Here is a 57,671-nt window from a genome sequence, read left to right as displayed (position 1 = left end):
TTGTTTCTCTTTCTCCTTCTTGTTGAACAACTACACGTAACTTCAATTTATGTTCGCTACTAGTTACCTTAAAATCTTTTATAATATCGTTTTCTATAACCTTATCGTTGTATACAAAATCTTTGGTGTGGTTACTTAAATCAATATCTATTGTTTGTCCTATAGCATTTTCTGTTTTCAATACTAAGTACACTTCTTCTCCTGTATGTGGTTCTGCTTGTTTATTACCTTCAAGGTCGGTATAGTAACAAGTAAAACGCGGTGTTGTATCTTCTTTAGCTTTGTATGGTGTAGCTTCTTTTATTGGTATAAAACTTTCTTGCCAGTGTTTTATATAACGTGTAGTACTTTTTTTACTCCAGCTAGAGTTATTAAAAAATCGATAGTCTTGCATAGCTGGAGATATGGTTAGAGTTACCTGCATACCTGACTGATTACAAAACCTTTCATGGTAATTGATGAGTGTACCATCTTGAAAGTTGTATTCAAAAATTTCTAATCCGTCATAATCATCTTGATAAAAAACAATTTTACCGTCTCTTAACTGATATAAGTCAAAAGGATATGGTATTTTTTTGTTTTCGGTTCTGTCTGCGATTATCCACTCTAAAAAACTATCATCATACATTTGCGATTCAAATGTAACTGAGATGATTCCTCCCATTAAGGCAGAGGTAGGTTTTCCGTTCCAATCAATAAGCCGATTGTAATTTAAATTTGTATTGAAAAGTTCTCGTTCTTCTCCACATACAAATAGCTTTGCTTTAACATTCATTTTTAGGCAATTTTCGGGGTTCTTCCTAACTATTAACTAGGGCAACAGTTCTAAAGGTATAAAGTACACTTCACTTCTATAACCTTCTTCTACTTTTTGCAACTTATTTTTTAAAAATAATTCTTCTAATTTATCTATTTTTTCATATTGTTGAAAATAAAACTTTTCAAAACCATTTTTTCCTACTCTTTTTCTTGGCAATTTATATATTCCTAAACAGTAATATCCTTCATGATTTAAAGGAATTCCTGATTTAAAGTAAAATAAATCTGCTATTGTTGCTTTTCTACTTAAAACATATCTATAGGCAGCTTTGTTTAATATTTTTATTTGTTTTTGGTACAATCGTTTTATTACTCTTCGCTTTTTTCTTGTAATGGGTTTTGCCATTTGAGGAAATGTGCTGCGATAATTTTCTATTAATTCTATAATTTCATCTTTATCTAAGACATAGCCTTTTTTTATTATACTATCGTTAAGTAATGATACTTTTTGGTACAATACTTCATGTAAATTGTTTCTGCTTAATTGAAAAAGACGTAAGCTGTCTGTATTTAACTCTTTATATCTTGTTTTTATCGTTGTGCTTGGTTCACTTCTTAAAACTCCTAGTTTTTTATTAAAGTAATTTAACGAGGATATAAGCTTATTATTTGTTAATGTAGATCTTTTTAAAACAGTATCTATCGCTTTTTCTAAAGATAGAGGAGTTAATGAACTTTCTATTCTTGGAAAAATAACGCCTCCATTAAAAAGGCTATTATCTGGAGCATCGTACACATAAATATTATCTTCATCAGCAGGTATCTTTTTTAGGATATTGTTTTCTACTATAATTTCATTATCCACAATAAAATTCTTGATAAATTCATTATAATATTTTCCTGTTTTATACAAAAACTCTTTGCTTCCTAATATATAATTCTGAGATCTTACACTTTGATTATTGTCTAATTGTGCAAAAATAATTTTAGGTGATTTTTTAGCTATTTTTTCAAAAAAAGTATCTTTTTGCCTTTTAATATCATTCGTGTTTTCTTTGCTTGAAGCAATGATGAAGAAATTGTTTTCAAAACGCTTATTTTCATCTGAAAAATTATCTATTACATAATTTACTGCTTTGGGAATAGACATTGTTTTTTCAACGTATTCTACAGCTAAATTGTTTTGATTACTTTCTATAAAAGATTCAACAAAGCTAATCCACTCTGAAAAAGAGCTTGTTTTTTCTAATATTGCTGTTCCTTTTCTATCGACTAAAATTGCAGAAAAACTGTATTGAGCTTCAGTAGGTTCTTGAAATAAGGTTATGTATAAACTTTGTAATGAGTTCAATATTTTTTTTAGATGTTCGCTTTCCTCATTTTTAGAAATAAAATGGAAGTTTACTACCTTCGACTCCTCTTTCATAAATTTTATTTCTTTTGTATAAAAGCTATTTCCTTTTACATTAATAAGTTTATTTTTATCATGATTCCAAACATGTACTGGAGCTATCAAGTCTTTAGTAACATCTGTTTTTAAGTTTTTATATCCTGTATATAAGTATTTAGACAATACATCTTCACCTGTAAGTTGAATTGTATCTTTATTACTAACTGCCAATAAACTATCAGTGTCATTTATAACATATACTTGACTTTGTCCAATACGTGTAATTAAGTTTGATGGTATCCAACCTACTGTTTGAGAAATAGAGTCTTTTAAAACGGGTTTATCTGACACAAATACTGCTTTCCCTTTTTCATCATACTTATAAGGGTATACAATTTGATTAGACACTAACTTTTTGTTTGACTTTGTTCTAAAAAAGGGATCTTTAAACACATTTACAGAGTCTACTTCCATATATGGTTTCAAATCAAAAAGTCGTAACGTTTTATCTGTTCCTACCTTATATTTTATAGGTTTATTATTACATGTTTCTAAAAACGAATGATTATACTCTATTACATTACTTGTAGGAATCCATCCTAAATATTCTACTTGCTCTGAATCTTTAAAGTTAAACTTATCTCCATAGAACATAGAAAACAATCCTTTGGGTTTTCCTATTTGATCTGGGTTGGCTACTACTACTTCATACGAGTTTTCTTTTTCATCAATTACATACAACGGAGTAAGTAATCCTTTTTTCTTAAACTTTTCTTGCACATATGGTCCTTTATAAAAAGAGTTTTCCTCTCTATCTGAAAAGACCATTTTTAACGAAGCATCGTGCTTCGTTTTTGCTTTTTTTAGATAGTTAAACCTATCAGTTTTTACTTCTTTTACTTTCTCATATTTCCCTATAGTTTGTGATACAATAGGGAAGGAATATAGCAACAGCAAAAAAATAAAAAGTGTTATTTTTTTTTGCATTATTATCTTAGTAAACTTTGTGTTACATTTAATCTTTTGAAACATTTAATTGTATCTATTTCAACTTTATTTATAATTATTTTGCTTCTTTTCTTATTTTCTAAATAGTGTAAACCTTGGCAGTAACTAAAAAAGTCATTATACCTTCCTCCATTAACAATTACAAGTATGTCTTCTGCTTGATTACATGTATAGTTATTTTTTATATAATTTAAGTTTTTATAAAAAGTTTCTCTATCTGTAACCTTGCTATCTGCTATTGCTTGAAGTCTTTTTCTAATATCATTTTGCACAACCCCTAAAGAGTCTACTTTTTCTAATTCCTCAACTTTTTCAAATCTTGGTAAAATCTTTATATTATGAAATATTGGGTATTTTAATGTATTTGTTTGAAGTTTTACCCTGTAGTCTCCTGGTTTACTATATCTGTAAATTACTTGTTCTTCATAAGCATCAACTGTACCTGTTTCTCCAAACTCCCAATACCAGGTATTTATTCCTTTTCCCTCGGTAAAAAACACTAATTCTTCTCCTACATAACCTTCATCTACGCCATGCAATGTAACCAAAGAGTCTCTAGGTGATAGTTTTGGTAAAGAAACTATACCTATTTGTTTTGAAACAGTAAACTTATCGTTTATTTTTATTGATACTAAATACTTACCTTCTTTACGGTATTTATAATCGATATTTCCTGGTTTTACTATAGAATCTCCATTTCCCATATGCCACACCACTTTTCTTCCTTCAACTAAACTCGTATCATTTAAAAGGAAAAACAGTTTTTCACCAACCTCAAACTGGTAGTTACTATTAGATTCAGACACGTAAAAATCTAAATTACTGAGTCTTGATTTATAAGGTGCAAATATGGCCAGTATTAATACTAATAAAGCTATAAAAATTAAAGCTGATAATTTAAATTTATTAGACATATTCTTTTATTTAAATATTAGCTTTACATTCTTCTAGATTTTCTTTCAGAACTTTATTATTCCTTTTTAAAGCATTGTATTCTTCACTCAAATCGAAAAACATTTTAAGCGTTTTTGATGATTGAACTCCGAATATATATCTATTATTCATATCGTTATCTCTATAAATTTTTTTGTATTGTTGAATTTCCTTATCTAACTCGTCTAATACCTGAATTTGAATAACATCAAAAGGTATTTCTTGAATTTTTTTATGTGTATTTTTTATTTTTTTTGTGTATTCTTCCTGAATATCAAAAATTTCTTCTGAAGCGTCAATACTATTTAGCAGCTCTTTGCTTTCTACTACAGGCACTTTAAATATAAATTTAGTTAGTATTATAAACACTACTGTAGAAATTATTATAAACAAAAGAGAAAACCTTATTTTTTCCCAAAAAATCTCATGTTTATCCATAGCTTACTCTTTATTTAAATTTTTATTTAAATCTTTATATTTCTCTCTGCACTTTTCTAATTGTTCTTTATTGGCTTCTCTTGTATTAACTTCTTTGTTATAATTTTCAAGAAGTGATTGTATATTCCTTATTTCAGACAAAAACTCACCGTAAATTTTGTAATAGTTGTTTTCTTTTTTTGTACTATCTATACTTTGTCTTATTTCTACTCTGGTGTTAGTTATAATCTTCTGCATTTGCCTATATTCTCCAATATTCCTTCTTTTATTTTTTAAACTATATAGGTTTTTAAAAAGCTCTTCCATTTTAAAATTTAACATAGCTTGTTTTTTAAAAACTTCATTGTAATGAGATTGTTTACTCTCAATTAAAACAACCCCTTTTTCTGCTATAATTAAAGTGACATATAAACAAAAGAATACGACTACTGCTGTTAAAGAGAATGATGCAAAAAACTTAAGTATTTGTTTTCTCCTTTCTTTGTGATTTAAAGCTTTCATAAGAAATTTATATTAATCAATTATACTCCAAGTACTATTTTTACCTCTATTTCTATTGAATTGCGCTCCAGACTCTTCATTAATTACGATATTATCTTTTCTTTGTCCTATATACTCTAGTTCACTCATCTTTTTAAATACGCGCTCCAACATAACTACAAACCTATTTAGCACATCAAACGTTTCTGCTATCTCAATATGGTTGTACTTAACGTTTACAGCATCAACTATTGCATCAAGGAAAACAGAAGGCTTAATGTCTGTCCATTGATAATAATATTGTAGTAATTGCTCTTTCTCTTTATCATCCATAATACTCAAGCAAATAGAAAGCTTATTTGCTAACACCACTAACCTATCAACCAAATACATAGGTGATCTACTAGTAGAAATATTTTCTAAATTAAAAATATTATCACTGTAGTACTCTTGCAGTTTACTGCAAATTGAAAAGGTATTGGCTACTAATTTATTACTGCTTTTTTGCCCATTATTTTTTTTGAAAATTTTAATCGAATAGTTTTTAGACTTAATAAGCATTTGTAATAACCCTTTTCCAAATCCTTCTAACCTTTCATTAGATGTTAAATTAACAACAGGAGGCACATAACTTTCATCAATAGAAAACAATCCATTTGTCCATAACACCTTTCCTATGACCAAAAAGTGTTCTTTTAAAAAGCTAGTATTAATTTTTGAAACTGGAAGTGTATGTAGTTCTAATTTAGGTAATACATTAGGATGATGTAAAGGTATAACTTCAGGGTCTGGAATACCTACTGGTAAATACTCAAATGGAGATAGCGAAAGCATTATATAAAATTCTTCGCTTTCTGTTTTATCAAAATCAGATGTTTTTAATGTTACTGATGGTGAATTTGCCCCATACAAATCTCGGTGATACATAATCCTGTATCCTTTTTCTGTGATGGCGTTACAAGATTTCAGTTTTATTACTAAAGAGTTATCTCCATCGTTTAAAACATCTAATTGTAGGTTTTCAAAATTAGTTCCTCCATCAACTAATCCATATTCATAATTTTTAAGAGAAACCGAATTGTAGTCTTTTATGGTTTCAATTGTGTTGTTATAATTTTTAAAAAAATGTTCTGCAGATATTTTTACTCCGTCAGTCCAATTTATTGGTAAGTAATTCATTTTATTATTTTTCTTATTCATCTTCAATGGTGTTTAATGCAGTTCTTCTTATATATATAGTTTGTTTATTCCTTATTTTATTAAACTTCCCGTCTTTTTCAGCGTCTAAGACTTTTGTAAAAAGAGGAAAATTAAACCATTTGTTTGTGTAAAAAATCCAACCAATTGGCTCTCCCTCCAAATAAGTATCAATCATTCTATCAGGAAATCTAAAGTTTTGATCTTCTATAAATCGATTAAACCACATACCTACTGATACCTCCATGGGTAACTTTACTGAAAAAGAACTGTAGTTTTTATCTTCTGGATTTCTTTTAATTTTTACTGTTACTTGTATTAATTTAAAAACGTCTACATTATCCCAATACATATCACTAACTCCATTATCTGAAACATTCCAGGCTTTATAAAATGGTTTTGATATGTTTAAAAAGTATTCTAAAGACATTGTGTATAGTAATGGTAACACAAACCAAATTATTGATAACATTGCCCAAAGTGCGTAAGGTAAATTACTTATTTTTTCAAAAATTAGATAATACAGCCACCCTGAAAGAAGCATTACTATAAAAGCAAAAAATAGTGTATGGAATTTATTATCTAGGCCTATAGATTTGTAAAACTTTGTATTTTGAAAAAGCATGAAAAACACACCTATAAAAAGATAACACAAAACTGTGAGTATCAACCCTACCCAAACAAATTCATATTTTAATAAACTAATTAAAACTGGGGCTACTAGAACTATAGTTAGCAATAAAACCAAGACTATTGCCTTTTTTATATTAAACGATTTTTTTGCTTTTACTATGTTATTTAATACCATTAAAGAAACAATAGCTATTAATGGTGCTAAAAGAAATTTTAAAAAATATACTATTATTATGTTCATAACTTTTTCTTTTCTTATTTAGTTAAATATGAATCATACCCTAAAAATCTTTCTGATAAAACAAAAGATTGATCAGAGTTTGTTTTATAAGTGATATGAATTTTTCTTGAGGAAATTAAAAAGAAGTTTAACACTTCCTTTATTTGTAAAACACTTTTTTCTAAAACTTTAAAGTTTTCTACTTCTTTTTCTAATACCACAACTACTTTAACATCATCTATCTCACTATAAACCTCACCACTTAAACCTAGATCTACTCCTAAAACAGCATCTCCTAAACTTAAAAAAGGAGATTCTTTTATAGCACAAGGTATATAACTAAGCTCTACTTTTAAGCCTAAAACAATTTGTATTAGTTTTTCTAACTCGACTAAATTCTCTTTAAAAAACTCAGACTTACATAAATTAAGAAATAGTTTATACAATGACTCATCTGATATTTCTATATCAAAACCTATAATTTGTTTAAAAATATTTAATAGGTTTTGTTTTGATTTTTTGTCTGAAAAAAAGTTTAAGCTTCTATTATTAATCCTAACTCTTTCTTTAAATATTTCTGTATCAAATAGTGTAAAAAAATTAATATCTCCTTTTTCTTTTTCCCTATTTCTACGAATTGTATCAACTACTTCCTTCTTATTATCTGAATTAACCCCTAAGGAAAGAGGGTAAAATAATATTTCTGGTAACTGATGATATATACTATTTCTACTTAAATTTACTACTAAGTTCTCTTCAAACCCTGTGTCTTTAGCAATAAAATTTGAATTAATAGACAAAACATCTTTAGATTGAGCTCTAGTATTCATACCGTGATTTTTCACAATTAATACTTCTGAGACATCTTTTTTTAATAAAAACTCTAATTCTTCAATAAAAACCTCACCTATAAAGTTAGATGTCATATTACGAACAAGCTCGTCTATAACGGTATCATTTTCATTTACACTAGCTCCCATACAAGATTATTGTTTTTATAATCTAATAATACATGATCTCCTTTATTTACCTGTTCAGAAACTATCATTTTAGATATTATCTTTTTCACGTATGTTCTTACAACTCCTGCAATGGGTCTGGCTCCATACTTTTGAGAAAATCCTTTTTTTGACAAGAACTCTAAAGCTTCATCAGAAATATCTAACACTATTTGTTTTTGTTGTTCTAATTGCTTTCTTAGTTTATTAAAGTGTATTACTAAAATATCTTGTGCTACTTTTTGATTTATTGGCGCAAATGGAACTACTTCTGTTAACCTCCCTAAAAATTCTGGTCTAAAGTGTTGTGCCATTACCTCTATTAACTCATTTGAGGTCGGAATTTTTCCTCCTGTTATTTGCTCAGCAATCCATTGACTACCTATGTTAGATGTAAAAATGACAATCGCATTAGAGAAATCTCCTTCTCTTCCTAATTTATCATGAATTACTCCTTCATCCATTAATTGTAGAAAAACATCATACACAGAACTGTGAGCTTTTTCAATTTCATCAAATAAAACTACTGAATATGGACGCTGTCTAATTTTTGTTACTAACATCCCTCCTTCTTCATATCCTACATAACCTGGAGGTGCCCCATAAAGTAGCGCTGCTGAATGTTCCTCTTTAAATTCAGACATATCAAAACGAATCATTGCTGTTTCATCATCAAATAGTAACTCTGCTAATGATTTAGTTAATTCAGTTTTTCCTGTTCCAGTAGGTCCTAAAAAGAAGAAAGAACCAATTGGTTGTTTAGGGTTACTAAGTCCACTTCGCGATTCAATAATAGCATCAGAGAGTGTTTGAATAGCGTTTGACTGCCCTTTAACTCTTTCTTGTAACTTTTTATCAATATTTAAAAGACGTTCTTTTTCTTCTGTTTGAATTTTTCCTAAAGGAATGCCTGTAATTTCTGATACAACAGCTTCAATATTCATTTCACTTACAATATCAATAGGCGTCTTAGCTAGCTCTTTTAACATTGATAAGAATTCATCAACCTTCGATATTTCTTGTTGTAAATCTGGATTATCAGATACTAAATTAAATGACTTGGTAACTTTTGAGGTTTGAATAACACTAACTTTTCTATAAATAGTATTGTATATTAATTGTAAATCTGAAAATTCAAACTTTTCCGAGTCTTTAACTTCATTAAACTCTTTTTCTATTTTTCTAACCTCTGTTAATACCGTAGCGTTGCTCATCTTTACAGCTGCTACAGTTTTATCTATTAAATCTATTGCACCATAAGGTAACTTCTTTTCCTTAAAATACCTTTTTGAAAGATGTATAGATTCCTCAATTGCTCTATCTGAAATTTTAATATCAAAATGTAGTTCCAACCTTTTTTTATGTCTATGTAAACACTTTAACATCTCTAGGCTACCTAATTCCTCTAGCTTCAATATTTCTAATTTACCATCTATAGGGTGTCTTTCAAGATTTTTCCTGTATGAATCTGAATTAATTGTAAAAATCATATTAATACGCCCTTCACTTAATTGAGCGTTTAAAATATTAACAATAGCATTGGTTTTTCCTGATGCGTTTTCAAGCAATACATGAAGATCATCAATAACTAATATGGAAGGAGCATCAATAGACTCTAATTTCTCAAATAGTTCTGATATTTTCTTATTTACATCATTTTCAGAGCTTGCTCCTGCTAATAATTTTGGGACATTGAGTTTAAACACTAAGTGACTTTTCAAATACTCATCTGTACTATTACTCAATTCTCTTACGAAGTAGTTTACTGTTGCTGTTTTTCCTATACCTGAATCTCCTACTAAAATAACTCCCTTGCTTTCTGATCTTTCAAAATTTTCTAAAATCAATCGAACTTCTTTTTCTCTACCTAAGATTAAGTTTCCTTTTTGTATTACCTCTTCTGTTTGAAGGTCTTCGATATAGGAACTTATTGCAGAAATATTTTCCTTAACGTTTGATTCTAAAAAAGTGGGAGTATTAGCATTGTAATGATTTAAAATATCTTGTTCTGTTATACCTAATGTTTCTATTTGTTGTCCAGAATACACAACTCCCTCTCTTACAACTGCTGTAAAAATACATAAGGCATCAATATTTTCCGTTCCTAATTTAATTTTTGAACGTTCAGATTCTTCGAAAACCTTAGCAACTTCATGGTCTGGATTTACATCTCCAGAAGCTTTTAGTGGAGTTGACTTATACATTTCTTTCATTACCTCAAACCACTCAAGAATATAGTTAGCATCTTTACCCATGCTATCAATAATCTCTTCTAAACCAGTTGGTTCATTAATTAGCGATGTTATTAAATGACTAACACCATAGGTACTTTGATTTTCTCTGTAAGCAATACTTTTAGCTCTTTTTATGCTTGATAAAGCACTTGAACTGTAATCTTTTTCTATCATTTTTTTATAAAAAATACTTTATATGTTATATTTGATATTGATCTTTTTTCTAATTCTTTTTCAAGATAATAACTGAAAAGGTTTTGTTTTTCTTCAGAAATTAACTCTCTCTTAGTTTTTATGTATATATCTGTAGTTCTAATTAATCCTTTTTTCTTTTCTTTTGATATTGCAACACCATCTTTTATAGAAAGGCTCTCAACAAAATGCCCTATTTTATTGTTTATAAAACTTTTAACATCTTCTCTAGTTACAATTCTTTCTCTAGTAAGTAACCCATAGCGCAGTCCATTTATTTTGTCGTGCTCCTCTTTTCTTATATGCCCACCTATTGTATCTGTTTTGAGTTTTATTTTACTATCAATAAACTTACCTGTTCTATACTGATTAAAAGTATAACTAGTATTGATATCATTTGCGTGGTTTGCATTAGTTAGCCAATACTGAAATTCATAATTAAAGGCATCTTTATGTGGATAGGTTAACAAAAATGTTTTGTTATTATTTGCATTAACCTCACCAAACTCTAAATGAATTTTCTTATCAATCTCATCTAGTTTTTCATGCAAATCATCTAAATATGCTTGAATAATATCATACCCTATTGCAGAAAAAGCACTACCCTCTTCTCTTACAGTTTGAGAAGTTTTACTTAACATCATCTTAGCACTTCTTGTATCAAACCTTCCTATGTCTCCAAAGTAGAGAGAATAACCTCCTTCAAGACTTTCTGTAGAGTTTTCTATAACGTTACTATAACTATTTCCTTTATCATCACTTAAACTTTCTATATTTAAAAAGTAGTTTTCACCTTCACTCAGTACCGATAAGATCCTTCCATTTTTTCTAAAGTTATGTTGTTTATACTCTAACTTTCTATTAACTACTGGAAAAGTATTTAAACTTACCTCTATTCCTTGTAGTTTCTCTCTAGAAAAAACTTCTGGTAACTTTACTTTAAACCATAAAAGCTTTTTATCTAAATCTTCAGGCTCAATAAAAAAATCAGTTTGCTCTCCAAATAATTCATTTATTGTTTTTTGTTGTCTACAAGACTCATTTAAATTTAAAGTATAAAAACAGTCTTCATAAAAAGAAATTACATCTTCAAAGTAGTGAACTTCTTTGTTGTTATTTATTAAAACTTCCTTATCTAGAAACATTTCATTCTCATCAACATCATACACCTTCATTGTTTTTAAAAAAGGTAAAAGCGAAGTATCTTTTAGTATAAAACAAAGAGATAGATTATTAGTTTCTTCCAATAAATCATCTAAAATTTCAACACCAAACCAAAGTTCGTAATCTTTAATTTTCTTTTCTTCAGATAAATAAAGAGCATCCTCCATGTTACCAAATCGGTTTTCACAAACCAACAACTTATCATCGTACCCTAAATATTTAATAGATGCATTTATTAGCTTTTTTGTAATAATTGGAGTAAAAAAAACATCTAACTTATCTTCTCCAAATCTTCTCTTTGAGCAATAAAAATGATCTGAAACATTTAATTGTGTCGTATCGTCTTCCGGCTGAGCTTTTAATAAAGCATGTGAAGGTGATGGTAAGGACCACTTGTTACTTACCAAAATTCTGGATAACCTATCTAATAATTCTTTATCTGAAACATCTATTTGTTGGTGTAATTTTGATATTTCATAAGCAAAAGTATGTAAAAGCAAGTCTAAAATAGGATCTACACTCCTTTTATCTTTAATGCCCCATAATTCCATCGAACGCAATAGCATTCGATTTTTAATTTTCATAAAATATTCGTCTCTCATTGCTATTTTTATTTTTTTTATTGTGATAAAGGACTAATGTAAAAAAGTGTAGCAAAATTAAATGGCGCATCGGTTTCTATAATTGTACCAAATACTTTAATTTCTGCTTTTCTTCTTACATGAACATCCGTAGTCTCAGCATCATCATCTATTTCAGATAACCTTACACTAACTCTAATATCCTTGAGTCTTGGCTCATACTCAACAAAGGCATAATATAAAGAATCTTTAACTTTTTCTTCCCATTTATTAATTTTAACCAATTGGTTAAATTCTAAATCCCAAATATCGGAACCATAATTCGGTCTTCCAAAAACCTCACCTTGTTTTGAAGTAGCAATTATCATGAGGTGTTGAGCTATGGATTCTTCAAGTGTACACCCCAATCTATTATTTTCTTTATTTCTTTTTGTTATACTGGAAAAGTCTAGGGGGATCTTCAAATAATTCATTTTTCCTTAATTTTTTTCTGTAAAAATAATTTTTTTTATCAAATATTTAATAGATTCGTAGCAGAATAAAAAAAATTATTATGGCAATGTACAATTACGGAATTGGAGGCAATGAAGTTAAAGTTGATGCTAATGAATCAATCGCAAACATTTCTTCCAACAAAACTTTATTAATCCAAAAACTTACCGACGAAGCTCCTGCAACCCCCGAAGCTATCTATGGTTTAGACACAATCGAAGCTGTATTCGAGAAGTTTTCACCTTCAGTGAATCTTGAACACACCGATGAAAATGGCGCCGACGTTAAAGAATCTTTAAATTTCAACAATTTAGGTGATTTTAATGTTGAGAACATTAAGGCTAATAGCTCTTTTTTAAATAAGCTAGATATAGAAAAAGACCAGTATCTAAGAATTTCAAGACAACTATCTTCTAACAGAGCGCTAATGAAAGCACTTAGTAACCCTGAAACAAAAGATACCTTTATCAAAATTTTAGAAGAGTCAATTAAAGAAATCGAGCAAGCCGAACAATAAAACCAAAAAAAACATAATTAGCTATGTCTACAAAAGTAAAAACGCAGCAATCGGAAGTAGTTAAACAACAATCCCCTAGTCAAGAAGTAGCTAACGCTATTGATGGCATAAAAGAGTACGGTGGTTTCTCTTTTATCGAAAACATCGTTGATGGTTACTCTAACTTGAACCCAAAAAGAAAAGCTAGAAAAAGTCTATTTTTAAACGACGAGCAGTGGAAAGGAGAAAGAAAAAACTTAAAAAACAGACTTTCTGTTTGGTTAGAAATTCTTAAAAGTAGTGACAGTATCGAATCAATGTGTGATACTGCAAAAGAAAAATCTACCAGCATAGAAAGTGTTTTAAATTACAATCTTAAGAAAACCTTAGAAAAAACAAAAGAACTAGAAACCTCTTATAGATCAGTAGCTTTATTCTACAAAAACACCGAAAAAGACAAAGTAAAAAACATCACCATCTTAAATGCCGATTTAAGTCAATTAAAAGATTTAGAAAATCCTCTTTTTATAGACTATGTATCAAATGAGTTTAAACAAAACTTTGATAGATTAGATTTAAAAGACAACTACTCTATATTAGTAGTTCCTGGTTATTTAGGATCTAACGTAGTCTTAGACAAATGGTCTAAAATAGCACATGACAACAAAGCTGTTTTATTAACAGACTTCCAAGATCTTGAAACACCTGACGACATTGTTGACATGTTCTCAAATGCAAATCACTCTGGTGGCGAAATTCACAAATCAAACACTTTAATGACTTGTAACTGGCTACTAGGAAGAAAAAAAGAAGATGCCGTGGGTGAAGAAGACAACCTATACGTTCCGCCATCTTCTGCTTTGGCTGGTAAAATATATCACACATTAATGTCTCAAGTAGTAGCAGGTAAAAAATTTGGAGGTATTAATGAGGTAGAAAGTGTACGATTCGATCTTAAAAAGAGTGAAATTTCAGAAATTGAAAAAATGGGACTTGTTCCTATGGTTAACGAATATAGTAAAGTAATGGCTTTTTCAGCCAAGACTTTATTTAACGGAGACAACTTAGGTTTACAAACTTACTCTGTTGTAAGAGTATTCGATCACATAACAAAGGTTTTATTTGACTTTTTAAATAGAAGAGCTTTTGAAAACTGGAGCTCTAGAACTGAGGCTGATTTACGTCGCCAAATAGTTAAATTCTTAGACGATATTCAAGGACCTACTAAGCTAATTGAGCGTTTTAAGGTTATAAAAATAGAACAAGATCAAAATCAAAAAGACCGTGTTTTATTAGATATTCATATCACTCCTTATTTTCCTGCTAAAAGCTTTGTTATCCAACTAGATGGACACAAAGGAGATGGCCCTGAAGATGCTGTTTGGCATAGTGAATACGTTCAACAGTAATTTTATACTACAGAGAAAAATAAAAAAGCAAAGGTTTTTAACTTTTGCTTTTTTTATTGAAAATATTTTAGCTATCACATAACTTTAAACTCATTCTTTTTGAAATTGTATCGTTTTTCACAAAAAAAACACTTAAAACCTCTTGTCTAAGCTATAAAAAATAAAATTCAGTTTTTTATCACAATCCTTACAACTATTTTTGTAAGCTTTAAGCACTCTTTACGAATAAGATAAAAAATATTTTCATGAACATACAAGAACTAAAAAACAATATAGACTTAATAGTTAGTAACAATTCTTCTAAAGAAGAAAAACTACAACAAATCTGCGATTATTTAGCTTCAGAAATCTCTTACTATGACTGGGTTGGTTTTTACTTTAAAAATGGTGATAAAAATGAGTTAAAACTAGCTCAATTTAACGGTGAACCTACAGAACACACAATCATCCCTTTTGGAAAAGGTATTTGTGGACAAGTAGCAGTTAGCAATAAAAACTTTGTTGTACAAGATGTTAGTGAACAAGACAATTATATTTCATGTGGTTGGAAAGTAAAATCTGAAATTGTAATTCCCATCTTTGTAAACGGCGAAAACATCGGTCAAATAGATATTGACTCTCATACTGTTAACCCTTTTACTAAAAACGACGAAGATTTATTGGAATATATTTGCAAAAAAATAGCTAATTTTGTATAATTATTTTATAATCACTTGATTATTAAGTTTTTTTTTACTTTATTTGATGTGATTTTAAACAACCCCATTAATCCCCTTAAATATGAGCAATAGAGAACATCCTTCTTATGCAGCATTAGGCAGTGCTAATGCTCGTTCAAAATCTCAACAATCTTTAATAGAAAAATTCACAATCTGGTTTCGAAACTTCTTAGAAACAGCAGAGTAATTTATATTTATAGTTTTGTTGTATTAAAACACCACCAAAGAATATTTTTGGTGGTGTTTTCAATCTTAAAAGCTAAAAAAATATTGTGTGTCGACTACTCTTTTACTAGCTTTGCAAGCTTAACAACACAACAATAATGAACAATATAAAAACTATTAAATCAGCGTTAATTTCTGTTTTTCACAAAGACGGATTAGAGCCTATTGTTAAAAAACTTAATAATCTAGGTGTTACTATATACTCTACGGGAGGTACTGAAAAATTCATCAAAGACTTAGGTGTTAATGTAGTACCTGTAGAAGATGTTACTTCGTATCCTTCTATCTTAGGAGGAAGAGTAAAAACGTTACACCCTAAAGTTTTTGGCGGCATCTTAAACAGACAAGATCACGAAGGCGATATTACTGAGATGGAAGAATATAACATTCCTCAGTTAGATTTAGTAATTGTAGATTTATACCCTTTTGAAAAAACAGTTGCTTCTGGAGCTTCAGAGCAAGATATTATTGAAAAAATTGATATCGGTGGGATTTCGTTAATCCGTGCAGCTGCAAAAAACTTTAAAGACACTGTTATTATTTCTTCAATGGAACAATATGAAGATTTCTTAACTATTATTTCAGAAAGCAACGGAGAAACTTCGTTAAACGACAGAAAAAAGTTTGCTGCTAAGGCTTTTAATATCTCCTCTCATTATGACACTGCCATTTTCAATTATTTCAATGAAGATGAAGTTGTATATAAAGCTAGTGAAACTACATCTAAAGTATTACGTTATGGAGAAAACCCTCATCAAAAAGGTTTTTTCTTTGGCGATTTAGATGCTATGTTTGATAAGCTACATGGAAAAGAATTAAGCTATAATAACTTATTAGATGTTGATGCTGCTGTTAATTTAATAGAAGAGTTTAAAGGTGAAGATCCAACATTTGCTATTTTAAAACATAACAATGCATGTGGTTTTGCTCAACGTAAAACAATTCATCAAGCTTATATAGACGCTTTAGCTGGTGACCCTGTTTCTGCGTTTGGAGGGATTTTAATTTCTAACACGAAAATTGATAAAGCCACTGCCGAAGAAATTCACAAATTATTCTGTGAAGTAGTTATTGCTCCTGCTTATGATGCTGATGCTTTAGAAATTTTAAAAGGTAAAAAGAATCGAGTAATATTGATTCAAAAAGAAATTGAATTACCTAAACAAACAGTTAGAACTGCTTTAAACGGAGTATTAGTTCAAGATAAAGATTATATTACAGACAAATTAGATGATTTAACTTACCCTACTAACAATAAACCATCAGAAAATGAGTTAGAGGATTTGTTATTTGCATCTAAACTATGTAAAAACACTAAGTCTAATACTATTATTTTAGTAAAGGACAAGCAATTATTAGCTGGGGGAACAGGTCAAACAAGTAGAGTTGATGCTTTAAGACAAGCTATTGAAAAAGCTAATAGTTTTAACTTTGACTTAAACGGAGCTGTTATGGCTAGTGATGCTTTTTTCCCTTTTCCTGACTGTGTAGAAATAGCAGATAAAGCAGGTATAAAAAGTGTAATTCAACCAGGGGGATCTATTAAAGACCAATTAAGTATTGATTATTGTAATGATAATAATGTAGCAATGGTTTTTACTGGAACTAGACATTTTAAACATTAATTATATTGAGTGTAAAATACCCACAGATTTTTATTAGATTTGTGAGAATACATTAAAATTAAATATAAATAACGAAATCTTTATGGGTTTTTTCGATTTCATGACAGAAGATATTGCAGTAGATTTAGGTACTGCAAATACACTTATAATCCACAATGGTAAGGTAGTTATTGACAACCCCTCTATTGTTGCTAGAAATAGGCTCACTGGTAAAATTATCGCTACAGGTCACGAAGCCAGTAGAATGCAAGGAAAAACCCATGAAAACATCAAAACTATACGCCCCTTAAAAGACGGTGTAATTGCTGATTTTCAAGCTTCTGAAGAAATGATCAAGGAATTTGTAAAACAAATTCCTGCTATAAAAAAGAGATTATTTCCACCATCATTACGAATGGTAATCTGTATTCCTTCTGGAATTACTGAAGTTGAAAAACGAGCAGTTATTGATTCTGGTCGTCACATGAATGCTAAGGAAATCTATTTAATCTTTGAACCTATGGCTGCTGCCATTGGTGTTGGTGTTGACATAATGGAACCTAAAGGAAATATGATTATTGATATAGGTGGTGGTACCACTGAAATTGCTGTTATAGCACTTGCTGGCATTGTATGTGATCAATCAGTAAAAGTAGCTGGTGATTTATTTACAAGCGATATTATGTACTACATGCGTACCCAACACAACTTATATGTTGGAGAAACTACAGCTGAAAAAATAAAACTACAAATAGGTTCTGCTACTGAAGATTTAGATAATCCACCTGAAGATATGATGGTGCAAGGTCGTGATTTATTAAGTGGAAAACCTAAGCAAGTACAAGTTTCGTATCGTGAAATTGCTAAAGCTTTAGACAAGTCTATTCTACGTATTGAGGATGCTGTGATGGAAACATTATCTAAAACACCACCTGAACTAGCTGCCGACATTTATAATACTGGTATTTATCTTGCTGGTGGAGGATCTATGCTTAGAGGTTTAGATAAGCGTTTGTCTAGAAAAACAGATTTACCAGTATACGTTGCTGAAGATCCGTTACGTGCTGTTGTTCGTGGTACTGGTATTGCGTTAAAAAACCTAGAAAAATACAAAACAGTATTAATCAAATAAAATTGAATGATTATTTATGCAACAGCTTATTTATTTCTTTCAGAAGTATAAGTTCTTCTTATTTTTTCTATTTCTAGAAATTATAGCTGTTGCATTAATCATTAACAACCACTCTTTTCATAAAAGTAAATTTATTAGTTCTACTAATTTTATTACTGGTGGATTATATCAAAAATCATCTAATTTATCGGATTACCTTAGCCTAAAAGAAAAAAACTCAATTTTAGTTGAAGAAAACCTATCTCTAAAAAATAAATTAGAAAGACTTAACAGTTATTTTGACAGTATTTCGAGTAATCAGGCTATTGACACAGTTAAATTAAATCCTGATTACATTTATACTTCTGGAAAAGTTATCAAGAACTCCTATAGCAAAACGGATAATTTTATAACAATTAACAGAGGAAAAAACGACAACGTTGCAAAAGAAATGGCTGTAATTAACAGTAAAGGTATTATTGGAATTACTGATAATGTATCTAATAATTTTGCTAGAGTACAATCTCTTTTAAACTCTAAAAGTAACATTAATGCTAAGTTTAAAAACAATCATCATTACGGAACATTAGTTTGGAATGGTGAAGATTATAATATTGTTCAGTTAACTGATATTCCTCGTCAAGCAGTATTTCAAGTAGGTGACACGATTATTACAGGAGGTAGATCTACTATTTTTCCTGAAGGAATCCCTATTGGTACTATCATAAAAGTTCCCGAAGAATTATCTGCTGTTAACAATATTGATATTAAACTTTTTAACGACATGTCTAACTTAGGGTATATTTATGTCGTAACGAATCTTCATAAAGAAGAAATTAAAATTTTAGGAAACAATAATGAATAGAACTATTTACTTAATACTTTTATTTGTTTTTCTCTTGTTACTACAAGTGCTTGTTCTTAACAATATTTTATTTTTAGGATATGTAAACCCTTATGTATACATTGTATTTATCTTTCTATATCCTATAAAAGAAAATCGTTTTCCTGTTCTAATTACAGCTTTTTTATTAGGACTTTCGGTAGATGCATTTTCTAACTCTGGAGGTATACACACTTTCGCTACCTTGTTTATAGCTTACCTTAGGCTATTTTTTTTCAAGGTTATCTTTAAAAAATCGACTACAGACTATCAACTTTTTAACTTAAGACACGAATCTTTTGATAAGGTGTTTAACTATACTGCTATTTTAACACTTATTCATCATTTTATCTTGTTTAGTTTAACTAACTTTAGCTTTTACAATTTCACTAACGTACTTATCAACACACTATTTTCTAGTATTTTTACGTTACTCTTGTATTTTTTAGGAAGTTTTATATTTAGGAAAAAGCTAACATGAAACGAAGTTTTTTACTCTTATTTTTAATTACCCTTATCGGAATTATTTATATCTCTAGATTGTTTCACTTACAAATCGTAAAAGGAAGTGAAAACAATCTAACTCATAGCGCTACTATTAAGGTTGAGTATGATTATCCTTCTAGAGGCTACATATATGATCGTAATGGAAAACTACTCGTAGCAAATCAATTATCCTACGATGTAATGATTGTTCCGAAAGAAGTAGAGCCGCTTGACACCTTAGAATTCTGTAATCTTTTAAAAATTGATAAAGACGATTTTAAAAAGCGTTTTCAAAAAGCTGAAAATTATGCCCGTTGGCTTCCTTCAGTATTTTTAAAACAATTAGCTAAAGAAGATTATGCCTACCTTCAAGAAAAACTACCAAAATACAAAGGCTTTTATGTACAAAAACGTATTATTCGTAATTATCCTGTAAAATCCGCTGCAAATGTATTAGGATATATTAGTGAGGTAAGTGAATACAAAGCAAAACAAAGCGACTATTACGAACAAGGAGAATTAATTGGCGCTTGGGGTGTTGAAAAACAATATGAAAATTATTTAAGAGGTATTAAAGGAAAAAAAAGATTTAAACGTAACAACTTAAATGAAATAACAGGTTCGTACAAAGATGGTATATATGACACATTAGCTGTTCCAGGAAAAGACTTAACTTTAACTATTGATAGTGAATTACAACAATACGGTGAATTATTAATGAAAGGTAAAAGAGGTGGAATTGTAGCTTTAGAACCTCAAACAGGTGAAATTTTAGCACTGGTAACTGCCCCTTCTTATGACCCCAATTTATTAGTTGGAAGAAAGCGCTCTCCAAACTCAGTAAAACTATTCAATGACACAATTAACATGCCTACTTTCGACAGAGGTTTACAAGCATCATACGCACCTGGTTCTCCTTTTAAAATACTCACAGGCTTGATTGGCTTACAAGAAGGTGTGATTGATGAAAACTCAGGTTTTTTCTGTAATCATGGTTATCGCTATGGTAGAAGACCAAACGAATTTATGGGATGTCACTGTAATATTGTTGGTCGTCCTGTTCGTTTAAAAACAGCTATTGCTAAATCATGTAACACGTATTTTGCTAACACCTACAGAAAAATTGTCGATAAATACAAAAACGCAACCATTGGTACTGATGCTTGGAGTGAACATGCCAAAAGTTTTGGTTTAGGAAATTATTTAGGGTATGACCTACCTTCTGGTCAAAAGGGACGAATTCCTGATGGAAAATTCTACGATAGAAGTTATGATTTTAGATGGGGAGCAACAACCACTATTTCTAACTCTATTGGTCAAGGTGAAGTAGAAACCACTCCTATCCAGCTAGCAAACATGACTGCCGCAATTGCCAACAAAGGATATTACTACACCCCTCATATTGTTAAAAAGATTGCAGGAAACGTTCGTTTAGATTCAACCTACACTACACGCAGAAATACAACAGTTGCACCACAACATTTTCCTATTGCTATTGAAGCAATGCATGAATCGTTTATTAAAGGAACCGCAAGAAGAAGTAGAGTTGAAGGAATTAAAATGTGCGGAAAAACAGGTACCGTTGAAAACTTTATTAGAGTTAATGGAAAAAAAGTTCAGTTGATAGATCATTCAATCTTCGTTGCTTTTGCTCCAAAAGACGATCCTAAAATAGCCATTGCCATTTTTGTTGAAAACGGAGGATACGGAGCTACAATTGCAGCACCAATTACCAGTCTTTTAATTGAAAAGTATTTAAAAGGTGAAGTTACAAGAAAACATGTAGAAGATAGAATGATTAATTTAAGCCTTCAAGAACGATACGATAATCAATTACTAATCCAAAAAACAGATACAATTGCGACAAGAACGAAATAATATTTTTGCAGGAATTGACTGGCTACTTGTATTGTTATATATCATATTAGTTGGCTTTGGATGGATGAATATTTATGCCGCATCTTCAACAGAAGAATCTAGAGAACTATTTGACTTCTCAACAAAATACGGTAAACAACTTATTTTTATAGGGTTGAGTGTTCCTGTGATTATTTTTATTCTGTTCTTCAACTCCAAGTTCTACGAACAATTTGCCAGCGTTTTATATATAATATCATTAGTACTATTGGCAGGAGTTTTAGTCTTCGGAAAAAAAATTAACGGAGCAACCTCTTGGTATAATTTTGGAGGAATTGGACTGCAACCCTCTGAATTTGCAAAAGCTTTCACTGCTTTAGCCTTAGCTAAATTGATGAGTGATCGGCAATACAACCTTAAACTATTAAAAAACCAAGCAAAAGCCTTTGTCCTCATTTTTTTACCCGCATTTTTTATTGCATTACAACCTGATATGGGGTCAGTATTAATTTATTTTGCGTTCTTTTTTGTGTTAAACAGAGAAGGACTTACACTAAGCTATATCTTATTCGGAGTAACAACCATTATTTTATTTATTTTAACCGTTTCTTTTGGCGCCAAATGGGTACTGATTTCTTGTTTATTAATTATAACACTTGCCACACTTTACGGAATTTATAAAGACAAGCGTTTTTTCCGTTTTAACGCATTAAAAATACTTAGCTCATATCTCTTTACTACTTTGTTCATAATAGGTATAAGTTATACCTACAATAACGTTCTTGAGCAACATCAAAAAGATAGATTTGACATTTTATTAGGAAAAGTTCAAGATAATAAAGGGATTGGGTACAACTCTTTTCAATCAGAAAAAACCATTAGTTCTGGTGGCCTCTCTGGAAAAGGTTTTTTACAAGGAGATAGAACACAAGGTAATTTTGTTCCTGAACAACACACCGATTATATATACAGTACCGTAGGTGAAGAATGGGGCTTTATAGGAAGTTCCTTCGTTATTATTTTATTTATGGCGCTTCTATATAGAATCATATACCTTTCAGAAATTCAAACTAACAAATTTGCAAGAATATATGGTTACAGTGTAGCCTCTATCTTCTTTTTTCATGTTGCTGTGAATATAGGTATGGTAATCGGTTTATTTCCTACAGTAGGAATTCCGCTCCCATTTTTCAGCTACGGTGGTTCTTCTTTGTGGGGATTCACACTACTCTTATTCATCTTTATTCGTTTAGATGCTCATAAAAAGTACGATTGGTAACACCTTAGGTTTTTCTTTTTTAATCGAATAATAAGAATAGAAAAGGATTGAAAAAATAGCTAGAAAAACTTTCTTCAATAAAACGATCTAAAAACCTAACGAGTTAATTAAAAGCTTGAAATACTGATTTTGTAGCCTCTATCCCACTCTATGAGCTTATCCTACAGATTATATATGGAATAAACTGATTCTGTTAGTTTATTTACAGCCGTGACAAGTGCTTTATACGACCAAACATACAGCTACTTTCGAATCAAAAAAGGAAAGTACATTTTAAACTTAACTATAAAACAAAAACGCCCCGATAAAATCGGGGCGTTTTTAACTATTAACTAACCTTAAAACTCTTATAAAGCTGCAACATGCTTAGCCAACTTTGACTTTAAGTTTGCTGCTTTATTCTTATGAATAATGTTGTTCTTTGCTAACTTATCTAACATAGATACAACAGTCGAAAACATTCCTTCTGCTTCCTTCTTATCTTCTGTAGCTCTTAATTTTCTAACAGCATTACGTGTAGTTTTATGCTGATATTTATTTCTTAAGCGCTTCGCTTCGTTACTTCTGATTCTCTTTAATGCTGACTTATGATTTGCCATTGTACTAAATTCGTTAATTGTTTATAAAAAACTCGTAGTCCGTACGGGAATCGAACCCGTGTTACCAGGATGAAAACCTGGCGTCCTAACCCCTAGACGAACGGACCAAAACAATCGTTCTGATTGCGGGTGCAAATATACAACTCTTTTTGTTATTTGCAATAATTTTTATCTTTTTATTAGTTTTATTTTTACTCTAAAACTAGCTTAAGAACTTGTAGTCCGTACGGGAATCGAACCCGTGTTACCAGGATGAAAACCTGGCGTCCTAACCCCTAGACGAACGGACCAAAACAATCTATTTTGCGATTGCGGGTGCAAATATAAAAACTGTTTTTTATTACACAAAGCTTTTTTTTATTTTTTTTAATAAGCCTTGGCAAAAAGCACTCTTTTAGTAGATGGTTTCCCTGTAAACACACACGCTCCCTCCTCTTCTTTAGCGTCGTTAGGAATACATCTTATCGTTGCTTTTGTTAATTCTTTAATGGTATCTTCTGTTTCAATAGTACCATCCCAGTGAGCAGAAACGAATCCTCCTTTGTTTTCTATCACATCTTTAAACTCATCGAATGTGTTTACCTCTGTAATATGACCGTTTCTGTAGTTTAGCGCTCTTGTATATAAATTCTCTTGGATCTCTTCTAATAAGTTCGCTACGACATCTACTACCTCTTCTCTAGAAACTGTTTGTTTTTCAAAAGTATCACGACGTGCAACCTCAACTGTACCGTTTTCTAAATCACGAGCTCCCATAGCAATTCGAACAGGCACTCCTTTTAATTCGTATTCTGCGAACTTAGCTCCTGGTCTAAAAGTGTCTCTATTGTCAAATTTTACTGATATTCCTTTAGCTCGTAATTCTTTTACAATTACATCTACCTTTTCTGAAATAGCGTCTAATTGCTCTTCTCCTTTATATATAGGAACGATTACTACTTGAATTGGCGCTAACTTTGGAGGTAATACTAAACCTGCATCATCAGAGTGTGTCATAATCAACCCACCAATTAAACGAGTTGACACTCCCCAAGATGTAGCCCAAACATATTCTTGCTTTCCTTCTTTTGATGTATACTTTACATCAAACGCTTTTGCAAAGTTCTGACCTAAGAAGTGTGATGTTCCTGCTTGTAAAGCTTTTCCATCTTGCATTAACGCTTCAATAGTTAAAGTATCATCAGCTCCTGCAAAACGCTCACTCTCACTTTTTGCACCTTTTACTACTGGCATAGCCATGAATTCTTCAGCAAAAGTTGCATATACTTCTTGCATTTGTTTTGCTTCTGCAATTGCTTCAGCTTTTGTAGCATGTGCTGTATGACCTTCTTGCCATAAAAATTCTGCTGTACGTAAAAATAAACGTGTACGCATTTCCCAACGTACCACATTCGCCCATTGGTTAATTAATAATGGTAAATCTCTATGTGATTGAATCCATCCTTTATAAGTATTCCAAATAATTGCTTCGGAGGTTGGACGAACTACTAACTCTTCTTCTAACTTTGCTTCAGGATCTACACGAAGCTTTCCTTCTCTTTCTGGGTCGTTCTGCAAACGATAATGTGTAACTACCGCACACTCTTTTGCAAAACCTTCAGCATTTTTCTCTTCAGCTTCAAACAAACTTTTGGGAACAAAAAGAGGAAAATATGCATTTTGATGTCCTGTTTCTTTAAACATTCTATCTAACTCTTTTTGCATGTTTTCCCAAATTGCAAATCCGTAGGGCTTAATTACCATACATCCTCTAACCGCTGAGTTTTCAGCTAAATCAGCTTTGACAATCAATTCGTTATACCATTTCGAGTAATCTTCGGCTCTTTTTGTTAAATGTTTGCTCATATTCAAAAGTTTGGCATAAATATTGTTATTTTTTATGCGTAAATTGTGTCTGCAAAACTACATTAAATAAGGTAACAAGCCCAACAAAGAAATTAATTTTTGCTGCTCAATAAAAAAATAATTTGCATTAACTAAAAACCTAAGGTCATGAAGTTCCAATACGCCAATACCAAACTTCCTCTTTTTATTCTATCGCTTTTTACGGTAGCAACATTCGTTTCTTGTGGATCAGCACAAACAACTGTTGGTTACGATGATGGAATTTATGCAGACGACGTTGAACAACCGCAACGTAGAGTAATTATTGCCGATGATAGACAATATGATGAATACGAAGAAAATTACTTTACCAAAGAAGTTGAACGTTTAGGTACTTTAAATGGAACAGATATTTTTACAGATATAGAAAATTACAAATCTGAAAATGCTGATTATTATGAAGAGGAAGATATTTACGAAGAAGAACCTCAAACAAGAATTACTTATAATAACGAACCTTGGGGATATACAAGTAACAGCAGCGATGTAGTAATTAATATTAATACTTACCCTAGATGGGGAAGTTACTACAATTCTTGGTATTACGACACCTATTATGACTATTACAGACCTTGGTGGAGACCTCGTTACTACAACTATTGGGGGTATAACCATCATTGGCACCCTTACCATTGGAACTCTGGATTCTATGTTGGTTTAGGAGGTGGTTATTATGGTTCTTACTGGAACTCTCCTTACTACGGATACAATTATTACAGACCTTATTATTACAACAGATACTACAACAACACCTACTACAGACCTTATAGAGGCGCTAACTACTATAGAAACAACCGAGTAGCTTCAAGCTCTAGAAGAGGGTATACCACTAATCGTAGAGGGACTACTGTTTCAAGACGTTCTTCTGATGTTTATAGAAGAAGCAGTGATAGAACCTATCGTAGTTCTAGAAATACTCGTTCTACAAGAGATACTAGAGGTTATAACACAAGAAGCAACAGATCTAACAACAGAACTATAAATCGTTCTACCAGAACAAGAAGTTACAATTCTAGCGGAACTCGTTCTAACGGAAGTTATAGAAGCGTACCACGAACCACTAGAAGTTCAAGAGGGCACGCTGTAAGAAGTAATAATAATTCTTACAATAACAGAAGCACAACCAGATCTACAAGAAATTCTAGAAGTTACAACGCAAACAATAGTAATAGAACTGTAAAAAAATCTACTTCAACAAGAAATTCTCGTAGCTATAATAGATCTAATAACCGAAGCAAAAAAGAATACGCTTCTCGTAACAGAAATACTAGAAATAACAGAAGCTATTCAAGATCTTCTAACAGCTCTTCTCGTAGTTATTCTGCACCATCTAGAAGTTCTCGAAGTAATTCTTCTGGAAATAATTCAAGATCAAGAAGCAATAGTTCAAGAAGCCCTAGGAGATAATTAAAAAAATAAACAGATGAAAAGAATTTTAGCTTTTGCAATTGGTATTGCCTGTACGTTTACTGCCTATTCACAATATTTAAACTATAATGATTTAGGAGTTTTATTTTCTAAAGACGATAACTACGGAACCGCTCGTTTCGAAGCTATGAGTGGTGCTTTCGGGGCCTTAGGAGGCGATATTTCTTCCTTCGGAATCAACCCTGCAGGTAGTGCTGTTGCTATTAAAAGCACCTTTGGTGTTACTTTAGGCAATAGAAACACAGAATACACCTCTAATTACTATGGAAATTCTACGAATACAGAAGATGATTTTTTCAACTTAACGCAAGCAGGAGGTATTTTATCTTTTGATTCTGCACTTAACTCTGATTGGAATCGTTTTGCGTTGACTTTTAATTACCGAATCAAAAAAGATTTTAGCGGATTCCATGCTGCAGAAGGTAATAGTCAATATTTAATTTATAACGAACATGTTGCCGATCCAAAAGCAATAAAAACTCAGTTTGATAGAAGTCTCGACCAATACAACTCAAGTTATATTGATGGAAAGTCGAGTGTATTTAGTTTAGGGTTTTCATCTGTACACCAAAACAAACTACATGTTGGTGCATCTTTAAACTTTCATGATATCGAATTTTACAGAGAACATTTGTTTAATGAAATAAATGATGATATAGATGGTAATATTTTAGATGTAGAAAATTATACCGAAAGTTATATACAAGGAACAGGTTTTTCAATCGGTTTAGGATTCATTTACAAACTCGACCAAAATATTAGACTTGGCTTAGCTTATGAAACGCCTACATGGTATCAAGAAGTTTTAGAAGATTATTACGATGAACTTTACATGGATAGAGTTGAAAACCTAAACATTTCTGAAGATCTTGACATTATTGGCCCTGAGGCTTATTTATATAAGTTCAAAACCCCTAGCAGATTCACCGCAAGTGGAGCTTATGTGATAGGTAAAAAAGGATTAATTAGTGTAGACTATACCTATAAAGATTTCAAAAATATAAAGTTTAGCGACGGCGATTTTTCGAGCACTAACGCTAGTTTTACTCACGATTACAGAAATACTCATGCTTTAAATATCGGTACCGAATGGCGCTTTGATAACATGAGCGTACGAGGTGGATACCATTACGAAAAAGACCCTAATTTACTTTTAGGGGGTAATACTGACGACGATAACATACAAGGTTTCTCTGCTGGATTAGGATATAACTTTGGTAATATGAAGATTGACTTAAGTTATACCAAATCTAACAACAAAGAATATTATACAATTTACCAAAACAGCGATTTAGCAATTAAGAACAATACCTCAAGAATTTCTGGAACCGTAACATTCAGTTTATAATTCTTAAAAAGATCATATAAAAGTCCTGCTTTATGCAGGATTTTTTATATATCCATATCTCAGTTTTTTACCTTAATTTTGCTCCTTATTTAAAACTTATGAGTTCTATCAAAATAAACATACAAGAAACCAATAACGAAACCATCTTAAAGTTTGTTAGCAACAAAATTTTAGTGAACGGTGGTAGTTATGAATACAACAATATTGACGAAGCTAAAAACTCACCTTTAGCTCAACAACTTTTTTATCTTCCATTTGTAAAAAAAGTATTAGTGACTGCTAATTTTATAGCAATTCAACGATACGATATCGTACAATGGGATGATGTTGAAGAAGAAGTTAGAGAACAAATTGAAGCTTATATTCAAAGTGGAAATTCGGTAGTTAAAGAAGAAACTACTAAAAAAGACGCTATTGAAGTGTATGCGGAAGTTACTCCGAATCCAGCTGTAATGAAATTCGGAACTAACAAAGCGTTAACACAAACTGATGTTGAATTTACAAATATTGAAGAAGCTAGCAAGTCTTCTCCTCTAGCCCAAGCCTTATTCAACTTTCCTTTTGTAAAAGAAATTTTCATTTCTGAAAACTATATTTCTATTACAAAGTACGATATGATTGAATGGAATGAAGTTTACCAAGAGGTTCGTACATTTATTCGCAACTTTATTCAAGAAGGTAAAGAAATCATTACTGAATTACCAAAGCAACAAACAAAACAGAACGTTGAAATCCCTAAAGAGAATTTAACTGATGTTGAAACTAAAATTGTTGATATTTTAGATGAATACATCAAGCCTGCGGTTGCTTCTGATGGAGGAAACATTGCTTTTCAATCGTACGACGCAGAAAGCAAACGAGTAAGCGTTATTTTACAAGGAGCATGTAGTGGATGTCCATCTTCAACAGTAACCTTGAAAAATGGTATCGAAACCATGCTAAAAGAAATGTTACCAAATCAAATTAACGAAGTAGTCGCTATTAACGGATAATTCACCGTAAACCATACAAAAACACATGTCTGAAAACATCAAACCATATAAAGATTCTGAATTAGGAAAAAAAGAGCAAGTTGCTAAAATGTTTGACAATATTTCTGAAGATTATGACGGATTAAACCGTGTAATTTCTTTTGGAATAGATGTTAGCTGGCGTAAGAAAGTAGTAAAATTAATAGGAGAAAATAATCCGAAACAAATTTTAGACATTGCAACTGGTACTGGTGATTTAGCCTTAATGATGTCTGAATTAAATCCTGAAAGGATTGTTGGTTTAGACATTTCTGAAGGAATGCTACAAGTAGGTAGACAAAAAGTTGCCAAAGCCAACTTATCAAACAAAATAGAAATGGTTGTTGGCGATAGTGAAAACATCCCTTTCCCTGACAATACTTTTGATGCTATTACAGTTTCTTTTGGTGTTAGAAATTTTGAAAATTTAGATAAAGGTATAACCGAAATACTTCGTGTACTAAAACCTGGGGGTAAATTTGTGGTGTTAGAAACCTCAAATCCAACCAAATTTCCTTTTAAACAAGGGTACAAATTCTACACGAATTTTATTTTACCAGTTATCGGTAAACTGTTTTCAAAAGACAAAGTTGCCTACGCTTATTTATCTGAAACAGCAAATTCTTTTCCTTTTGGAGAGGCTTTCAACAATATTTTGCAAAAAAATGGGTTTAAGAATGCAAAGAATATACCTGTAACCTTTGGTGTTGCATCAATTTATACCGCTTTAAAATAGTATGTTAAAAAGGCTTTTACTTTTCGGATTTTTCGCAGTTTCTATTGCTGCTCAAGCTCAAAGAGAAAAAATATTAAAACTTCCTAGTTTTGATAAACCTCTTTTTCACTACGGTTTTTATTTAGGAGCCAATAATAATGGTTACAAAATAGGCTACAAACCAAGTAGTATTAACAATCCCGAAATTGAAGTAGAGTCGTCTGTTGGGTTTAATGTTGGTTTAATTGCCGATTTAAGACTTCACAACAACATAAACCTACGTTTTGAGCCTGGTTTAATGTCAAATACCAAAACATTACGTTTCAATCATATATCAGGTCCAGAAAACATAACTACGCGTGAAGTTGGTGCTACATACTTACATATGCCTTTATTATTAAAATTTAGCACGAATAGACTTAATAACATGAGACCTTATGTAATAGGTGGAGTTTCGTACGATCATAATTTTTCGAGTAACGAACGAAATAGCGATGATAATTTTGCTGGAGAATTTAGAACAACAACCAACAACTTTATGTACGAAGTTGGTATTGGAGTAGATTTTTACTTAAGTTACTTTAAATTTTCTCCTTCAATAAGAGGTGTTTTTGCTATAAATAACGAAGTTAAATACGATAACAAAGCTTCTCAGTGGACAGATCCTATTAATTACTTAGGAACCAGAGGTGTGTTTTTACACTTAGCTTTTGAATAAAATTTTACGATAAATAGTAACTAATAAAGAAAATGCTAACAGAATTCTGTTAGCATTTTTCTTAAGATTAAATAGAAATCCCCCAAAATCTATTATTCTCTATATGTTTAGATACATTTTATCTGTAAAAGTCACATTATATAAAATAAAAAAAGGTCACTTTCGCGACCTTCTTTCATAAAGATTTCTCTTTATTATTAGATAGAAGTCCCCCGAAATCTATCGTACTGTAAAAAACATTGTTTTTAGTAAAGTCAAAGATATAAAAAAATGTTAAATTTTTACTAATTTTTTATAACTATTTTGTTATCTACCACATCTTTAATTGGTAAAATAACCTTCCCATCTACAGTAGCAATGGTTACACAAATATTATCTATAGCAACAACAACTCCTTCAACATCATTAATAATAACCTTAGATCCTATCTCTATATTCTTTCTAGAATAATACCCGAAAAGTAATCTAGCAACGGCTTCTCTTGCACCAAAACCAAAGGCTAAAGTAAAAGCTAAAAGTACCGATCCTATTAATAATGTTACGTTACTTTTTATTACTGAAGTATCTACTCCTGCTTGATCTAATGCTGTAATCGATAAAAAAACAACGATCAAATAAAAAGCTATATTCCCTACCAAGTTTCCTCCTGAAACTTCAAGAGATTTAAACATGGATTGAATTGCTTTTTTTACTACAGTTCCTAAATAGGCTCCTGCAACAAAAATTCCTAAGGCAGTTAATAATTTAGGCAGGTAAGCGAAGAAGCTTTTTATCCCGTCTGAAACGATGTTTAACCCAAACATTTCAGCTCCCACCATTACAAAAACGAAAATTAAAAACCACTTTAACACAGCTAAAATCACATTGGTCAATACAATATTTATTGTACTATCTCCAAAAATTTCAGTTTTTCGTAGTTTTTTAGACCATTCATCAATTTTAGTTTTTGCTAGTGCTTTTCTTACTACGTATAAAAACACTTTTATTACTAACCATGAAAGAACAACAAAAAGAACAAACATGGCTATCATGGGCAGCGTGTTTATAATCTCTTGAAAAATATCTTTAAAAGGCTGTAAAATATCTATTTCTAAAAAATTCATAACTAGTATTCTATATTTGGTTCAATTAATTAGTCTCGTCTTTTTTTTCTTTCGCTTTTCCTCCTCCTACTAAATCGATAATGGTACTCGGGTATTTAACAACAAATAAGTCAGCCATGTCTATGGATAGTTTTATCATTGCCACGTCATTAAGCACTTTACTCTTAAGTACTTCGGGCAACTCTTCGTTATGTAATATTTTTTTGAACGGATTATCCATAATTATTACAATTCATTATACGCTTTTACTACTTTATCCTTTGCTCTTTTTAAGCGCATTTTTACTGCACTCTCTCCTAATTCTAATCCTTCAGAAATATCTTTTATGCTCATTTCATCTTGATATTTCATTAATAAAATCATTTTTTCTGAAGGAGAAATCATTTCGAGTGCTTTAGCTAATTTGTCTGACTTTAACTCGAATAGTGTCGCATCATCAATATCTTCAATATTGCTTTCTTCTTTTATTTCGTCTGTTGCTACAGTTACTTTTTCTCGTTTCTTTTCTTTGTCTCTTTGTACGTAGTTTACACAAAAATTGTACGTAAAAGAATATAACCAGGTAGAAAACTTCGATTTTCCTTTAAAAGTTCTCAATTTTACAAATAGACGAATAAACACATCATGTGTTAAATCTTGTGCTTCTTCTTTGCTTGATGAGAAACCATAACATTTGTTATATACCACACCAGCATAACGGTCGTATAAAACAGCAAATAAATGAGTATCATTTTTTTCTACTATTTTACGCACCAATTCTTCGTCGCTTAATATTGTTACATCAATACTTTCCAAGGGGCAGTATAGTTAGTTTTCTTTTAGTTATAGTAGTAAGACACAGTATTTAAAAGAAGGTCACTTACTTTTTCTTTTTTAACCTACAAAGTTAACCAATACTGAACAATCAAATAAATTATCTCAAAAAAAAACATCTTTTTTGTAACAAAAGACTCAATGCTTACGTATAAGATAATGTAGACTGAAATTAAAATACATTTGAAGTAGAATGAGACAACTTAAAATTACAAAACAGGTTACCAACAGAGAAACCGCGTCTTTAGACAAATATTTGCAAGAAATAGGAAAAGTAGACTTAATTACTGCCGATGAAGAAGTAGAATTAGCGCAAAGAATTAAAGCTGGTGACCAAAGAGCTCTTGAAAAACTAACCAAGGCTAACTTACGTTTTGTGGTATCGGTTGCAAAACAATACCAAAATCAAGGATTAACTCTTCCTGATTTAATTAACGAAGGAAATTTAGGATTAATTAAAGCTGCTAAACGTTTTGACGAAACTCGTGGTTTTAAATTCATTTCATATGCTGTATGGTGGATTCGTCAATCTATATTACAAGCCTTAGCAGAACAATCTCGTATTGTACGTTTACCGTTAAACAAAATTGGTTCGATCAATAAAATTAACAAAATGTATGCTTTCTTAGAGCAAGAAAATGAGCGCCCACCAAGTGCTGAAGAAATTGCTAAGAAATTAGACATGACTGTTAACGACGTTAAAGAATCGATGAAAAACTCGGGTCGTCACGTATCAATGGATGCTCCTTTAATCGAAGGTGAAGATTCTAACTTATACGATGTATTGAACTCTGGTGAATCACCAAACCCTGATAAAACATTATTACACGAATCATTACGTATTGAGATTAATCGTGCTTTAGAAACTTTAACTCCGCGTGAAGCTGATGTTGTTAAGCTATATTTTGGTTTAGGTGAACACCAACCAATGACCTTAGAAGAAATTGGAGAAACTTTCGATTTAACTCGTGAACGTGTTCGTCAAATTAAAGAAAAAGCTATTAGAAGATTAAAGCATACATCTCGTAGTAAGATTTTAATGACATATTTAGGGTAGTTTCTGCCCCGTATATACAATAACAAATAGTTATCATAACTATTCGTTTTTTGATTAATGAATGAAAGCTCTCTATACGAGAGCANTTTCTTTTTGGTTTTAATGCACTTGGTTTTAACTATATTTGCATCAAATAACAACACAACAACTTATAGTAATGAAAAAACTTGTAGCCCCATCAATTTTAGCGGCTGATTTTGGAAACCTACAACGTGATGTTGAAATGGTTAACAATAGTGATGCTGATTGGTTTCACATTGATATTATGGACGGTGTTTTTGTACCAAATATCTCTTTTGGAATGCCTGTTTTAAAATCAATTACAAAACACGCTAACAAAACTATTGATGTACACTTAATGATTGTAGATCCTGATCGTTATATTCAAACTTTTGCTGATTTAGGAGCTGATATCTTAACAGTACACTACGAAGCTTGTACTCACTTACATAGAACAATTCAAGCTATTAAAGCAGCTGGAATGAAAGCTGGAGTTGCTTTAAATCCGCATACACCAATCGCAGTTTTAGAAGACATCATCAAAGACTTAGATGTGGTTTGTATTATGAGTGTAAATCCTGGGTTTGGTGGACAGTCATTTATTGAAAATACGTACAAGAAAATTCAACAATTAAAAAACTTGATTGAATTTAGCGAGGCATCTACCTTAATTGAAATTGATGGTGGTGTAACTGACCAAAATGCAAATAAGCTAATCGAAGTGGGTGCTGATGTACTAGTAGCAGGTAGTTTTGTTTTTAGTAGTGATAACCCTACAGATACAATTGAAAACTTAAAAAACATTATAAATTAAAAAAGGAGGCTAAAAAGCCTCCTTTTCTTTTAAAATTGTTCTAGTAAAAAGTTAATTAAATCAGTCGTTGTTACGATACCCACCAATTCATTATTATCTACAACAGGCAATGCATGAAATTCTTTTTTCGCTAAAATCTCCGCAACCTCTTTAATAGCTGTATCTGAATTAACAGTTACTAAGTTTTTCGCCATTACTTGGTTTATTGTAAACATATTGTATACCACTGTGTCTACATCTGTTTCATTATCATCCACAGCATCTGCAAAACTAATTCGTAACAAATCTGTATAACTTAACATTCCTTTAATTTCGCTTCCACTTACTACTGGAATATGTCTTATTTTTTCTTTTTTAAATATTTTTTCCGCAGTCATTAAATCATCCGTACTACTTAAAGTAATCACTTCTTTGGTCATTATAGCTGAAACTGGAGTTCTTTTTTTCATTTTACTATAGTTTTGTGTTATTAACTATTTCAAATTTCAGTATTAAATTCAACTAAAAAACTGATTAAAATCATAGATTAACTACTATTTTATGTATATCTAAAGTGTAAATAATTACCTATTTTTACAAAAAATATTTTATCTTGATTGAAGACTTACAGAAATACTACGGGTATTTATTTGAAGATGCATTATTAAAAGAAATAGCTGATGTTGCCATAGCAAAAGATGTAAAAGCAAATGATGTAATTATTGATATAGGAAGCTACATTACCTCTATACCTCTACTTTTAAGTGGTGCAATTAAAATCTTACGTGAAGATAAAGAAGGTGACGATCTCGTTTTATACTATATTGAAAAAGGTGATACTTGCGCCATGACGCTTTCATGTTGTATGGGTGAAACTAAAAGCAAGATAAAAGCGGTTGCTGAAACTGATGTAAAACTTTTAATGATACCTAAGCAAAAAATGAGTGAATGGCTTAGTAAATATAAAAGTTGGCAAGAGTTTATTTTACATAGTTATCATAGTAGACTACAAGAATTTATTGATGCTATTGATACTATTGCTTTTCTAAACATGGATCAGCGTTTGTTAAAGTATTTAAAAGATAAAGCTCTAGTAAACCAAAACGAAACAATTAGCGTAACACACCAACAAATAGCTAACGACTTACACACCTCTCGAGTTGTTGTATCTAGACTTTTAAAAGCGTTAGAAAAAAAAGATAAAATAGAGCTGAATAGAAATCAGATTAAAGTGTTAGAACTTTAACCTTGTAACTTAAGTTACATATTTTATAAGAGAATCGTTCTACCTTTATACTAAATATTAGAACGATGAAAAAATTAATAGCCTTACTTACAATTTTATCTATTGTTAGCTGTAATCAAACTAAAAAAAGTGATTACTCTAAAAAAAACACCAAAGACATTACAACTGTAGAAGCTAGTATTCCTCCAGGGAAAAAATTGCTTGAAACAAACTGTTTTGTTTGTCATAATGCTTCTACACCACATGACGAAAGAGTAGCTCCTCCAATGATTGCTATCAAAGCTCATTATCTTAATGCAAATACTACGGAAGAAGAATTTACTAAAAGTTTTGTAAGTTTCGTACTAAATCCTACAGCAGAAAGCGCTAAAATGAGAGGTGCTGTTAAACGATTTGGACTAATGCCATATCAAAAATTTGAAGAAGAAGACCTTAAAAAAATAGCTGATTATTTGTACAACTATCAAATTGAAGAACCTAGTTGGTTTAAAGAGCATTGGGAGTCTAAACAAGGTAAAAGCTATATCAATTCAGGTAGAAAAATAAGCAGTACTGAACCTGACAAAACTCCAGAAGAAATTGGGCTAGAATACGCCATGGAAACCAAAAAAGCATTAGGCAAAAACTTAATGGGAGCTATTCAAAAACAAGGAACTTTACACGCTTTACAATTTTGCAACGAACAAGCTTACAAATTAACCGATAGTATGGCTACTAATTTTAATGCTACAATCAAAAGAGTTTCTGATAAACCTAGAAACCCTAACAATGCTGCTAACAAAGAAGAATTAGAGATTATTGAAGGCTATAAAAAAGTGGTAAGCAACAACGAAACCATCAAACCCGTTACGAAACAGGTAGGAAGCACAACACAATTCTATTATCCAATTATAACGAATAACATGTGCTTACAATGCCATGGAACTCCTAAAACACAAATAAAAACCGAGACTTTGCAAGAATTAGCTCTTTTATATCCTTCGGATAAAGCGCAGGGTTACGATGTAAATCAAGTACGTGGTATTTGGAGTATTTCATTTAACAACGACAGTAAATAATTCATTTAAAATTAAAACATGGGAAATTTTTCAGACATAATAAAAGGTAAGAAACCTGTATTGGTTGATTTCTTTGCAGAATGGTGCGGTCCATGTAAAATGATGGCACCAATTTTAAAGGAGGTTAAACAAGATTTAGGTGAAAATGTTACTATTTTAAAAATAGATATTGATAAAAATCCGCAAATAGCAAACACCTATCAAATTAGAGGAGTACCTACTTTTATGCTTTTTAAAGAAGGCAAACTATTATGGAGACAATCAGGAATGTTATATAAGAACGATTTGATTAGTATCATTAATAGTCATGTGAAATAATATCATTATTTTTATTCCTCCTTATTGCTACTAAAAACGTTCTTATTTAATAACCTCATAAACAATCTTCGGTATGGAAGACATGCTCTTTTATGATAGAATGCAGTTTGCTTTCACTATTACTTTTCACTACTTATTTCCACAATTAACAATGGGACTATCACTAATGATAGTCTTCTTTAAATGGAAATTTTTAAGAACTAAACTTGAAAAATACAACGACGCTGCTAAGTTTTGGATGAAAATCTTTGCTTTAAACTTTGCCATGGGAGTTGTTACTGGGATTCCTATGGAATTTCAATTTGGAACTAACTGGGCTAAGTTCTCTGAGCTTACTGGTGGTATTATAGGTCAAACATTAGCTATGGAAGGAATGTTTTCTTTCTTCCTAGAATCTTCCTTTTTAGGGCTGTTTTCATTTTTTAACTGGATTCCTTGTCTTTTTAGGCTCTTGGGCGAGTGGTTTTCTAATTATAGCTACACATTCTTGGATGCAAAATCCTGTAGGATATGAAATACTAGCCAATGGTAAATTTGTACTAAATAACTTTTCAGCCTTGTTCTCAAACCCATGGTTATGGCCTTCTTATTTGCACAATCAGGCTGCTTCCTTGGTAACGAGTTCTTTCGTAGTAGCTGGCATTGGAGCTCTTTATCTTTTAAATAAAAAACACGTAGAATTTGGAAAATTATTTTTAAAAACGGGAGTTATTTTTGGAGTTATAGCATCTATTCTGGTTGCTTTTCCTACAGGCGATTTAGCCGCTAAAAATGTTGTCAAATATCAACCTATAACCTTTGCCGCTATGGAAGGGATATTTGAAACAGAAAAAGGAGGCTCTGAAATAGTGCTGATTGGGCAACCAAACATGCTGGAGAAAAAATTAGACAATAAAATTGCTGTTCCTAACATCTTAAGCTTTTTAACCTATCAAGAATGGAATGCTGAGATTAAAGGACTCAATGAGTTTGATGAAAAAAACTACCCAACAAATATACCGGGTTTGTATTATGCATATCATATAATGGTGGGATTAGGAACTATTTTTATTGCATTAATGTTAGCCAGCATTATACAGTTATTCAGAAAAAAATTATATCAAACAAAATGGGTTTTATGGTCTTTACTCTTCATGATTCCATTTCCATATATTGCCAATACTACCGGCTGGTATACTGCTGAATTAGGACGCCAACCTTGGTTAGTTTATAACTTATTACGAACATCCGCTGGAGCATCTCCTACAGTATCTTCAGGAAACACTTTATTTACTCTTTTAGGGTTTGTCGGATTATATCTACTATTAGGAATGTTATTTTTAATTTTAGTTGGAAAAATCATTAACAAAGGACCTCAAACAACACGTTAAGTTATGGAACTATTTTGGTATGTAGTATTAGTTACAATGTTAGCCATTTATGTCATTTTAGATGGTTATGATTTTGGCGCAGGAATTATTCATTTATTCTTTGCTAAAAAAGAAGAAGACAAAAAAAAGGTTGTAAAAGCAATAGGTCCATTTTGGGATGCAAACGAAGTATGGTTGATTGCTGCTGGTGGTGTTTTATTTTTTGCTTTCCCTACTTTATACGCTTCATCATTTAGTGGTTTTTACCTCCCTTTAATGATGGTTTTATGGTTACTAATTTTTAGAGCTATTGGATTAGAACTTCGCGGACAAATACATAATAGGATATGGGAAAGTATTTGGGATAAAGCTTTTGGAATTGCCAGTTTACTTCTTGCCTTATTTTTTGGAGTTGCATTAGGAAATGTCGTACGTGGTGTTAATCTAGGAAATGTAGTAGATGGTGTTTCTACTCATGAAGCACATTACTTTTTCCTCCCTTTATGGAATTCGGAATTCTCTCCTCATTCTGAAACACTTGGAGTTATAGATTGGTTTACTTTACTTCTGGGAATTATTGCAGTGGTATCACTAACTATCCATGGTGCTAATTGGGTTATTTTCAAAACTAATGCTAGTATTAACAACCAACTAAAAAAGGTTGTTTTTACTCTTTCTTTTGTTTTATTAGGTTTAGTAATTATTTCATTAATCGCTTGGCATGTTATAGAGCCTAAACCATTTCATAATTTCATAGAGCATCCTTTTTTATGGATTTTCCCTCTGCTAACTTTTGTAGGGTTATTTGGTTTATTCAACGTAAAAAAGCACAAAAAACACATCACTGGTTTTTTATATTCTTCTTTGTTTTTATTAGGAGGTTTGGCAACTACAGTCGCTTCAATTTTCCCTAAAGTTTTACCTTCAACCAATAACATAAATCCCGATTTAACAATTTATAATGTAGCTGCTAACGAGTATGGTTTGTCCGTAGGTTTAAATTGGTTTTTTATAGCTGCAATCCTAGTAGTTGTTTATTTTGTTATTCAGTATAAAGTTTTTAAAGGAAAAATGGATGATGTAGACTATGGCGAGCATTAGTCTAGTTCTTATACTTAACTAAATAAAAGACATTCTATTAAAACCTTACTCCTATGTAACTAAAGTTGCAGACTACAGCCTACACAATATTTAAATTAGTATATAATTTAAAAGCTGTTATTATGAAAACATTAAACACAATAGGCTTGCTATTCTTATTACTTTTTTCAAGTGTTAGTAGCTCTTGCCAGAATACAAACAATACCGATCTTACTCTTTCTCAACAAGAAAAAAACGAAATGCTTTTGATGTTAGAGGAAGAAAAATTAGCTTTTGATGTTTATAACTTCCTTGATGAAAAATGGAACCTACGTGTTTTTGGAAACATCAGTCAAAGCGAAGAACGACATATGAACGCCATGAAAGGTTTATTACAATACAATAATATTGTCTTTACCTTAAATAAAGAAAGAGGTGTTTTTAAAAATTCTGAACTTCAAAAGTTATATGATGAATTAATAAGTAAAGGACAAAAATCTAAACTAGATGCACTTGAAGTAGGTAAGCTAATTGAAGAAAAAGATATTGAGGATCTACAGTTAGCTATTAAGAACACCAATAATGAATACAGTATAAATGTATATACCAATTTATTAAACGCTTCATACAATCACTTAAACGCATTTAACAGAAACATTTCCAAGTATTAGTTGATTTTTAATTGTTAGTAAATAACGTCTAGACTTTTGTTTAGGCGTTTTTTCATTGTAACATTAGTTACTGACTACTGTGTTTTATGCCACTAAATTTGCTGTAACAAAATAGTTAAGATGAAAAAATCATATGTTAGTTTATTTATAGTCGCTTTTTTTATGGCTACTACTATAAAAGCTCAAACTAAAATTTCCATTTCAAAAGGTGAAGTTTTAAAAAGAGTTCAGGAAAATAACACCTCTTTAAAAATATCTGAACAAAACTATCAGCAAGCACGTGCCGATTATAAGCAAACCAATGCTGTATTCTTACCAAATATTACTGCCTCTCATACAGGAATTGTAACAACCAATCCATTAATGGCATTTGGTAGTAAATTGAATCAGGAAATTTTAACGCAAGCAGATTTCAATCCTGATTTATTAAACAATCCGAAACGAACACAAAACTTCGCTACTAAAATTGAAGTACAACAGCCTTTAGTGAATTTAGATGGTATTTACCAACGTAAAGCTGCTAAAACTAAAATGGAGGCAACCACCTTACAAACACAACGTACTCAAGAGTATTTATTGTTAGAAGTTGAAAAAGCATACATGCAATTGCAATTAGCTCACAAGGGAGTTTCAGTATTAGAAAAAGCCTTAAAAGCTTCGGAAGCTAATCAACAAATGGCAGAAAACAGCTTTAAGCAGGGATATTTACAACGTGCAGATGTACTAGCAGTTGAAGTTAGAGTTACTGAAGTAAAAAATCAGTTACAAACAGCAAAAAGCAATGTACTAAATGCCTCTAACTACTTGTCTTTTTTAATGAACGAAAAACAAAACAACATTTATGAACCTTCAGATAGTTTGCAAGTACACTTAACGAATCAACTAGCTGACGTTACTATTTCTGAAAATCGTTCAGACATTAAAGCAATGGAGTTAGCTTCTGAAGCCTATCAAAAAATGCACAAAGCAGATAAAATGGATTTTCTTCCACGCTTAAATGCTTTTGGTAGTTACGAACTGTACGATGATAAAATTTTCAATGCAGATGCTAGTGGATATGTAGTTGGAGCACAATTAACTTGGGATATTTTCAAAGGTTCTAAACGCTACGGAAAAGTGCAAAAAAGTAAAGCTCAGTATGAAAAATCAAGATTAGAATACGAGCAGTACAAATCTAAAAGTCAATTAGAATTAAATAATACTAAACGATTGTTAACTGATGCTGAGGAACAGTTAAAACTAACCGAGTTAGCCTTACAACAATCAGAAGAAGCCTTACGAATCAGAAAAAACAGGTTTAAAGAAGGGTTAGAAAAAACATCCGATTTATTAACCGCTGAAACACAATACGCTCAAAAGCAACTAGAATATTACCAAACCGTATATCAATACAACTATACCAAAGCTTATTTAGATTTTTTAACTCACTAAGTGAGATTTAAAATGCTCCGACACTTGTGTCGATTTTTAAAAATCAATTTCCTTTGGATACCTCATAGATTTATTTTGAGATAGTAAACTAAAAAATAATCAATAGTAAAAACGAACAAATGAAAACTATATATACAATCGCTCTTGCCGCATCACTTTTAGTAGTAAGCTGTGGTAAAAAAGAAACAACAAACAATAACAACAAACCAACAGTAGCTGTAAAAGTTGCTAAAGTAACCGCTAATGATAACAATCCGTTTATAACAGCAAGCGGAAAAGTGGAAGCTACCAACAGTGCTGAATTAAGTACTCGTATGATGGGCTATGTAACCAACATACACGTAAAAGTTGGTGATAAAGTAAACAAAGGTCAATTATTACTGTCTATCAACAATAGTGATTTACAAGCCAAAAAAGCACAAGTAGAAGCTAACATTATTAAAGCGAAAACAGGATTTTCAAGTGCTGAAAAAGATTACAATCGTTTTAAAAACTTATTTGAACAGAACAGTGCTTCTCAAAAGGAGTTTGACGATATCACTGTTCATTACAATGTTGCCAAAGCTAATTTAGAAGCAGCAAAACAGATGAGAAATGAAATCAATTCTCAGTTTGCTTACACGAATATCAGAGCCCCATTTTCAGGAGTAGTAACGAACAAATTTATTGATAAAGGTGCAATGGCGAATCCTGGAATGCCTTTACTATCTGTAGAAGGAAAAGGCGGATTTGAAGTAACTGCGTTGGTACCTGAAAGTGATATTTCTCAAATTAAAAAGGATACGAAGGTTGATGTAGCTATCAAATCAATTAACAAAACGGTTACAGGAAAAGTATCGGAAGTAAGTACCTCAGCAAAGAATACAGGGGGGCAATACTTAGTTAAAATTGACTTAGATAAAACGGATTTCAACTTGTTATCAGGAATGTTTGCTACGGTTCAGTTTCCTGTTGAAAAAACACAAAAAAGTACTGACATGGTTTTAATTCCGTCAGAAGCTTTAGTAAACAAAGGACAACTATCAGGAATTTATACGGTAAGTCAAAGTAATACCGCTGTTCTACGTTGGTTACGCTTAGGAAGAACTTTTGGAGATCAAGTAGAAGTATTATCAGGCTTATCAGCCGATGAAAGCTACATTGTTTCTTCTGAAGGTAAGCTATACAACGGAGCAAACATTACAATTCAATAAAATCAATTTGAAAATTTGAAAATGACCCAATCACCCCATTTTCAAATCATCAAATCAACAAATTTTCAAATTATATAAAATGAAAGAAGGTTTAGCAGGAAAAATAGCCAAAGGGTTTATCGGCTCTAAACTTACCATCTTATTAATGGTAGTGTTTATGGTAATTGGTGTGTACAGTTCTTTTTTAATTCCGAGAGAAGAAGAACCACAGATTGATGTGCCTATGGCTGACATTTTTGTAGGGTATCCAGGAGCGAGCCCTACAGAGGTAGAATCGAGAGTTATCAAACCCTTAGAAAAAATAATTTCGAACATCAAAGGAATAGAGTACGTATACTCTACTTCGATGAAAGAACAAGGAATGGTCATTGTTCAGTTTTATGTTGGAGAAGACATCGAACGCTCGTTCGTAAAACTATACAACGAGATTAACAAACATATGGATCAAATGCCGAAAGGTGTTACGATGCCTTTGGTAAAAACACGTGCAATTGATGATGTCCCTATGTTAGGGTTGACATTATGGAGTGAAAATTATGATGACTATCAATTAAAACAAATGGCACAAGAACTTACCAACGAAATCGAAAAGGTAAACGATGTAGCGATTACTCAAAAAATTGGAGGTAGAAATCGTGAAGTACGTGTGGTCGTAGATAAAGATAAATTAGCCGCTAGTGGGCTAGACTTTTTATCGGTTACTGAAATGCTAAAAGCCAGCAATCAGCAGCTAAGTGCTGGAAGTTATGATAAAAATGATACTGAGTTTTTAGTAACTACAGGGAAGTTTTTACAATCTGCTGAAGATGTTAAAAACTTAGTGGTTGGTGTACAACAAAATCAACCAATTTATTTAAAACAAGTTGCGAACGTATTAGACGGTCCAGAAATTCCTAAAAACTATGTAAGTTTTGGGTACGGACAAGCGAGTAGTAATGCTTCCACGTATCAATCAGAATATCCAGCGGTAACTATATCGGTAGCTAAACGAAAAGGTGCAGATGCAATGCAAATTGCAGATGTTATTTTAGCGAAGGTTGATCATTTACGTACTAACTTAATTCCTGATGATGTACATGTTGAAGTTACCCGTAACTATGGTGAAACAGCCTCTCAAAAAGTATCAGAATTATTATTACACTTAATCGGTGCAATTATCGCAGTAACTTTAGTAGTAATGTTAGCCATGGGATGGCGAGGTGGTTTAGTAGTGTTCTTATCAGTGCCCATCACTTTTGCGCTTACCTTGTTAAGTTACTACATGTTAGATTATACCTTAAACAGAATTACCTTATTTGCTTTGGTATTTGTAACAGGTATTGTGGTAGATGATTCCATTATTATTGCTGAAAATATGCACAGGCATTTTAAAATGAAGCGACTACCATTTAAACAAGCAGCCTTGTATGCTATTAACGAAGTAGGGAATCCAACCATATTGGCAACCTTTACCGTAATTGCTTCGGTGTTACCAATGGCGTTTGTATCTGGATTAATGGGGCCTTATATGAGTCCGATGCCAATTGGAGCTTCTATCGCTATGATTTTGTCATTATTTGTTGCATTAACGATTACTCCGTATTTAGGATATATTTTCTTACGTGAAAAAGACAAGCACGGTGCTGAGGAAAAATTTGAAGCAGATGAGACTAAAGCAATGCAAAGTACATTAATCTACAAGTTATATGAGCGATTCGAGCGTCCTCTTATTGAAAACAAAACCAAGCGTTGGGTTTTCTTAGGAATCACGATTGTTTTATTGTTAGGTTCTATGTCGTTATTTTTTACCAAATCGGTAGCTGTAAAAATGTTGCCTTTTGATAATAAAAATGAATTCCAGGTAGTAATTGATATGCCTGAAGGTACCACATTAGAGCGTACCGATGCTGTAACCAAAGAAATTGCACAGTACTTAGCTACACGACCAGAAGTAGTAAACTACCAAAGTTATGTGGGTACTTCTGCCCCAATTACCTTTAATGGATTGGTTCGTCATTACGATTTACGTGGGGGAAGTAATATGGCAGATATTCAAGTAAACTTAGTTGACAAGAAAGATAGAAGCATACAAAGTCACGGCATTGCAAAATCGATGCGTGCTGATATTCAAAACATAGCTAAAAAGTTTAAGGCCAATGTAAAACTAGTGGAAGTTCCACCAGGACCACCTGTATTATCTACGATTGTTGCAGAAGTTTACGGACCAGATTATGACAAGCAAATTGAAATTGCCAACGAAGTTCAAAACATCTTACACAATACAGCAGATGTAGTAGATATCGATTGGATGGTAGAAGACAATCAAACTGAATATGAGTTTGTAATCGACAAAGAAAAAGCAATGTTATACGGTGTAGCTCCTCAACAAATTGCTTATACCCTAAACATGGCGTTATCAAACAGAGCGGTTTCAACCTTATATGATGAAGACGCTTCTAATCAAGTAGGAATTGTGTTTTCTTTGGATGAGAAAGAGAAGTCTTCTGTTCAAGATATTGCTCAGTTACAGATTAAATCGCAACACGGCAACATGGTTTCTATAAGTGATTTGGTTGCTGTTGAAGAAAAGAATAGTGCAAAAAGTATTTACAGAAAGAATCAAAAACGTGTAGTATATGTGATGGCAGATATGGCTGGGGAATTGGAAAGTCCTGCCTATGCTATTTTAGGAATGGAAGAGAAATTAAAAGAGATTCCACTTCCAAAAGGATATGAATTGAATGAGTTATACATTAAACAACCCGATTTTGAAGATAATTACACCGTAAAATGGGATGGTGAATGGCAAATTACCTTAGAGGTGTTTAGAGATTTAGGAATTGCCTTTTTAGGAGTGATCATTATCATTTATATGTTGATTGTAGGGTGGTTTCAAAACTTTAAAGCTCCAATTGTAATGATGGTTGCAATTCCATTATCTATGGTAGGGATTATTTTAGGACACTGGATGATGGGCGCTTATTTTACAGCTACTTCATTTATTGGAATGATTGCCCTAGCAGGAATTATGGTACGAAACTCAGTCTTATTAATTGATTTTGTCAACTTACGTTTAGCAGAAGGAGTTCCGTTAAAACAAGCTGTTATAGAAGCTGGTGCAGTACGTACCACTCCTATTCTACTAACTGCAGGTACGGTAGTTATTGGTGCGTTTGTAATTTTATTCGATCCTATTTTCCAAGGATTAGCTATTTCATTAATGGGAGGAACTATTACTGCAACTGTACTAACCTTATTAGTAGTACCATTAGTATACTATTTAATTGAACGTAAAAACTATAAATAAGATGAAGTTATTAATAATAACCGTAGTTGATGGGCTTCAAAATGAAGTACTAAAACTATTAAAAGAAGCAGCTATAGATAATTTTAGTGCTTCTGATATTGAAGGTTTTCGAAATTCTTTTCCTGTAATTTCTGTAAATGATTGGTTTTCTGGAAATGAAAAAGCAACTGGTTCATATATGTATTTCTCATTTACTGAAACTGATAAAATAGATACACTGTTTAACTTAATTGAAACTTTTAATAAAAATTTAGAAACAAATAATCCAATACGAGCTGTTGTGGTTCCTATTGATAAATATATTTAATTATGAAGAATAGAATTGTACGTGGTATTGCTGGTAGTTTTATACTTATTAGTTTAATCTTAGCAATTAAAGTAAATATTAATTGGTTGTGGTTTACTGCTTTTGTAGGTGCCAATTTATTACAATCATCATTAACCAAATGGTGTTTAATGGATGATATTTTAACCAAGGTTTTTAAAGTGAAAGATTAACTTATTTATTCTACAGAATAATTCAACATGAGTTGAATCTTTTTATACAATTGTGGAAATTGTTGCTGTAAATCTTCTGGAGTTTCAAAAAAGTGCTCCATAATTACAGCAACAAATTCCAATTTATTTGTAAGCGCATATGCTCTAAAATATCCTGAAGTTTCAATTCTTTCAATATTCTCTTCCTTTTTCATAAACACTGTTATTTCTTCAAATAATCGATAATAAATTCGAGCACTGACATCTTTAGATTTTCGTCCATGAAAAGTTAACGCGTGAGAAAATTCGTGAATTCCTAAGTTTAGGTTATCATTTAATATGATGTTTCCGATCAAAAAATCTTCCCAAGAAAACACAATAGATTTTAACCTGGGATTAAACTCTCCTTTATGATATTGTTCTGTTATTGTTGAATAAAAACTGGTAGGATACACTATAATTTTATCGAACGTAGTGGTAAGGTATCTTCGCATACCAAAAGTAAGTTTTATATATGACGCCGCTATAAGAACTTTTGCTTCTGGTGTCAACTCAAAATTATCTCTTTCAATAAAATCGTACGTTCTGATAAACTTGGTTAATCGATGTTCAAAATACACTTTTTGCTTTTCGTTTAACTTCTGATAAAAGGCTATATTTTCTACTAAAAATTCTTTTTTCTTTTTAGGAAGTTTCTTTTTTACTAAATAAAAGTGTACAAAAATAGGTCGGTTAAATAGAGACACGTAAATAGACTCTATAATATTAACCCCAACACCTACAACTCCGATAAAAATAGCAGTATATTTAATTAAAAAGATGGGTTTCATATCAATTTGAAAAACTCAAATATAACTTATGTAACTTAGGTTACATTACAAGACAATAGCTTTTTTTAATTTTACGGTCAGTTAAGCAACCTTTCCCTAATATTTCCCTTGAAGATAAAAAAACAGCAGAGAGCAAATCTTCTGCTGTTTTCTTTTTTTTTGTGACCCAGAGAGGGTCACATTACATTATTTATCATTATCTCTATTTTTTCAAAACCCCAACAAAAAAGCTACATATACGGATACCATTGTTTATAAATGTTCATTAAAAAAACTAAAAAATACATTTTTTCTTACCACGATATTTACCACTATTGTATCTTTGGGGTAAGTAAAAAAACAAAAAATGTATTTCTATTTAAAAGAACCTAAGTCAGAAAAAGAGACACTGATAATTATTCAATTCTATGTAAAGAACGAAAAGTCTATTTTCAAATATTCAACTGGCGAAAAAATAAATCCTGAGAATTGGGATTTTGAAAACAGACTACCAAAATCCAAAAAAGGAATCGGTGGAGCGAAGTTAAAAAAAACAACTTCCAATATTATGCGCTATGATACCTTTTTGGAACGATTGATTGATAACTGTAAAATCAATAATACACCTCTAACTCGAAAGTTTTTAAAAACAGAATTTGACAAACATTTCAAGAAAAAGGTTGCAGCAGAAAAAAAAGGATTTGAATACCTTACTGATTTTATCGATGATTTTCTTATCAAAGCGCCTAACCTTATCAATCGTTCTACAAAACGAAATTATACAGTAGACAAGATAAAACACTATAAAAAAACAAACAACAGATTAAAAGAGTTTGAAACATACAGACGCTCTAAAATCAAAATAAACAAATTTGATATTGTTGTCTATGATGCCTTGGTACACTACCTCACGGATAACAAAAAATACTCAGTCAACTATACAGGAGATTTGATAAAAAACATTAAAAAACTACTTAAAGTAGCCGATGTAGAATTTGGCTACGATGTTCATAAGGATTATGAACGAAGTGAGTTCTCCGTTATCAAAGAAGAAAGTGTATCTATAGCGCTAAGCGAAAATGAAATCGATACACTTTTCAATCACGATTTTTCAAAAAATGAACGTTTGCAAAATTGTAGAGACATGGCTATTATTGGTCTTTGGACAGGGTTAAGAGTCTCTGACTTTCTTAACTTACCTCAAATTAATACGGATGATAAGTTTATTACTGTACAGCCTAAAAAGACAAAAAATTCGTCAGGGGTTAAAGTCGTTATCCCCCTACACCATCAAATTAAAGAAGTCATTAATAAAAGAGGGATGCCTAGAATGATTACTGATGTAAAATTCAATGAATATATTAAAGAGGTTTGTCTAGAAGTAGGATTTACCGATAAGGTAAAAGGTTCACTCATGGTTAAAGATGAAAAGACAGACGTCTATCGTAAAAAAGTAGGTATATACCCTAAATATAAATTGGTAAGTTCCCACACTTGCCGTAGGTCTTTTGCAACGAATTTATACAAGATGAACTTCCCTTCTCTTTCTATCATGAAAATTACTGGACACTCTTCTGAAAAAAGTTTTTTATCATACATTAAAGTTACTCCTACAGAACATGCAGAGAAACTACTTAATCACTGGAATGAATATTACAGTCAAAAAAGAGTTGATTAATTTTAAAACGTTCTTTTAATCACTTTAAAAATTTGATACACCTCATTAAGGTCTAACTCAAAATCTGAATACTCGGGACTTTTATTTCTACTATGGCAAATAATCGTCCCGTTTATTTCTACTATGGCAAATAATCGTCCCTTTTTCTTTATCCAGTCCGATAATATCCTTGTGAAAAACATTGTGCTTAGAAAGAATTATCCATCCGTATAAAGTAGGGTTGAATCCATCCATCCAATGATGACGTCCAAGTTCTCTACCCAATACCAAAGCTCTGTTAGGGGTATCATTAATTCCTCCCCCGTTCATACTATCATTTTTAGTCCTAAATGCTTCGTAATTACCACGACCGTACTTTTCTACATTAAAAGTTACTTCCTCCCATTCATAAATTACATTTGCATCATCCAAGGTTTCTAAAAAAGAAGAATAGGCATCAAAAGGAATCAAACGTGTAGTTACGTTAAAACTACCATCAGGTTTTTCCACAAAAACATTCCCATTGGTATTCACCATAATATCCTTGTTGACAAGTTCCCCCTCTCCTGTAAGCAAATACATGTAGTTAATCTCTTTGTATCTATTGGTAATCGCTTTGGCAAGCTTTGGACTTATTTTACTTCTTCCATTTCTCACATAGTAGATACGAGAATTGCTATTGTCTCCAATTTCTACCGATAAGCGGTTTGCTTTGATACCTAAATGGTCTAATAACTCCTGTAAAATTTCCGAACTGGTTTTCAACATCTTATCAATTTCTTTAAATTATTTTGTCCACAATTTATTCTAAAAGTTGACAATTGATTTTATTTTTGCGTCGTAATTATCCACAAATATAACAATTAACGATATATTATTGGTTTTTGTGGGTAAAAAATAAAAAAGAGCACAAAAACTTAAAAAATTGAATATGACCCAAGCAGACTTATTAAAAGTAAACCTTAAAGCCTTAACCATTTTTAATGCCAATGATACGATGCTTACCGTAGATGGTTGCGCAAAATATTTAAAAGTACATCCTAACACGGTTAAAAACCGCATCCATAAAAACACCATTCAAGCAATCTTTCAAGACGGCAAATACCATATCCCTAAAATTCAATTCTTAGAAAAGATAGTAGAGAGCTTTGAGCAATAATGAAAAAGAAAGCGCAATGAAAAACGCAAAAAGCGCAAAGACACCACAGCGATAAGTAAGCACTTATTGTAAGTAGCTCACAACATTCAGGTTGTGGGTTACTTTTTTAAAGCAAAAAACGGTTAGCTGTCACTAACCGTTTAAAAAATTGCTATGAAAAAGAAAAAAATTCTGCAAGGACGCAGAACCTTTTAAGAACCTCGAAGATATGAAAAAAAATAATACATCGCTCACAGCGATAGGATTGTACAATCAAAAAGTACATGAGTATTTACAAAACACAACGTTGGATGCCATCACCCAACTAACCATCAAGCTATTTAAAGACAATGCGCAACGCAATAAGCTAAACAATGCGCAATACAACAAAGCCGTAGAGGAATTTAATACCCAACACGGTTATTTGCTTTTAAAAAAAGGAAAAGACTATGAAAAAGCAACAAGCAAACACTACAACTATATCAACTATCCCTTTTTAGATAGAACCGCAATGAAAAGTACGATGGATAATTACCGTCAATATGTACATACTTACAATCAACAAGCTATCGAGTACAACAAAACCATAGCCGAGTATAACAAAACGGTCATAGCTCCTAACACTCCAACATTAGCCCAACAAGTGGCAGACTTTACAAAGAAACACCGTAGTGAATTTGCTACTATCTACAACAAAGAGGTAGCAAAATTCAATGCGCAAAAAAACGCAAACTATATCGCAAAAAAGCGCAAGCCAACCATCAAGTACACTACAGAGCTTTTATTTAACGTCTTGGTAGGCTTTTACATCGCCCAATTAAAACAACGCAATTCATATCTCTTGGAAATGAATCGTCCAACCAGTGTATTAAAAAATGCCTTACCAAAGCTAACGATAGACCACCGCAAATTAGCAACACATACCATAGCAGAGATACCAAGACTTGCTATTTGCAAAAAAACAGCGCAAAACCACATCAAACGCCTTAGAGAAGCAAACATCTTAATCAACTATACATATACCAACCAATACAAACCCATAACGGTTAATTTTCATCCTGAAATCCTAACGATTTTAGACGGAAATCCACCAAAACCCAAAAGAATTGAAAACCAATTTTTTAAACAGGAGAACTGGAAAGAATTACCAGATAATAATGATACTACTAGAACCTTTTTATTAAAAGAAAAAGAAATAAAAGACTGTGTAAATAACACAGGATTTCAAAAGGAAGAATTTACATGTCCTGCGGACGGCTTCTACAAGAACACCACAGTGATAAGTAAGAAAACAACAACTCGCCCGCGCCAAACCTCCGAAGCAGTCAAAGCCCTGTTGCCTGATTTTTTAAAGCAAGAAAAACCAAGCCAAGGCACAAACAGTCCGCTTACGCATAATTTTTTAGCTCGATTGCAAGACGATAGAGAACTAGCCCAAGAACTGGCAGACGGTGTGTATGACAGTTACAAAGGATTGCGTTATGACTATTTGCAAAAAATAGAACTCTACGCCAATGTAACTACTGAAGAATTTAAGGCAATTTTACTACAAGATTGTATCAAAACATCTGCAAAACTGTGGAAACAACACAATGTCTATGTAGGCGAATGGAAAAAAGCCATCAATTACCTAAATAATGAACTATTTACAAACATCACTCAAAAGACAACCCTGATTCAAAAACTCAAAGAATACCGTTGGAAACTAGAATTTGCCCGCAAATGGTTTATCAAATCACAAGTAACCGCATTATATCCCTCATTATATTTTGATAAAACACGTACCCAACCCCATGAGATAGGCTTTTTCGGCTTGCATAAAGTATGGAAAACCCATGTAAAGTATCAGGAAAAAAAGGCAATAGAAAAAGCGCAACAACAAACGCAACAAAACGCAAGAAAGCGCAAAGCGACCTATCAAAAGAAAATTACAACAGCCATCAAGAAATATGAAAAAGGCAATTATACGGCAAAACAGCTATATACCTATGTACAAACCAACCTACCACATAGCTATCTGTCTGCATTGTCCACTATGATACACTATAATCAATAAAACAGAATCTAAAAAATGAGCAAAAAAGAAAACCGATGCCATTGCGGAACAGGACACAAAATCACCTGTCCCCAATGCAGCAAGCTAAAAATGGTTATCCTCTTAAAAAATGGCAACAGTCATTTAAAATACAAAACAAGCCATACCACCTATGCAAATCCCGTTTGGTATAACCATTTGAGTAAAAACAATAAAACCATCAACACCTTAATCAATAGCATGTACAAACGATTTCAAAAGTCAAAATATGTAGGCGCTACCAATAAGCTTATGTTTTTTGACAACCAAACCAAACAACATATCACGACAATAGTAACCGCATAAAAAGAACAACAAAGCATCAACCAACACAGAAAAAGGGTTTGTAGTATGAGACTGAAACTCTGAAACCCCGAAATACCCATTAAGCTCGCCAGTAAATCAGTCTATCGTTGGGAGATCAGAATTAGATAAAAAAATAAGCAATGAACAGTTATCAAAAATGGTGTGAACTCCAAGAAGAAAAGCAGTATTGGAAGACGCAAGAAAAACGCAATAAAACGCAAGGAAACGCAAAAAAGAGAACTACAATTAAAAAGAGAACATGAAAATACAACAATCAGCAAATGGTAATATAGTTATCACAGGAGCATCAGGAGCGATAGCACACATCTTACCCACAATAGCTATTCATAAGCACCCGAGATACCCTAATGAAGCAATACTAATTACCCACAATACCAATTACAAAGACGAACAACAAGGCATTACCATACTCGCAAGAAATGTAACCAATGTAAATGATATGAGATTTTATGGAAATGCACAGAGTCTAAAAAGTATGTTAGAAAACGAATTGAAATTACAAGGAGGAACAACGGAAGCCCCACCCAAAACCAAAGAACAAGACCCGATGTATGTTGCTTACTTGCAAGCCAACACTTACGAAAAGCTGTTAAGTTTTGTTAAAGAGCATCAAGACAATATCGGAGGAAAAAGACACCATGAAGACGGTAGAATAAGCGAAGAAGAATTTTTTTGTCAGTTTGAAACATTTATCATCCGAATAACCCTGCGTTACTATTACAAGCTAGACAATCAAAACCTTATTAACTACATCCTAATGTCAGGAAGCACCAGTTACGTACACGAACCCAAAAAGGTATATGTGTATGATGGCAACAATACCATTACAGGGTATGTCTATGAGAAAGCCTATTAGCAGTAAACACATGAACAATGACCGCTATTTACAGTAAAAAGAAACTATTTGAAAAATACTATTACCTGCCAGAGAGAGAAATGCGTGCAACGATTAATGAGATTATCGCAGAGATACGCAATTTACCTTTTGAGGTAGCCAAACATAAAAAGAAACTACGCCCAAGTGAGGTAAGAAGATTTTTAGAAGTATATGATTTAGTATAGAAAAGAGGAAGTTTTAATCACTTCCTCTTTTTAGTTAATACTTTTTCCAATTTTCAACTAACCAATCTCGTACATTAGCTTGACTTCTAGTGTTGGATGGTAAGTGTTCTTTAATCATGGTTTCTACTTTATGAGCGTCACCTTTAGTAGTTAAATTCGTTAACTCACAAAATTTATTGATAAAGTATAACATTTCATACCCTTCATTCCTATTTAATAAAGTACTGTCAGGATCTCCTGTTACTTTTGGATTATCAGACGGAATGGCTTTCCATGAATATTCATATTGTAAATCTTCTCTTGTAATTACTCCCATACTATTTTTTAAATTTTAATTATATCTCAAATGTAGAAAAAGTAAGTATTACTAGTTTACGGAAACACGTAAACCCTCCCCAATCTTACCAAACCTTCCCAAAAGTTAGCTAATTACAGCAAAGCTTAGCGAAGCCTTTCAAACCCTGAACCCCCACAAAACACTTCAAGTACTTTTGACTCATCAAAAGAAAAAGAAGTGAATCCCGAGGCAATTAATACCATCTTATACAGACCCATCCAAAAAGGAAGTACGTACGACAAGTTACTTCCACATAGCGACTGTAGTAGTGTAAAAATTGCCAACGGAGACACCAAGGTAGCAATTGAAAGTATGGCGCTATGGGTATATAAATACCAACACCACACCCAAAAGCTATCCCAAGAAAAATTTGCAAACCACCCCTTACAAAAATTATGCAAGGAGCTACACAGGTTTTTGTATCAGCATCTACAATACAAGATAGATACCTACGACCAATTATTACGTAGCCCTGCCTGTGCTTGGGCGACTCGCTCACAGGGATTGGATTGCAAAAGTTATAGCATCTTCGCAAGCAGTGTGTTATTAAATTGTGGGGTTACACACTACTTGCGACGTGTTATACAACAAGAGGGCGAGGGTTACAGTCACGTATATGTGATAGTTCCAAAAAACCAACACACATTTGACCTAAACGACGGGTACTATACCATAGACGGCACCTTACAAACATTCAAAGAACAGGACATACACCAATCTGACGATGTACTAATGACCCCCAAAACCCAAGGCTTATCAGGAGCTATTGGCGGAGAACTGGTAAAAGGCGTTGGAAAACTAGTGAACTATGCCGTGAGTGAATTCATACAAGAAATGAACTCCTGTAGTGGTTCGTATTACGATGCCTCAGTAGTAGAACTTAAGATCAGACGTGATTTACGAGACAAGCTACAACAAAAAATTACCCAATTAGGCGAAGCCATCACCTTTAGAAACCGTGCAAGAACACAACACCTGTTCAACGAAATTTTCAAAGAAGTAGATTTAGGTATCGCCCATTTACGCAACGAAACCGCTTATAGTTCCTACGAACATTGCGACGGAGAAACCCTAGCCCATGCGTTAGCCTTTGCGGAAAAATTAAAAACATTTATCGATAATTTTTTCGAAGAATTTAAAAAGCACGCTCCCTATTTCAAGGTAGAAGAATTTACCAAGTCAGCCAATGTGAACAGTAGAACGCTCTATTTTGTGGTGGAGAATGAAACCAACCCCATCGTAGCTGACTACCGCTTTATTGTGGTACGAAAAGAAATATCCACCTATGGACTAGACCCGATATTTCCATTTGAAGCCAACGCAGCAAAATGGTTAGTCAACAACCTAGCCCATTTACAAAAAACTTATAACGACGGACGGGAAAAAAGCTATGAAAAAGAAATAACCCCACTGTTAGACAAGGTAAAAGCCTTACGAGCCAAAGCACATTTAGGCGGAGAAATGCTGTATTATTTCGAACAACCCTTACAACGAGAACTCTACAAAGTATGGTTGCGATACGATGCAAACTACACCCAGTACCTAAAAGAAGAAGCTCAAAATACACGTACCGCTAATGAATTAGCTCTACGAGACTATCAAGAACGCTTTAAAAAAAATGTGGTAGAAGACCAACAAGCCAAAAAGCGCAAACGATTAAAAATCCAAGTAGGTATTGGCGCAGCAGCCTCCGCCTTGCTCGTATTGTTTTTACAAAAAAATAAAAAGTTATGAATGAAGAATTTGACACCATAGGCACGCATGTTCCGTATGGGCTGTATGGTTGGTTCGACGGCTTTTGTCCCTCCAATGGAATTGCCAGTCGATTGAACAACCAAGCCAAAGGCGTATGGGCGCAAAAAGCCGAATGGGACAACAAGTACAAGGCACTCCAAAACGGACGACAAGCCGCCGAATGGGAAAGCCTAAAAAAAGAAGTACGGCGCTTAGAACAAGCCATAAAAGCCGAACAGCAACAATTAGCCCAAGAAGAAGGCATCGCTGATGCGTTAGGCTTAGGCGCTTGGTGTAACGGTGCAGTCTCCAAAAGAAAAAAAGCCGAAGAAAGTTTGCGCAATGCAGAAAAGTCCCTAGGACATATCAAAGGCGCTTTTCAAACCTTGGAACGTCAACAGACCCAAGGCATCAAAGAAGCCAATGCAGTCATTAAAGCAAACCAACAAAAGCTCAATGCCATCAAACAAAGCATTGTCCAAGTCAAACAAAAAATTGCAAAGTACAAAGCCGAAAGAGACCATGAAAAAGCCCAAGCAGCTAATGCCACACCCGCCGAGGTCAGCAATGCCAACAAGAAACGCATTGCAGGAATCGCCAAAGAAAACGCACCGCTGATACTAGGAGGTATCGCACTGTTAGGCGCAGTCGTCTATTGAAGTCCGTAAGTGTATAAAACTAAGAACGATGAATTTGTTACAAACACACCTATTGCTTGCCGAACAAGAAGAAGCCTTAGAAAGTCAAGCACTTTCTAAACCACAAGCAAGCGGACTTCATGGATTTTGGGACGGAGCGAATCTAATGGGGATAATCAATACCGTTGGTGGAACATGGTCGCAAATAGAACAAGCCCGAAACGGAAAACCAGTCTATGTACAACAAGCCAATGGAGAAACCAAGGACATTGCCCCGATGCTAATAGCCAAGTTAGAACAACAAGCACAAGCACAGCAAACCTCGGTAGACAACTTGGTAAAAATGATGCAGCTACAATTACAAACACAACAAGTCCCTAAAAAAGACAACACGCTGTTGTATGTAGGAGTTGGAGCAGGCATACTCGTATTGTTAGGAGGCATGTACGTAATGACACAAAAAAAATAAACGATGAGAAAAGAATCAATAGAAAACTCGGTAGTCAGTTTGCTAAGTATGAGTGCAGGCGCAATGCTTTCACGCGTAACCGCTAAAAAGCTACCGATGCAAAACACCAAGCTCAAAAAAGGCATGTTAGCCTTGGCAGGTGTCGTAGGCGCAGCCTATTTGGATAGGAAAACCACAGGCAAAGCCATTGCACAAGACATGGCAATGGGAACAGCTGTCACCCAAACAGGCGAACTCGTCAAAGAACTGTTGGATGAAAAGTTGCAAAACAACCCGCTATTACATTCCGCTTTAGGATCTCCTTATGACAATTGGAACGAACCCTTTGCACTAGATAGCACCGACTTTTTATCAAGTTACACCAGTCCCAATTACGATGGAATTTCCGAAGACATTTCCTACGAAACCGTAGAAGATTTTAATAGTTAAAAAACAAAAAAGAGAAAAGAAAAAGATGAATTTTTTAAGAAACGAAGAACCCTATTTACGAGTAACCGAGTATTTAAAATACAAGAACTCCAAACGCAAAGAAAACGAAAAGTGGAACATCAGTGCGATGAAGCCCATGCCAAGCTTTTTATACGCCAACAAAAAAGTAGATGTAGGTGGTACAGTGTCCCTGTTAACAGGTTCGTCAGTAGCCAAAAGAGGAGTTACCAATTTTGATGGAAACTCCTTAGTCAAAGGACGTGTGTTTGTAGCCAATGGCATCACGTTTAAATGCGCCATTGATGATGCTAGCAAACCAGAGCAAGACATTGCCTATAGCATTGCCAAAGTCCCGAACACCTTAATGCAATCGATGGTCGTAGTCAAGCAAAAAAACGAAATCCTGATTGAACTACCGATTTGTGACATTTTAGGCGCTACCGAAAGCGGTAATCACTATTTCAAACTAGGCTCATTTGCCCTGTTGGAAGACGACACCATTACCGAAATCGAAATTCAATACCCAGAAGGTGCAAAAATCACGTTAGAAGACGGAAAAGCCCTGTTCGCTTCTGCACGCTTATCAGGATTTGCCACCTATCAAAAACGCTAAGCTCATTTTTATAACCACA

58 protein-coding genes, 2 tRNA genes and 1 pseudogene (1 of these 61 running past the window's edge) are annotated in these 57,671 nt (G+C 32.4%); 39 read left to right on the top strand and 22 right to left on the bottom strand.

Annotated features, from left to right (window positions below; all coding sequences use genetic code 11):
- The 11 genes in view from tssD to OU788_RS02770 are tightly spaced (at most 36 nt apart) and all read right to left on the bottom strand, a layout consistent with a single transcriptional unit that may run on beyond the window.
- Positions 1 to 775: the 5' portion of a type VI secretion system tube protein TssD gene (gene tssD / locus OU788_RS02820; RefSeq protein ID WP_274633749.1), read on the bottom strand. Its footprint begins 11 nt before the window's first position; only the first 775 of its 786 coding nucleotides appear in the window; the start codon lies at positions 773 to 775; its stop codon lies off the left edge, out of view.
- 36 nt (positions 776 to 811) lie between these two features.
- Entirely contained in the window at positions 812 to 3,136 is a 2,325-nt protein-coding gene (tssR, locus tag OU788_RS02815; protein WP_274633748.1) for a type VI secretion system protein TssR domain-containing protein, read from the bottom strand.
- A gap of 2 nt (positions 3,137 to 3,138) precedes the next feature.
- Positions 3,139 to 4,071 carry a PKD domain-containing protein gene (locus tag OU788_RS02810; protein WP_274633747.1) on the bottom strand — a complete coding sequence of 311 codons (933 nt, stop codon included), beginning with the start codon at positions 4,069 to 4,071 and terminating at the stop codon, positions 3,139 to 3,141.
- Between the two features lie 10 nt (positions 4,072 to 4,081).
- A complete protein-coding gene (gene tssO / locus OU788_RS02805; RefSeq protein WP_047790415.1) occupies positions 4,082 to 4,528 on the bottom strand; it encodes a type VI secretion system TssO in 447 nt (148 codons plus the stop codon).
- Positions 4,529 to 4,531: 3 nt separating this feature from the next.
- Complete coding sequence (gene tssO, locus OU788_RS02800; protein ID WP_047790414.1) at positions 4,532 to 5,029, bottom strand: type VI secretion system TssO; 498 nt, start codon at positions 5,027 to 5,029, stop codon at positions 4,532 to 4,534.
- 12 nt (positions 5,030 to 5,041) lie between these two features.
- Positions 5,042 to 6,208 (bottom strand): hypothetical protein, encoded by a 1,167-nt coding sequence (locus tag OU788_RS02795; protein WP_047790413.1) that lies wholly within the window; start codon positions 6,206 to 6,208, stop codon positions 5,042 to 5,044.
- The gene (locus OU788_RS02790) at positions 6,201 to 7,079 is read right to left on the bottom strand and encodes a TssN family type VI secretion system protein (protein WP_047790412.1); all 879 of its coding nucleotides are present in this window, start codon (positions 7,077 to 7,079) and stop codon (positions 6,201 to 6,203) included. Before OU788_RS02790 ends, OU788_RS02795 begins: the two co-directional genes overlap by 8 nt.
- Before the next feature lie 14 nt (positions 7,080 to 7,093).
- Entirely contained in the window at positions 7,094 to 8,038 is a 945-nt protein-coding gene (locus OU788_RS02785; RefSeq protein ID WP_073184337.1) for a hypothetical protein, read from the bottom strand.
- A complete protein-coding gene (locus OU788_RS02780; protein WP_274633746.1) occupies positions 8,023 to 10,464 on the bottom strand; it encodes an AAA family ATPase in 2,442 nt (813 codons plus the stop codon). Before OU788_RS02780 ends, OU788_RS02785 begins: the two co-directional genes overlap by 16 nt.
- Positions 10,461 to 12,248: a hypothetical protein gene (locus OU788_RS02775; RefSeq protein WP_274633745.1), complete on the bottom strand. Its 1,788-nt coding sequence runs from the start codon at positions 12,246 to 12,248 to the stop codon at positions 10,461 to 10,463. Before OU788_RS02775 ends, OU788_RS02780 begins: the two co-directional genes overlap by 4 nt.
- A 17-nt stretch (positions 12,249 to 12,265) precedes the next feature.
- A complete protein-coding gene (locus tag OU788_RS02770) occupies positions 12,266 to 12,634 on the bottom strand; it encodes a GPW/gp25 family protein (protein ID WP_274633744.1) in 369 nt (122 codons plus the stop codon).
- Positions 12,635 to 12,780: 146 nt separating this feature from the next.
- Between OU788_RS02770 and OU788_RS02765 the strand changes: the two genes are divergently transcribed.
- The 10 genes from OU788_RS02765 to rodA all read left to right on the top strand — a co-directional run bounded on the left by OU788_RS02765 (position 12,781) and on the right by rodA (position 22,788).
- Positions 12,781 to 13,236: a hypothetical protein gene (locus OU788_RS02765; RefSeq protein WP_047790407.1), complete on the top strand. Its 456-nt coding sequence runs from the start codon at positions 12,781 to 12,783 to the stop codon at positions 13,234 to 13,236.
- A 23-nt stretch (positions 13,237 to 13,259) separates the two neighbouring features.
- Positions 13,260 to 14,624, top strand: a complete 1,365-nt coding sequence (locus OU788_RS02760) for a DUF5458 family protein (protein WP_047790406.1) — start codon at positions 13,260 to 13,262, stop codon at positions 14,622 to 14,624.
- 245 nt (positions 14,625 to 14,869) lie between these two features.
- Positions 14,870 to 15,322, top strand: coding sequence for a GAF domain-containing protein (locus OU788_RS02755; RefSeq protein WP_047790405.1), 453 nt, complete (start codon positions 14,870 to 14,872; stop codon positions 15,320 to 15,322).
- 82 nt (positions 15,323 to 15,404) lie between these two features.
- Positions 15,405 to 15,530: a hypothetical protein gene (locus tag OU788_RS02750; protein WP_255724779.1), complete on the top strand. Its 126-nt coding sequence runs from the start codon at positions 15,405 to 15,407 to the stop codon at positions 15,528 to 15,530.
- A gap of 136 nt (positions 15,531 to 15,666) precedes the next feature.
- Positions 15,667 to 17,193, top strand: a complete 1,527-nt coding sequence (purH, locus tag OU788_RS02745; RefSeq protein ID WP_073184329.1) for a bifunctional phosphoribosylaminoimidazolecarboxamide formyltransferase/IMP cyclohydrolase — start codon at positions 15,667 to 15,669, stop codon at positions 17,191 to 17,193.
- An 82-nt stretch (positions 17,194 to 17,275) separates the two neighbouring features.
- Positions 17,276 to 18,304 (top strand): rod shape-determining protein, encoded by a 1,029-nt coding sequence (locus OU788_RS02740; protein ID WP_274633743.1) that lies wholly within the window; start codon positions 17,276 to 17,278, stop codon positions 18,302 to 18,304.
- Between the two features lie 16 nt (positions 18,305 to 18,320).
- Complete coding sequence (gene mreC / locus OU788_RS02735) at positions 18,321 to 19,148, top strand: rod shape-determining protein MreC (RefSeq protein ID WP_274633742.1); 828 nt, start codon at positions 18,321 to 18,323, stop codon at positions 19,146 to 19,148.
- Positions 19,141 to 19,647, top strand: coding sequence for a rod shape-determining protein MreD (gene mreD / locus OU788_RS02730; protein ID WP_274633741.1), 507 nt, complete (start codon positions 19,141 to 19,143; stop codon positions 19,645 to 19,647). The genes mreC and mreD overlap by 8 nt, the downstream gene beginning before the upstream one ends.
- Complete coding sequence (gene mrdA, locus OU788_RS02725) at positions 19,644 to 21,530, top strand: penicillin-binding protein 2 (RefSeq protein ID WP_274633740.1); 1,887 nt, start codon at positions 19,644 to 19,646, stop codon at positions 21,528 to 21,530. Before mreD ends, mrdA begins: the two co-directional genes overlap by 4 nt.
- On the top strand, positions 21,511 to 22,788 hold the full coding sequence (gene rodA, locus OU788_RS02720) for a rod shape-determining protein RodA (RefSeq protein ID WP_274633739.1): 1,278 nt from the start codon (positions 21,511 to 21,513) through the stop codon (positions 22,786 to 22,788). The genes mrdA and rodA overlap by 20 nt, the downstream gene beginning before the upstream one ends.
- Positions 22,789 to 23,135: 347 nt before the next feature.
- On the opposite strand, the gene rpsT is transcribed toward rodA, so the two are convergent.
- From rpsT to proS, 4 genes are all read right to left on the bottom strand, one after another.
- Positions 23,136 to 23,387, bottom strand: coding sequence for a 30S ribosomal protein S20 (gene rpsT, locus OU788_RS02715; protein WP_028891217.1), 252 nt, complete (start codon positions 23,385 to 23,387; stop codon positions 23,136 to 23,138).
- Between the two features lie 35 nt (positions 23,388 to 23,422).
- Positions 23,423 to 23,494, bottom strand: a tRNA-Glu gene (locus OU788_RS02710).
- A 111-nt stretch (positions 23,495 to 23,605) separates the two neighbouring features.
- A tRNA-Glu gene (locus OU788_RS02705) sits at positions 23,606 to 23,677 on the bottom strand.
- Between the two features lie 76 nt (positions 23,678 to 23,753).
- Complete coding sequence (proS, locus tag OU788_RS02700; protein ID WP_274633738.1) at positions 23,754 to 25,232, bottom strand: proline--tRNA ligase; 1,479 nt, start codon at positions 25,230 to 25,232, stop codon at positions 23,754 to 23,756.
- Between the two features lie 147 nt (positions 25,233 to 25,379).
- Between proS and OU788_RS02695 the strand changes: the two genes are divergently transcribed.
- The 5 genes from OU788_RS02695 to porT all read left to right on the top strand — a co-directional run bounded on the left by OU788_RS02695 (position 25,380) and on the right by porT (position 30,490).
- Complete coding sequence (locus OU788_RS02695; RefSeq protein ID WP_274633737.1) at positions 25,380 to 26,678, top strand: hypothetical protein; 1,299 nt, start codon at positions 25,380 to 25,382, stop codon at positions 26,676 to 26,678.
- Positions 26,679 to 26,694: 16 nt separating this feature from the next.
- Complete coding sequence (locus OU788_RS02690; protein ID WP_274633736.1) at positions 26,695 to 28,047, top strand: OmpP1/FadL family transporter; 1,353 nt, start codon at positions 26,695 to 26,697, stop codon at positions 28,045 to 28,047.
- Between the two features lie 98 nt (positions 28,048 to 28,145).
- Positions 28,146 to 29,039 (top strand): NifU family protein, encoded by an 894-nt coding sequence (locus OU788_RS02685; RefSeq protein WP_274633735.1) that lies wholly within the window; start codon positions 28,146 to 28,148, stop codon positions 29,037 to 29,039.
- Between the two features lie 25 nt (positions 29,040 to 29,064).
- A complete protein-coding gene (gene ubiE / locus OU788_RS02680; protein WP_274633734.1) occupies positions 29,065 to 29,793 on the top strand; it encodes a bifunctional demethylmenaquinone methyltransferase/2-methoxy-6-polyprenyl-1,4-benzoquinol methylase UbiE in 729 nt (242 codons plus the stop codon).
- 1 nt (position 29,794) lies between these two features.
- Positions 29,795 to 30,490 carry a type IX secretion/gliding motility protein PorT/SprT gene (gene porT, locus OU788_RS02675; RefSeq protein ID WP_274633733.1) on the top strand — a complete coding sequence of 232 codons (696 nt, stop codon included), beginning with the start codon at positions 29,795 to 29,797 and terminating at the stop codon, positions 30,488 to 30,490.
- A gap of 284 nt (positions 30,491 to 30,774) precedes the next feature.
- Here porT and OU788_RS02670 read toward each other — a convergent pair whose 3' ends face one another.
- The 3 genes from OU788_RS02670 to OU788_RS02660 are packed head-to-tail and all read right to left on the bottom strand — an operon-like array spanning position 30,775 to position 32,388.
- The gene (locus OU788_RS02670) at positions 30,775 to 31,593 is read right to left on the bottom strand and encodes a mechanosensitive ion channel family protein (protein WP_274633732.1); all 819 of its coding nucleotides are present in this window, start codon (positions 31,591 to 31,593) and stop codon (positions 30,775 to 30,777) included.
- Between the two features lie 25 nt (positions 31,594 to 31,618).
- The gene (locus tag OU788_RS02665) at positions 31,619 to 31,813 is read right to left on the bottom strand and encodes a hypothetical protein (RefSeq protein ID WP_274633731.1); all 195 of its coding nucleotides are present in this window, start codon (positions 31,811 to 31,813) and stop codon (positions 31,619 to 31,621) included.
- A gap of 5 nt (positions 31,814 to 31,818) precedes the next feature.
- Positions 31,819 to 32,388, bottom strand: a complete 570-nt coding sequence (locus tag OU788_RS02660) for an RNA polymerase sigma factor (RefSeq protein WP_274633730.1) — start codon at positions 32,386 to 32,388, stop codon at positions 31,819 to 31,821.
- A gap of 211 nt (positions 32,389 to 32,599) precedes the next feature.
- Here OU788_RS02660 and OU788_RS02655 point away from each other — a divergent pair, with 211 nt between their 5' ends.
- Both OU788_RS02655 and rpe read left to right on the top strand, forming a co-directional pair.
- A complete protein-coding gene (locus tag OU788_RS02655) occupies positions 32,600 to 33,463 on the top strand; it encodes a sigma-70 family RNA polymerase sigma factor (RefSeq protein WP_028891227.1) in 864 nt (287 codons plus the stop codon).
- Positions 33,464 to 33,620: 157 nt separating this feature from the next.
- Entirely contained in the window at positions 33,621 to 34,277 is a 657-nt protein-coding gene (gene rpe, locus OU788_RS02650) for a ribulose-phosphate 3-epimerase (RefSeq protein WP_274633729.1), read from the top strand.
- Between the two features lie 29 nt (positions 34,278 to 34,306).
- Here rpe and OU788_RS02645 read toward each other — a convergent pair whose 3' ends face one another.
- On the bottom strand, positions 34,307 to 34,726 hold the full coding sequence (locus OU788_RS02645) for a CBS domain-containing protein (protein ID WP_274633728.1): 420 nt from the start codon (positions 34,724 to 34,726) through the stop codon (positions 34,307 to 34,309).
- A gap of 143 nt (positions 34,727 to 34,869) precedes the next feature.
- Between OU788_RS02645 and OU788_RS02640 the strand changes: the two genes are divergently transcribed.
- The 11 genes and pseudogenes from OU788_RS02640 (at position 34,870) to OU788_RS02590 (ending at position 46,386) form a co-directional block, all read left to right on the top strand.
- Positions 34,870 to 35,502 (top strand): Crp/Fnr family transcriptional regulator, encoded by a 633-nt coding sequence (locus OU788_RS02640; protein WP_274633727.1) that lies wholly within the window; start codon positions 34,870 to 34,872, stop codon positions 35,500 to 35,502.
- 65 nt (positions 35,503 to 35,567) lie between these two features.
- Positions 35,568 to 36,560, top strand: a complete 993-nt coding sequence (locus OU788_RS02635; protein WP_274633726.1) for a c-type heme family protein — start codon at positions 35,568 to 35,570, stop codon at positions 36,558 to 36,560.
- Between the two features lie 18 nt (positions 36,561 to 36,578).
- Positions 36,579 to 36,878 carry a thioredoxin gene (gene trxA, locus OU788_RS02630; RefSeq protein ID WP_274633725.1) on the top strand — a complete coding sequence of 100 codons (300 nt, stop codon included), beginning with the start codon at positions 36,579 to 36,581 and terminating at the stop codon, positions 36,876 to 36,878.
- A gap of 73 nt (positions 36,879 to 36,951) precedes the next feature.
- Positions 36,952 to 38,248 (top strand): annotated as a pseudogene (locus OU788_RS02625) (cytochrome ubiquinol oxidase subunit I).
- Between the two features lie 3 nt (positions 38,249 to 38,251).
- Entirely contained in the window at positions 38,252 to 39,328 is a 1,077-nt protein-coding gene (cydB, locus tag OU788_RS02620; RefSeq protein WP_274633724.1) for a cytochrome d ubiquinol oxidase subunit II, read from the top strand.
- A gap of 122 nt (positions 39,329 to 39,450) precedes the next feature.
- Positions 39,451 to 39,978 carry a ferritin-like domain-containing protein gene (locus tag OU788_RS02615; protein WP_274633723.1) on the top strand — a complete coding sequence of 176 codons (528 nt, stop codon included), beginning with the start codon at positions 39,451 to 39,453 and terminating at the stop codon, positions 39,976 to 39,978.
- A 120-nt stretch (positions 39,979 to 40,098) separates the two neighbouring features.
- On the top strand, positions 40,099 to 41,409 hold the full coding sequence (locus OU788_RS02610) for a TolC family protein (RefSeq protein ID WP_274633722.1): 1,311 nt from the start codon (positions 40,099 to 40,101) through the stop codon (positions 41,407 to 41,409).
- Between the two features lie 119 nt (positions 41,410 to 41,528).
- Complete coding sequence (locus tag OU788_RS02605; RefSeq protein ID WP_274633721.1) at positions 41,529 to 42,602, top strand: efflux RND transporter periplasmic adaptor subunit; 1,074 nt, start codon at positions 41,529 to 41,531, stop codon at positions 42,600 to 42,602.
- Between the two features lie 79 nt (positions 42,603 to 42,681).
- A complete protein-coding gene (locus OU788_RS02600) occupies positions 42,682 to 45,888 on the top strand; it encodes an efflux RND transporter permease subunit (protein ID WP_274633720.1) in 3,207 nt (1,068 codons plus the stop codon).
- Between the two features lies 1 nt (position 45,889).
- Positions 45,890 to 46,195 (top strand): hypothetical protein, encoded by a 306-nt coding sequence (locus tag OU788_RS02595; RefSeq protein WP_274633719.1) that lies wholly within the window; start codon positions 45,890 to 45,892, stop codon positions 46,193 to 46,195.
- A 2-nt stretch (positions 46,196 to 46,197) separates the two neighbouring features.
- A complete protein-coding gene (locus OU788_RS02590; protein ID WP_274633718.1) occupies positions 46,198 to 46,386 on the top strand; it encodes a YgaP family membrane protein in 189 nt (62 codons plus the stop codon).
- Positions 46,387 to 46,391: 5 nt separating this feature from the next.
- On the opposite strand, the gene OU788_RS02585 is transcribed toward OU788_RS02590, so the two are convergent.
- Positions 46,392 to 47,195: a zinc-dependent peptidase gene (locus tag OU788_RS02585; protein WP_274633717.1), complete on the bottom strand. Its 804-nt coding sequence runs from the start codon at positions 47,193 to 47,195 to the stop codon at positions 46,392 to 46,394.
- 346 nt (positions 47,196 to 47,541) lie between these two features.
- Between OU788_RS02585 and OU788_RS02580 the strand changes: the two genes are divergently transcribed.
- Positions 47,542 to 48,852, top strand: coding sequence for a tyrosine-type recombinase/integrase (locus OU788_RS02580; protein ID WP_274633716.1), 1,311 nt, complete (start codon positions 47,542 to 47,544; stop codon positions 48,850 to 48,852).
- Between the two features lie 90 nt (positions 48,853 to 48,942).
- Here OU788_RS02580 and OU788_RS02575 read toward each other — a convergent pair whose 3' ends face one another.
- The gene (locus OU788_RS02575; protein ID WP_274633715.1) at positions 48,943 to 49,599 is read right to left on the bottom strand and encodes a hypothetical protein; all 657 of its coding nucleotides are present in this window, start codon (positions 49,597 to 49,599) and stop codon (positions 48,943 to 48,945) included.
- Between the two features lie 163 nt (positions 49,600 to 49,762).
- Between OU788_RS02575 and OU788_RS02570 the strand changes: the two genes are divergently transcribed.
- The 5 genes from OU788_RS02570 (at position 49,763) to OU788_RS02550 (ending at position 53,432) form a co-directional block, all read left to right on the top strand.
- On the top strand, positions 49,763 to 49,990 hold the full coding sequence (locus OU788_RS02570) for a helix-turn-helix domain-containing protein (protein ID WP_099214612.1): 228 nt from the start codon (positions 49,763 to 49,765) through the stop codon (positions 49,988 to 49,990).
- A 208-nt stretch (positions 49,991 to 50,198) separates the two neighbouring features.
- A complete protein-coding gene (locus OU788_RS02565) occupies positions 50,199 to 52,025 on the top strand; it encodes a hypothetical protein (RefSeq protein ID WP_274633714.1) in 1,827 nt (608 codons plus the stop codon).
- A 90-nt stretch (positions 52,026 to 52,115) separates the two neighbouring features.
- On the top strand, positions 52,116 to 52,349 hold the full coding sequence (locus OU788_RS02560; RefSeq protein ID WP_274633713.1) for a hypothetical protein: 234 nt from the start codon (positions 52,116 to 52,118) through the stop codon (positions 52,347 to 52,349).
- Positions 52,350 to 52,608: 259 nt separating this feature from the next.
- Positions 52,609 to 53,226: a hypothetical protein gene (locus OU788_RS02555; RefSeq protein WP_274633712.1), complete on the top strand. Its 618-nt coding sequence runs from the start codon at positions 52,609 to 52,611 to the stop codon at positions 53,224 to 53,226.
- A gap of 17 nt (positions 53,227 to 53,243) precedes the next feature.
- Positions 53,244 to 53,432: a hypothetical protein gene (locus OU788_RS02550; RefSeq protein ID WP_274633711.1), complete on the top strand. Its 189-nt coding sequence runs from the start codon at positions 53,244 to 53,246 to the stop codon at positions 53,430 to 53,432.
- Between the two features lie 34 nt (positions 53,433 to 53,466).
- Here the strand turns inward: OU788_RS02550 and OU788_RS02545 are convergent, their stop codons facing one another.
- Complete coding sequence (locus OU788_RS02545) at positions 53,467 to 53,748, bottom strand: hypothetical protein (protein WP_274633710.1); 282 nt, start codon at positions 53,746 to 53,748, stop codon at positions 53,467 to 53,469.
- 198 nt (positions 53,749 to 53,946) lie between these two features.
- Here OU788_RS02545 and OU788_RS02540 point away from each other — a divergent pair, with 198 nt between their 5' ends.
- The 5 genes from OU788_RS02540 to OU788_RS02520 are packed head-to-tail and all read left to right on the top strand — an operon-like array spanning position 53,947 to position 57,652.
- Positions 53,947 to 55,503 (top strand): hypothetical protein, encoded by a 1,557-nt coding sequence (locus OU788_RS02540; protein ID WP_274633709.1) that lies wholly within the window; start codon positions 53,947 to 53,949, stop codon positions 55,501 to 55,503.
- A complete protein-coding gene (locus tag OU788_RS02535) occupies positions 55,500 to 56,162 on the top strand; it encodes a hypothetical protein (RefSeq protein WP_274633708.1) in 663 nt (220 codons plus the stop codon). Before OU788_RS02540 ends, OU788_RS02535 begins: the two co-directional genes overlap by 4 nt.
- Positions 56,163 to 56,190: 28 nt before the next feature.
- Positions 56,191 to 56,610 (top strand): hypothetical protein, encoded by a 420-nt coding sequence (locus tag OU788_RS02530; protein ID WP_274633707.1) that lies wholly within the window; start codon positions 56,191 to 56,193, stop codon positions 56,608 to 56,610.
- A gap of 3 nt (positions 56,611 to 56,613) precedes the next feature.
- Positions 56,614 to 57,039 carry a hypothetical protein gene (locus OU788_RS02525; RefSeq protein WP_147431690.1) on the top strand — a complete coding sequence of 142 codons (426 nt, stop codon included), beginning with the start codon at positions 56,614 to 56,616 and terminating at the stop codon, positions 57,037 to 57,039.
- A gap of 25 nt (positions 57,040 to 57,064) precedes the next feature.
- Entirely contained in the window at positions 57,065 to 57,652 is a 588-nt protein-coding gene (locus OU788_RS02520; RefSeq protein WP_125066256.1) for a hypothetical protein, read from the top strand.
- The last annotated feature ends 19 nt before the right edge of the window (positions 57,653 to 57,671 follow it).

Source organism: Tenacibaculum sp. L6, from assembly GCF_028823685.1.
GTDB lineage: Bacteria > Bacteroidota > Bacteroidia > Flavobacteriales > Flavobacteriaceae > Polaribacter.
Note: the sequence above shows the minus strand (reverse complement) of the source record. Positions and strands in the feature narration are given on the sequence as shown.

Bases quoted from the DNA above. Each gene is read 5' to 3' on its own strand.
- tssR (WP_274633748.1), bottom strand. From the start codon at position 3,136: ATGCAAAAAAAAATAACACTTTTTATTTTTTTGCTGTTGCTATATTCC.
- OU788_RS02810 (WP_274633747.1), bottom strand. From the start codon at position 4,071: ATGTCTAATAAATTTAAATTATCAGCTTTAATTTTTATAGCTTTATTA.
- tssO (WP_047790415.1), bottom strand. From the start codon at position 4,528: ATGGATAAACATGAGATTTTTTGGGAAAAAATAAGGTTTTCTCTTTTG.
- tssO (WP_047790414.1), bottom strand. From the start codon at position 5,029: ATGAAAGCTTTAAATCACAAAGAAAGGAGAAAACAAATACTTAAGTTT.
- OU788_RS02795 (WP_047790413.1), bottom strand. From the start codon at position 6,208: ATGAATAAGAAAAATAATAAAATGAATTACTTACCAATAAATTGGACT.
- OU788_RS02790 (WP_047790412.1), bottom strand. From the start codon at position 7,079: ATGAACATAATAATAGTATATTTTTTAAAATTTCTTTTAGCACCATTA.
- OU788_RS02785 (WP_073184337.1), bottom strand. From the start codon at position 8,038: ATGGGAGCTAGTGTAAATGAAAATGATACCGTTATAGACGAGCTTGTT.
- OU788_RS02780 (WP_274633746.1), bottom strand. From the start codon at position 10,464: ATGATAGAAAAAGATTACAGTTCAAGTGCTTTATCAAGCATAAAAAGA.
- OU788_RS02775 (WP_274633745.1), bottom strand. From the start codon at position 12,248: ATGAGAGACGAATATTTTATGAAAATTAAAAATCGAATGCTATTGCGT.
- OU788_RS02765 (WP_047790407.1), top strand. From the start codon at position 12,781: ATGGCAATGTACAATTACGGAATTGGAGGCAATGAAGTTAAAGTTGAT.
- OU788_RS02760 (WP_047790406.1), top strand. From the start codon at position 13,260: ATGTCTACAAAAGTAAAAACGCAGCAATCGGAAGTAGTTAAACAACAA.
- OU788_RS02755 (WP_047790405.1), top strand. From the start codon at position 14,870: ATGAACATACAAGAACTAAAAAACAATATAGACTTAATAGTTAGTAAC.
- OU788_RS02750 (WP_255724779.1), top strand. From the start codon at position 15,405: ATGAGCAATAGAGAACATCCTTCTTATGCAGCATTAGGCAGTGCTAAT.
- purH (WP_073184329.1), top strand. From the start codon at position 15,667: ATGAACAATATAAAAACTATTAAATCAGCGTTAATTTCTGTTTTTCAC.
- OU788_RS02740 (WP_274633743.1), top strand. From the start codon at position 17,276: ATGGGTTTTTTCGATTTCATGACAGAAGATATTGCAGTAGATTTAGGT.
- mreC (WP_274633742.1), top strand. From the start codon at position 18,321: ATGCAACAGCTTATTTATTTCTTTCAGAAGTATAAGTTCTTCTTATTT.
- mreD (WP_274633741.1), top strand. From the start codon at position 19,141: ATGAATAGAACTATTTACTTAATACTTTTATTTGTTTTTCTCTTGTTA.
- mrdA (WP_274633740.1), top strand. From the start codon at position 19,644: ATGAAACGAAGTTTTTTACTCTTATTTTTAATTACCCTTATCGGAATT.
- rpsT (WP_028891217.1), bottom strand. From the start codon at position 23,387: ATGGCAAATCATAAGTCAGCATTAAAGAGAATCAGAAGTAACGAAGCG.
- proS (WP_274633738.1), bottom strand. From the start codon at position 25,232: ATGAGCAAACATTTAACAAAAAGAGCCGAAGATTACTCGAAATGGTAT.
- OU788_RS02695 (WP_274633737.1), top strand. From the start codon at position 25,380: ATGAAGTTCCAATACGCCAATACCAAACTTCCTCTTTTTATTCTATCG.
- OU788_RS02690 (WP_274633736.1), top strand. From the start codon at position 26,695: ATGAAAAGAATTTTAGCTTTTGCAATTGGTATTGCCTGTACGTTTACT.
- OU788_RS02685 (WP_274633735.1), top strand. From the start codon at position 28,146: ATGAGTTCTATCAAAATAAACATACAAGAAACCAATAACGAAACCATC.
- ubiE (WP_274633734.1), top strand. From the start codon at position 29,065: ATGTCTGAAAACATCAAACCATATAAAGATTCTGAATTAGGAAAAAAA.
- porT (WP_274633733.1), top strand. From the start codon at position 29,795: ATGTTAAAAAGGCTTTTACTTTTCGGATTTTTCGCAGTTTCTATTGCT.
- OU788_RS02670 (WP_274633732.1), bottom strand. From the start codon at position 31,593: ATGAATTTTTTAGAAATAGATATTTTACAGCCTTTTAAAGATATTTTT.
- OU788_RS02665 (WP_274633731.1), bottom strand. From the start codon at position 31,813: ATGGATAATCCGTTCAAAAAAATATTACATAACGAAGAGTTGCCCGAA.
- OU788_RS02655 (WP_028891227.1), top strand. From the start codon at position 32,600: ATGAGACAACTTAAAATTACAAAACAGGTTACCAACAGAGAAACCGCG.
- rpe (WP_274633729.1), top strand. From the start codon at position 33,621: ATGAAAAAACTTGTAGCCCCATCAATTTTAGCGGCTGATTTTGGAAAC.
- OU788_RS02645 (WP_274633728.1), bottom strand. From the start codon at position 34,726: ATGAAAAAAAGAACTCCAGTTTCAGCTATAATGACCAAAGAAGTGATT.
- OU788_RS02635 (WP_274633726.1), top strand. From the start codon at position 35,568: ATGAAAAAATTAATAGCCTTACTTACAATTTTATCTATTGTTAGCTGT.
- trxA (WP_274633725.1), top strand. From the start codon at position 36,579: ATGGGAAATTTTTCAGACATAATAAAAGGTAAGAAACCTGTATTGGTT.
- cydB (WP_274633724.1), top strand. From the start codon at position 38,252: ATGGAACTATTTTGGTATGTAGTATTAGTTACAATGTTAGCCATTTAT.
- OU788_RS02615 (WP_274633723.1), top strand. From the start codon at position 39,451: ATGAAAACATTAAACACAATAGGCTTGCTATTCTTATTACTTTTTTCA.
- OU788_RS02610 (WP_274633722.1), top strand. From the start codon at position 40,099: ATGAAAAAATCATATGTTAGTTTATTTATAGTCGCTTTTTTTATGGCT.
- OU788_RS02605 (WP_274633721.1), top strand. From the start codon at position 41,529: ATGAAAACTATATATACAATCGCTCTTGCCGCATCACTTTTAGTAGTA.
- OU788_RS02600 (WP_274633720.1), top strand. From the start codon at position 42,682: ATGAAAGAAGGTTTAGCAGGAAAAATAGCCAAAGGGTTTATCGGCTCT.
- OU788_RS02595 (WP_274633719.1), top strand. From the start codon at position 45,890: ATGAAGTTATTAATAATAACCGTAGTTGATGGGCTTCAAAATGAAGTA.
- OU788_RS02590 (WP_274633718.1), top strand. From the start codon at position 46,198: ATGAAGAATAGAATTGTACGTGGTATTGCTGGTAGTTTTATACTTATT.
- OU788_RS02585 (WP_274633717.1), bottom strand. From the start codon at position 47,195: ATGAAACCCATCTTTTTAATTAAATATACTGCTATTTTTATCGGAGTT.
- OU788_RS02580 (WP_274633716.1), top strand. From the start codon at position 47,542: ATGTATTTCTATTTAAAAGAACCTAAGTCAGAAAAAGAGACACTGATA.
- OU788_RS02575 (WP_274633715.1), bottom strand. From the start codon at position 49,599: ATGTTGAAAACCAGTTCGGAAATTTTACAGGAGTTATTAGACCATTTA.
- OU788_RS02570 (WP_099214612.1), top strand. From the start codon at position 49,763: ATGACCCAAGCAGACTTATTAAAAGTAAACCTTAAAGCCTTAACCATT.
- OU788_RS02565 (WP_274633714.1), top strand. From the start codon at position 50,199: ATGAAAAAAAATAATACATCGCTCACAGCGATAGGATTGTACAATCAA.
- OU788_RS02560 (WP_274633713.1), top strand. From the start codon at position 52,116: ATGGTTATCCTCTTAAAAAATGGCAACAGTCATTTAAAATACAAAACA.
- OU788_RS02555 (WP_274633712.1), top strand. From the start codon at position 52,609: ATGAAAATACAACAATCAGCAAATGGTAATATAGTTATCACAGGAGCA.
- OU788_RS02550 (WP_274633711.1), top strand. From the start codon at position 53,244: ATGACCGCTATTTACAGTAAAAAGAAACTATTTGAAAAATACTATTAC.
- OU788_RS02545 (WP_274633710.1), bottom strand. From the start codon at position 53,748: ATGGGAGTAATTACAAGAGAAGATTTACAATATGAATATTCATGGAAA.
- OU788_RS02535 (WP_274633708.1), top strand. From the start codon at position 55,500: ATGAATGAAGAATTTGACACCATAGGCACGCATGTTCCGTATGGGCTG.
- OU788_RS02530 (WP_274633707.1), top strand. From the start codon at position 56,191: ATGAATTTGTTACAAACACACCTATTGCTTGCCGAACAAGAAGAAGCC.
- OU788_RS02525 (WP_147431690.1), top strand. From the start codon at position 56,614: ATGAGAAAAGAATCAATAGAAAACTCGGTAGTCAGTTTGCTAAGTATG.
- OU788_RS02520 (WP_125066256.1), top strand. From the start codon at position 57,065: ATGAATTTTTTAAGAAACGAAGAACCCTATTTACGAGTAACCGAGTAT.